Annotated in this window: 57 protein-coding genes and 1 other RNA gene (2 of these 58 running past the window's edge); 25 read left to right on the top strand and 33 right to left on the bottom strand. The window is 41.2% G+C overall.

All coding sequences use genetic code 11. The annotated features are described in order from the left end of the window. The 7 genes from nadC to yacG all read left to right on the top strand — a co-directional run. Window positions 1-103: the end of a carboxylating nicotinate-nucleotide diphosphorylase gene (gene nadC / locus HWV03_RS01345; protein ID WP_211673739.1), read on the top strand. 740 nt of this gene lie to the left of the window's left edge; 103 of the gene's 843 nt are visible here — the last part of the coding sequence; its start codon lies beyond the left edge, outside the window; the stop codon is at window positions 101-103. 389 nt (window positions 104-492) lie between these two features. Next, window positions 493-927: a pilin gene (locus tag HWV03_RS22680; RefSeq protein ID WP_211678155.1), complete on the top strand. Its 435-nt coding sequence runs from the start codon at window positions 493-495 to the stop codon at window positions 925-927. 9 nt (window positions 928-936) lie between these two features. Then, window positions 937-2,640: a type IV-A pilus assembly ATPase PilB gene (gene pilB / locus HWV03_RS01335; RefSeq protein WP_211678154.1), complete on the top strand. Its 1,704-nt coding sequence runs from the start codon at window positions 937-939 to the stop codon at window positions 2,638-2,640. A gap of 85 nt (window positions 2,641-2,725) precedes the next feature. Continuing rightward, on the top strand, window positions 2,726-3,976 hold the full coding sequence (locus HWV03_RS01330) for a type II secretion system F family protein (protein WP_211678153.1): 1,251 nt from the start codon (window positions 2,726-2,728) through the stop codon (window positions 3,974-3,976). Window positions 3,977-4,095: 119 nt separating this feature from the next. After that, on the top strand, window positions 4,096-4,983 hold the full coding sequence (locus HWV03_RS01325; protein ID WP_211678152.1) for a prepilin peptidase: 888 nt from the start codon (window positions 4,096-4,098) through the stop codon (window positions 4,981-4,983). An 11-nt stretch (window positions 4,984-4,994) separates the two neighbouring features. Continuing rightward, window positions 4,995-5,600: a dephospho-CoA kinase gene (gene coaE / locus HWV03_RS01320; protein WP_211678151.1), complete on the top strand. Its 606-nt coding sequence runs from the start codon at window positions 4,995-4,997 to the stop codon at window positions 5,598-5,600. A 26-nt stretch (window positions 5,601-5,626) separates the two neighbouring features. Beyond that, window positions 5,627-5,818 carry a DNA gyrase inhibitor YacG gene (gene yacG, locus HWV03_RS01315; RefSeq protein ID WP_211675603.1) on the top strand — a complete coding sequence of 64 codons (192 nt, stop codon included), beginning with the start codon at window positions 5,627-5,629 and terminating at the stop codon, window positions 5,816-5,818. 22 nt (window positions 5,819-5,840) lie between these two features. Here yacG and mutT read toward each other — a convergent pair whose 3' ends face one another. The 20 genes from mutT to rsmI all read right to left on the bottom strand — a co-directional run bounded on the left by mutT (window position 5,841) and on the right by rsmI (window position 29,075). Further along, window positions 5,841-6,233 (bottom strand): 8-oxo-dGTP diphosphatase MutT, encoded by a 393-nt coding sequence (mutT, locus tag HWV03_RS01310; protein WP_211679944.1) that lies wholly within the window; start codon window positions 6,231-6,233, stop codon window positions 5,841-5,843. A gap of 119 nt (window positions 6,234-6,352) precedes the next feature. Next, window positions 6,353-9,070, bottom strand: coding sequence for a preprotein translocase subunit SecA (gene secA, locus HWV03_RS01305; protein ID WP_211678150.1), 2,718 nt, complete (start codon window positions 9,068-9,070; stop codon window positions 6,353-6,355). Window positions 9,071-9,116: 46 nt separating this feature from the next. After that, window positions 9,117-10,031 carry a M23 family metallopeptidase gene (locus HWV03_RS01300; RefSeq protein WP_211678149.1) on the bottom strand — a complete coding sequence of 305 codons (915 nt, stop codon included), beginning with the start codon at window positions 10,029-10,031 and terminating at the stop codon, window positions 9,117-9,119. Window positions 10,032-10,157: 126 nt separating this feature from the next. Next, entirely contained in the window at window positions 10,158-11,081 is a 924-nt protein-coding gene (gene lpxC, locus HWV03_RS01295; protein WP_211678148.1) for a UDP-3-O-acyl-N-acetylglucosamine deacetylase, read from the bottom strand. A gap of 168 nt (window positions 11,082-11,249) precedes the next feature. Further along, window positions 11,250-12,431, bottom strand: a complete 1,182-nt coding sequence (ftsZ, locus tag HWV03_RS01290) for a cell division protein FtsZ (protein WP_211678147.1) — start codon at window positions 12,429-12,431, stop codon at window positions 11,250-11,252. A 29-nt stretch (window positions 12,432-12,460) separates the two neighbouring features. Next, on the bottom strand, window positions 12,461-13,708 hold the full coding sequence (gene ftsA / locus HWV03_RS01285) for a cell division protein FtsA (protein ID WP_211678146.1): 1,248 nt from the start codon (window positions 13,706-13,708) through the stop codon (window positions 12,461-12,463). A gap of 5 nt (window positions 13,709-13,713) precedes the next feature. Beyond that, window positions 13,714-14,532 (bottom strand): cell division protein FtsQ/DivIB, encoded by an 819-nt coding sequence (locus HWV03_RS01280; RefSeq protein WP_211678145.1) that lies wholly within the window; start codon window positions 14,530-14,532, stop codon window positions 13,714-13,716. A 15-nt stretch (window positions 14,533-14,547) separates the two neighbouring features. Continuing rightward, window positions 14,548-15,486 (bottom strand): D-alanine--D-alanine ligase, encoded by a 939-nt coding sequence (locus HWV03_RS01275; RefSeq protein ID WP_211678144.1) that lies wholly within the window; start codon window positions 15,484-15,486, stop codon window positions 14,548-14,550. Further along, window positions 15,474-16,934, bottom strand: a complete 1,461-nt coding sequence (gene murC, locus HWV03_RS01270; protein WP_211679941.1) for a UDP-N-acetylmuramate--L-alanine ligase — start codon at window positions 16,932-16,934, stop codon at window positions 15,474-15,476. Before murC ends, HWV03_RS01275 begins: the two co-directional genes overlap by 13 nt. 9 nt (window positions 16,935-16,943) lie before the next feature. Continuing rightward, on the bottom strand, window positions 16,944-18,002 hold the full coding sequence (gene murG / locus HWV03_RS01265; protein ID WP_211678143.1) for an undecaprenyldiphospho-muramoylpentapeptide beta-N-acetylglucosaminyltransferase: 1,059 nt from the start codon (window positions 18,000-18,002) through the stop codon (window positions 16,944-16,946). 68 nt (window positions 18,003-18,070) lie between these two features. Then, on the bottom strand, window positions 18,071-19,252 hold the full coding sequence (gene ftsW / locus HWV03_RS01260; RefSeq protein WP_211678142.1) for a cell division protein FtsW: 1,182 nt from the start codon (window positions 19,250-19,252) through the stop codon (window positions 18,071-18,073). Continuing rightward, complete coding sequence (murD, locus tag HWV03_RS01255) at window positions 19,252-20,592, bottom strand: UDP-N-acetylmuramoyl-L-alanine--D-glutamate ligase (protein ID WP_211678141.1); 1,341 nt, start codon at window positions 20,590-20,592, stop codon at window positions 19,252-19,254. The genes ftsW and murD overlap by 1 nt, the downstream gene beginning before the upstream one ends. Beyond that, window positions 20,592-21,674 (bottom strand): phospho-N-acetylmuramoyl-pentapeptide-transferase, encoded by a 1,083-nt coding sequence (gene mraY / locus HWV03_RS01250; RefSeq protein ID WP_211678140.1) that lies wholly within the window; start codon window positions 21,672-21,674, stop codon window positions 20,592-20,594. Before mraY ends, murD begins: the two co-directional genes overlap by 1 nt. Then, window positions 21,668-23,104, bottom strand: a complete 1,437-nt coding sequence (locus HWV03_RS01245) for a UDP-N-acetylmuramoyl-tripeptide--D-alanyl-D-alanine ligase (RefSeq protein WP_211678139.1) — start codon at window positions 23,102-23,104, stop codon at window positions 21,668-21,670. Before HWV03_RS01245 ends, mraY begins: the two co-directional genes overlap by 7 nt. Continuing rightward, window positions 23,104-24,579, bottom strand: a complete 1,476-nt coding sequence (gene murE, locus HWV03_RS01240) for a UDP-N-acetylmuramoyl-L-alanyl-D-glutamate--2,6-diaminopimelate ligase (RefSeq protein ID WP_255547000.1) — start codon at window positions 24,577-24,579, stop codon at window positions 23,104-23,106. The genes HWV03_RS01245 and murE overlap by 1 nt, the downstream gene beginning before the upstream one ends. 87 nt (window positions 24,580-24,666) lie before the next feature. Next, window positions 24,667-26,394 (bottom strand): peptidoglycan D,D-transpeptidase FtsI family protein, encoded by a 1,728-nt coding sequence (locus tag HWV03_RS01235; RefSeq protein WP_211678137.1) that lies wholly within the window; start codon window positions 26,392-26,394, stop codon window positions 24,667-24,669. Continuing rightward, entirely contained in the window at window positions 26,391-26,669 is a 279-nt protein-coding gene (gene ftsL, locus HWV03_RS01230; RefSeq protein WP_255546999.1) for a cell division protein FtsL, read from the bottom strand. Before ftsL ends, HWV03_RS01235 begins: the two co-directional genes overlap by 4 nt. Window positions 26,670-26,706: 37 nt before the next feature. Beyond that, window positions 26,707-27,648, bottom strand: a complete 942-nt coding sequence (rsmH, locus tag HWV03_RS01225; protein ID WP_211678135.1) for a 16S rRNA (cytosine(1402)-N(4))-methyltransferase RsmH — start codon at window positions 27,646-27,648, stop codon at window positions 26,707-26,709. 168 nt (window positions 27,649-27,816) lie between these two features. Beyond that, window positions 27,817-28,192: RNase P RNA component class A (gene rnpB / locus HWV03_RS01220), an RNA gene on the bottom strand. A 43-nt stretch (window positions 28,193-28,235) separates the two neighbouring features. Next, window positions 28,236-29,075 (bottom strand): 16S rRNA (cytidine(1402)-2'-O)-methyltransferase, encoded by an 840-nt coding sequence (gene rsmI, locus HWV03_RS01215; RefSeq protein WP_211678134.1) that lies wholly within the window; start codon window positions 29,073-29,075, stop codon window positions 28,236-28,238. A gap of 84 nt (window positions 29,076-29,159) precedes the next feature. Here rsmI and HWV03_RS01210 point away from each other — a divergent pair, with 84 nt between their 5' ends. From HWV03_RS01210 to HWV03_RS01195, 4 genes are read left to right on the top strand one after another with little or no spacing between them, the layout of a single operon-like run. Next, window positions 29,160-31,034, top strand: a complete 1,875-nt coding sequence (locus tag HWV03_RS01210) for a penicillin-binding protein activator (protein ID WP_211678133.1) — start codon at window positions 29,160-29,162, stop codon at window positions 31,032-31,034. Continuing rightward, a complete protein-coding gene (locus HWV03_RS01205; RefSeq protein ID WP_211678132.1) occupies window positions 30,997-31,404 on the top strand; it encodes a YraN family protein in 408 nt (135 codons plus the stop codon). The genes HWV03_RS01210 and HWV03_RS01205 overlap by 38 nt, the downstream gene beginning before the upstream one ends. A gap of 11 nt (window positions 31,405-31,415) precedes the next feature. Continuing rightward, window positions 31,416-32,012, top strand: a complete 597-nt coding sequence (locus HWV03_RS01200; RefSeq protein ID WP_211673714.1) for an SIS domain-containing protein — start codon at window positions 31,416-31,418, stop codon at window positions 32,010-32,012. Beyond that, the gene (locus HWV03_RS01195; protein ID WP_255546998.1) at window positions 32,009-32,563 is read left to right on the top strand and encodes a BON domain-containing protein; all 555 of its coding nucleotides are present in this window, start codon (window positions 32,009-32,011) and stop codon (window positions 32,561-32,563) included. Before HWV03_RS01200 ends, HWV03_RS01195 begins: the two co-directional genes overlap by 4 nt. A gap of 101 nt (window positions 32,564-32,664) precedes the next feature. Here HWV03_RS01195 and sspB read toward each other — a convergent pair whose 3' ends face one another. The 9 genes from sspB to zapE all read right to left on the bottom strand — a co-directional run bounded on the left by sspB (window position 32,665) and on the right by zapE (window position 40,278). Next, window positions 32,665-33,156 (bottom strand): ClpXP protease specificity-enhancing factor, encoded by a 492-nt coding sequence (sspB, locus tag HWV03_RS01190; RefSeq protein ID WP_211678131.1) that lies wholly within the window; start codon window positions 33,154-33,156, stop codon window positions 32,665-32,667. A 3-nt stretch (window positions 33,157-33,159) separates the two neighbouring features. Continuing rightward, window positions 33,160-33,795, bottom strand: coding sequence for a stringent starvation protein SspA (gene sspA / locus HWV03_RS01185; protein ID WP_006032937.1), 636 nt, complete (start codon window positions 33,793-33,795; stop codon window positions 33,160-33,162). 113 nt (window positions 33,796-33,908) lie between these two features. After that, window positions 33,909-34,709 carry a cytochrome c1 gene (locus HWV03_RS01180; RefSeq protein WP_211678130.1) on the bottom strand — a complete coding sequence of 267 codons (801 nt, stop codon included), beginning with the start codon at window positions 34,707-34,709 and terminating at the stop codon, window positions 33,909-33,911. Next, complete coding sequence (locus HWV03_RS01175; RefSeq protein WP_211673711.1) at window positions 34,709-35,923, bottom strand: cytochrome b; 1,215 nt, start codon at window positions 35,921-35,923, stop codon at window positions 34,709-34,711. Before HWV03_RS01175 ends, HWV03_RS01180 begins: the two co-directional genes overlap by 1 nt. Next, the gene (gene petA / locus HWV03_RS01170) at window positions 35,923-36,513 is read right to left on the bottom strand and encodes a ubiquinol-cytochrome c reductase iron-sulfur subunit (RefSeq protein ID WP_211673710.1); all 591 of its coding nucleotides are present in this window, start codon (window positions 36,511-36,513) and stop codon (window positions 35,923-35,925) included. The genes HWV03_RS01175 and petA overlap by 1 nt, the downstream gene beginning before the upstream one ends. 381 nt (window positions 36,514-36,894) lie before the next feature. Next, the gene (gene rpsI / locus HWV03_RS01165; RefSeq protein WP_211678129.1) at window positions 36,895-37,287 is read right to left on the bottom strand and encodes a 30S ribosomal protein S9; all 393 of its coding nucleotides are present in this window, start codon (window positions 37,285-37,287) and stop codon (window positions 36,895-36,897) included. 18 nt (window positions 37,288-37,305) lie between these two features. Next, on the bottom strand, window positions 37,306-37,734 hold the full coding sequence (rplM, locus tag HWV03_RS01160; protein ID WP_067045873.1) for a 50S ribosomal protein L13: 429 nt from the start codon (window positions 37,732-37,734) through the stop codon (window positions 37,306-37,308). Between the two features lie 247 nt (window positions 37,735-37,981). Continuing rightward, window positions 37,982-38,914 carry a type I pantothenate kinase gene (coaA, locus tag HWV03_RS01155; RefSeq protein WP_211678128.1) on the bottom strand — a complete coding sequence of 311 codons (933 nt, stop codon included), beginning with the start codon at window positions 38,912-38,914 and terminating at the stop codon, window positions 37,982-37,984. 251 nt (window positions 38,915-39,165) lie between these two features. Beyond that, window positions 39,166-40,278 carry a cell division protein ZapE gene (zapE, locus tag HWV03_RS01150; RefSeq protein ID WP_211678127.1) on the bottom strand — a complete coding sequence of 371 codons (1,113 nt, stop codon included), beginning with the start codon at window positions 40,276-40,278 and terminating at the stop codon, window positions 39,166-39,168. 179 nt (window positions 40,279-40,457) lie between these two features. On the opposite strand from zapE, the gene HWV03_RS01145 reads away from it, so the two are divergent. The 3 genes from HWV03_RS01145 (at window position 40,458) to degS (ending at window position 43,441) form a co-directional block, all read left to right on the top strand. Then, complete coding sequence (locus tag HWV03_RS01145) at window positions 40,458-40,829, top strand: YhcB family protein (protein WP_211678126.1); 372 nt, start codon at window positions 40,458-40,460, stop codon at window positions 40,827-40,829. A gap of 67 nt (window positions 40,830-40,896) precedes the next feature. Further along, the gene (locus HWV03_RS01140; protein ID WP_211678125.1) at window positions 40,897-42,258 is read left to right on the top strand and encodes a Do family serine endopeptidase; all 1,362 of its coding nucleotides are present in this window, start codon (window positions 40,897-40,899) and stop codon (window positions 42,256-42,258) included. 97 nt (window positions 42,259-42,355) lie between these two features. After that, the gene (gene degS / locus HWV03_RS01135; RefSeq protein WP_255546997.1) at window positions 42,356-43,441 is read left to right on the top strand and encodes an outer membrane-stress sensor serine endopeptidase DegS; all 1,086 of its coding nucleotides are present in this window, start codon (window positions 42,356-42,358) and stop codon (window positions 43,439-43,441) included. A 108-nt stretch (window positions 43,442-43,549) separates the two neighbouring features. Here the strand turns inward: degS and murA are convergent, their stop codons facing one another. Beyond that, on the bottom strand, window positions 43,550-44,812 hold the full coding sequence (murA, locus tag HWV03_RS01130; protein ID WP_211678124.1) for a UDP-N-acetylglucosamine 1-carboxyvinyltransferase: 1,263 nt from the start codon (window positions 44,810-44,812) through the stop codon (window positions 43,550-43,552). An 11-nt stretch (window positions 44,813-44,823) separates the two neighbouring features. Further along, window positions 44,824-45,081, bottom strand: coding sequence for a BolA family protein (locus HWV03_RS01125; RefSeq protein ID WP_211673702.1), 258 nt, complete (start codon window positions 45,079-45,081; stop codon window positions 44,824-44,826). 325 nt (window positions 45,082-45,406) lie between these two features. Here HWV03_RS01125 and HWV03_RS01120 point away from each other — a divergent pair, with 325 nt between their 5' ends. The 10 genes from HWV03_RS01120 to mgtE all read left to right on the top strand — a co-directional run bounded on the left by HWV03_RS01120 (window position 45,407) and on the right by mgtE (window position 54,126). Beyond that, entirely contained in the window at window positions 45,407-46,375 is a 969-nt protein-coding gene (locus HWV03_RS01120; protein ID WP_211678123.1) for a calcium/sodium antiporter, read from the top strand. Between the two features lie 47 nt (window positions 46,376-46,422). Beyond that, a complete protein-coding gene (locus tag HWV03_RS01115) occupies window positions 46,423-47,394 on the top strand; it encodes a KpsF/GutQ family sugar-phosphate isomerase (protein WP_211678122.1) in 972 nt (323 codons plus the stop codon). Window position 47,395: 1 nt separating this feature from the next. After that, window positions 47,396-47,944: a 3-deoxy-manno-octulosonate-8-phosphatase KdsC gene (gene kdsC / locus HWV03_RS01110; RefSeq protein ID WP_211678121.1), complete on the top strand. Its 549-nt coding sequence runs from the start codon at window positions 47,396-47,398 to the stop codon at window positions 47,942-47,944. After that, window positions 47,941-48,501 (top strand): LPS export ABC transporter periplasmic protein LptC, encoded by a 561-nt coding sequence (lptC, locus tag HWV03_RS01105; RefSeq protein ID WP_211678120.1) that lies wholly within the window; start codon window positions 47,941-47,943, stop codon window positions 48,499-48,501. Before kdsC ends, lptC begins: the two co-directional genes overlap by 4 nt. 22 nt (window positions 48,502-48,523) lie before the next feature. Further along, entirely contained in the window at window positions 48,524-48,985 is a 462-nt protein-coding gene (gene lptA / locus HWV03_RS01100; protein ID WP_255546996.1) for a lipopolysaccharide transport periplasmic protein LptA, read from the top strand. 15 nt (window positions 48,986-49,000) lie between these two features. Then, a complete protein-coding gene (gene lptB, locus HWV03_RS01095) occupies window positions 49,001-49,726 on the top strand; it encodes an LPS export ABC transporter ATP-binding protein (protein WP_045112149.1) in 726 nt (241 codons plus the stop codon). 49 nt (window positions 49,727-49,775) lie between these two features. After that, window positions 49,776-51,293, top strand: a complete 1,518-nt coding sequence (locus tag HWV03_RS01090) for an RNA polymerase factor sigma-54 (protein ID WP_211678118.1) — start codon at window positions 49,776-49,778, stop codon at window positions 51,291-51,293. 31 nt (window positions 51,294-51,324) lie between these two features. Continuing rightward, window positions 51,325-51,612 carry a ribosome hibernation promoting factor gene (hpf, locus tag HWV03_RS01085; RefSeq protein ID WP_067045899.1) on the top strand — a complete coding sequence of 96 codons (288 nt, stop codon included), beginning with the start codon at window positions 51,325-51,327 and terminating at the stop codon, window positions 51,610-51,612. Between the two features lie 142 nt (window positions 51,613-51,754). Continuing rightward, window positions 51,755-52,618 (top strand): RNase adapter RapZ, encoded by an 864-nt coding sequence (rapZ, locus tag HWV03_RS01080; protein ID WP_211678117.1) that lies wholly within the window; start codon window positions 51,755-51,757, stop codon window positions 52,616-52,618. A gap of 149 nt (window positions 52,619-52,767) precedes the next feature. Further along, window positions 52,768-54,126 (top strand): magnesium transporter, encoded by a 1,359-nt coding sequence (gene mgtE / locus HWV03_RS01075; protein ID WP_211678116.1) that lies wholly within the window; start codon window positions 52,768-52,770, stop codon window positions 54,124-54,126. A gap of 104 nt (window positions 54,127-54,230) precedes the next feature. On the opposite strand, the gene pmbA is transcribed toward mgtE, so the two are convergent. Continuing rightward, window positions 54,231-55,571 carry a metalloprotease PmbA gene (pmbA, locus tag HWV03_RS01070; RefSeq protein WP_211673693.1) on the bottom strand — a complete coding sequence of 447 codons (1,341 nt, stop codon included), beginning with the start codon at window positions 55,569-55,571 and terminating at the stop codon, window positions 54,231-54,233. A gap of 125 nt (window positions 55,572-55,696) precedes the next feature. Here pmbA and yjgA point away from each other — a divergent pair, with 125 nt between their 5' ends. Next, the gene (gene yjgA / locus HWV03_RS01065) at window positions 55,697-56,248 is read left to right on the top strand and encodes a ribosome biogenesis factor YjgA (protein WP_211678115.1); all 552 of its coding nucleotides are present in this window, start codon (window positions 55,697-55,699) and stop codon (window positions 56,246-56,248) included. A gap of 120 nt (window positions 56,249-56,368) precedes the next feature. Here yjgA and tldD read toward each other — a convergent pair whose 3' ends face one another. Continuing rightward, window positions 56,369-57,671: the 3' portion of a metalloprotease TldD gene (tldD, locus tag HWV03_RS01060; protein WP_211678114.1), read on the bottom strand. 146 nt of this gene lie beyond the right edge of the window; 1,303 of the gene's 1,449 nt are visible here — the last part of the coding sequence; its start codon lies off the right edge, out of view — the gene reads right to left on this strand; its stop codon occupies window positions 56,369-56,371.

Raw genomic sequence — 57,671 nt, 5'->3', positions numbered from 1 at the left:
GACCCTTGCAAGTTTTGCTGCAACTGGCGTTGATTTTATCTCGGTAGGCGCACTAACAAAACACGTGCAAGCAACCGACCTGTCGATGCGTTTTATTAAATAGTCATTATTGAATAATAATCACTAATAATAGAATTAATGACAAAGTCCTAATTAAGCATTTAAGCACTATCTCATTAGGGTAGTGCTTTTTATTTTCTGGTAGAGCCAAGTAGAATAAAATTAATCACTGCATAATAACCCTCATTTTAGTTATTCATCTATAAATAGCTTTTAAATTACTTAATTCCAACTACAAACCCCTTAGTACAAGATAATTATATATCAATAAATCAATTACTTATTTCGGCGCATTATCTTATAACTTGATCTGGATCGTTAAATACTTGTATACAAAATGTTAAATCAAGGTTTAAATAAATTAACTCATCGGGTATCTCATACCATTTGATGACTAAAGGACTATTAGCTAATTTTATAAGGATATAAAAAATGAGAGTACAACAGAAAGCACAACAACAAGGTTTTACGTTAATTGAATTGATGATCGTTATTGCAATTGTAGCTATTTTGGCTGGTATCGGTATGCCGTCATACCAGAAATATATCAAGAGTGCAGAGTTTGTAGAAGTAGTTAATGCTGCAGCTATAGGTAAAGGAAAAGTAGAGGAATGCTTCCAAAAAGGCCGTGCAGCAACAGTTTGCGTACAAATGAGTAACGCAACAACATCAGGAGCATTCAATACAGATAATATCACATCAATAATAGCTACATCGACTGGTACAAATAACGTAACAATCACAGCCTTAACAAACTCAAATTATGACAGTGTTGATTATATCATTAGCGCAACAAATACTAACGGACTAGTGAAATGGGAACTACCAGTTTCAAGTTCAACATGTATTGCTGCAGCCTATTGCTAATAATAGCTAATGCTACACAAACATAACGCTGGCGGCCTGGCTCACAGCCTGGTCGCACATTCATACCTTGTAACAGAAGAAATTCCCCAACTTCTGCAAAGCGCCAAACAGGAAGGTAAAGCCTTCACGACCTATCTCGTCGACAATAACATCATCGACAGTAAAATCTTAGCGCAATTACTAGAGCGTGAATACGGCGTTCCACTACTCGATTTAGATACCTTTAAACTGGAAGAAATTCCCGATAACCTGCTTAATGGAAAATTAATCGAGAAACACCATGCATTGCCTATTTACGTGCAGGGACAAACATTATATCTGGCGATGTCAGACCCGACCAATGTCACCGCATTAGAAGAGTTTTCCTTTAGCTTCAGTTTGCATACCGAAGTACTTTTGGTTGATGAAGTACAATTACAAAAAGCGTTAGAGATTGTACTCGAAAGTGATATTGATGCCCTTGGTGATCTGAATGACGCCACCATTGATGAGTTAGAAGTTGATAACAACGAGTCACGCCTGGAGCAAGAAAATAACAGCGGTGCTGACGACGCCCCGATTGTTAAATTCGTCAATAAGATCTTACTGGATGCGATTAAAAAAGGCGCATCCGATATTCACTTCGAGCCCTATGAATTCAAATACCGGGTACGTTTTCGTATCGACGGTATCTTACATGAGATGGTATCGCCACCCGTAAACTTAGCGATGCGTTTTTCTGCGCGCTTAAAAGTCATGGCGCAATTAGATATTGCCGAGCGTAGAGTGCCACAAGATGGCCGAATCAAATTAAAATTATCCAAAAACAAGTCCATTGATCTACGTGTTAGCACCCTGCCCACCATGTGGGGTGAAAAAGTGGTGATGCGGATCCTAGATTCTAACCAAGCCAGTCTCAACATTGATATTCTCGGTTATGACGATACACAAAAAGCCTTGTACCTTAAAGCGTTAGAAAAACCGCAGGGCATGATCTTGATCACAGGCCCAACAGGCAGTGGTAAAACGGTGTCTTTATACAGTGGCCTCAATATCCTCAACACCGTGGAACGCAACATATCCACAGCCGAAGATCCTATCGAGATCAACCTCACAGGTATCAATCAAGTCCAGATCAACCTGAAAGCAGGACTGAACTTCCCCAGTGCATTGCGATCATTCTTACGCCAAGACCCGGATGTGGTCATGGTTGGTGAGATCCGCGATATAGAAACAGCCGAGATTTCGATCAAAGCAGCGCAAACCGGTCACTTAGTATTATCGACTCTGCATACCAACTCTGCAGCAGAAACCCTTACTCGTTTATCCAATATGGGTGTCCCTGCTTATAATATAGGTTCATCAGTCAGCTTGATCATCGCCCAACGGCTCGGCCGTCGCCTGTGCAGTGAGTGTAAGCAGCCCGAAGACATACCCGCTATCGAATTAGCCAAGCTCGGTTTTAGCCAACAGCAAATCAATGATGGGATCACTTCATTTAAAGCCATAGGTTGTAACCAATGTACTAAAGGTTATAAAGGACGCGTAGGGATCTACGAAGTCATGCCGATGTCAGATAAGATCGCACGCATGATCTTAACCGGCAGCAACTCGCTTGAACTCAGCGAACAAGCGCAGCAAGAAGGCATGAATACATTACGCCAATCCGCCTTGAAAAAAGTGATCGACGGCGTGACCAGTTTACTTGAGGTTGAGCGTATCACTAATCATTAGTGCTCAATGACTCACGATCAGTAATAAAAAATAGTCCTCTGTATAAAAAGGATCGTATCTCACACCATCAGCTAAGGATAGCATCATGGTCGCAGTAACTAAAAAAGCCAATCGCAGCACATCGACAGTCAAAAAACGCTATCCCTATAACTGGCAAGGCGTTAACCGCAAAGGCAAAAAAGTCAGCGGTGAAATGCAAGCTGAAAGTATCAGTAACTTAAAAGTTGAGTTACGTCGTCAAGGCATTAATGTATTAAAAGCCAGTCGTAAATCAACAGGTTTATTTTCCAAAGCAACGGCCAAAATAAAACCACTGGATATTGCACTTATTTCACGACAAATATCAACCATGCTTAATGCGGGCGTACCGCTGGTGCAGAGCTTAGAGATCATAGCCCGCAGTAATGATAGCCCAGCCATGCGAGCACTAATTGGTGAAGTCGCAGCAGAAGTCGCGACAGGCACACCGCTTTCAGATGCATTACGTAAACATCCACTTTATTTTGATGACTTATATTGCGATTTAATTAGCGCAGGTGAACAATCCGGTTCATTAGACAGTATTTATGATCGTATCGCGACTTATAAAGAAAAAGCAGAAGCACTCAAATCTAAGATTAAAAAAGCCTTGTTCTACCCGATTATGGTAGTCGCAGTTGCAACTGTCGTAACCTTGGTTTTATTACTCTATGTTATACCTCAATTCAAAGAAATTTTCGCAGGTTTTGGGGCTGAACTTCCCCCTTTCACCCTGTTTGTATTATCTATTTCTGACTTTGTCAGTCAATTTTGGTATTTGGTGATCGGTATATTATTCGGATTACCTTTTGCTTACCTTAAAGCTAATAAGCGTTCGATAAAAGTTAAACACATCACTGAGCGCACGATTCTCAAGATACCAGCGATTGGGCCGATCATGCACAAAGGGGCGATGGCGCGTTTTGCCAGAACTCTATCAACAACATTTGCCGCTGGTATTCCGCTTGTTGATTCATTAACGTCAGCAGCCGGCGCATCAGGTAATATTGTCTATAAAAATGCAGTCATGGATATGCGTAACGAAGTTATCGCCGGATTACAAATGCATATCGCCATGCGCTCAACCAATTTATTTCCTGATATGGTCACGCAAATGGTGATGATCGGTGAAGAGTCAGGCTCACTTGATGATATGTTGGCGAAAGTCGCCCATATTTATGAACAACAAGTCGATGATGCGGTCGATGGCTTAACCAGTTTAATCGAACCCATGATCATGGTGGTATTAGGAGTCGTCATCGGCGGCCTCGTTATTGCCATGTATTTACCTATCTTTGAAATGGGCAGTATTATGTAGTGAATATCGACCAGTGTTATTTTGATAGCAAGCTTTAACAGCTTTTCTGTGATGGGTTTGTTATCATCTTATTTCAATTAATATTTATCTATCAACTTGATTCGGTACAGGTAATTTACATGCAAGACTTAGCGCTTCTCTTTCAACTCTATCCTTGGCTATTATGGTTATTCGCTACCTTACTTGGCCTACTCGTTGGTAGTTTCTTAAATGTGGTCATTTACCGTTTACCTATCATGATGGAGCGTGAATGGAAGCAAGAGTGCACAGTTTACTTTGATGAAGAATGCAAGACCGCAAAGTCAGAACCAGAAGCAACTAAATTCAATTTATTATTACCCCGCTCCGCTTGTCCTAAATGCGATCATCAAATAACCGCATTAGAAAACATTCCCGTGATCAGCTGGTTAGTATTACGCGGAAAGTGCAGTAGTTGTGCAAACCCAATTTCAGCACGTTACCCTAGTATTGAGCTACTAACCGGTTTGTTATCGTTCGTCGTGGCCTTGTACATTCCCTACGGTATCCAATTAGCGGGGGCATTATTACTGACTTGGTGTTTAGTTGCGCTGACTTTTATCGATATCGATAAAATGTTACTACCCGACCAAATGACATTACCCTTGTTATGGTTAGGCTTACTGCTCAACGTCAACTACGCTTGGGTCTCCCCTTCAGATGCGATTATCGGTGCTATCGTTGGTTATCTATCTCTCTGGACTGTGTATTGGGGTTTTAAATTACTGACCGGTAAAGAAGGTATGGGTTATGGTGACTTCAAACTATTAGCCGCGTTTGGCGCATGGTTCGGCTGGCAGTCGATTTTAGCGATTGTATTACTCTCGTCATTTGCTGGCGCTATCATAGGTATTAGTCAAATCCTATTGAAAAAGCATACCCAAGGTAACCCCATTCCATTTGGTCCTTATCTGGCGATTGCAGGTTGGCTGTATCTTATTTGGGGTGATCAACTCGTTGATTTCTATCTATCCAATTTTATTTATTAAGGTAGAAATTTATGTATGTAGTTGGATTAACAGGTGGTATCGCATCAGGTAAAACAACCGTTGCCGATCTAATCGCGAGCGAAGGGATTAATTTAGTCGATGCCGATATTGTTGCCAGAGAAGTGGTGGCGATTGGCAGTAATGGATTAAAACAGATTAGCGCTCATTTTGGTGAACAGATATTACTGGATGATGGCAGTTTAAATCGCCCCTTGTTACGTGAAAAAATATTTTCTGATAACGCCAATAAGCAATGGTTAAATAACTTATTACATCCCATGATCCGCGCTGAATTATTAGCGCAATTAGCCGCCAGTAAGTCCGCTTATACTTTGTTAGTGGTGCCATTATTAGTTGAAAACAACCTCACCACGTTATGCAATCACGTTCTGGTTGTTGATGTGGAAGAACAAGTCCAAATCGACCGTACGATGGCGAGGGATAAGGTATCACTACAACAAGCGAATGCGATATTAAAATCACAGGCTACTCGTGAGCAGCGCCTCGCAGCAGCAGATTCGGTGGTGGTGAATAACGAACGCCAACAGCTTGAGCAGGATGTTGCCGTCTTACATCAAAAATTTCTTGAGTTAGCGGCAGCAGCCATGGCAGACTAAAGCCTTAAGCTCTGTATATTTAGGAAATCACTATGCAAGTAAATTGCCCAACCTGTCAAAAACCTGTTGAATGGGTTGCCACTAGCGAATTTCGCCCGTTTTGTTGTGAACGCTGCAAACTGATTGATCTTGGCGAATGGGCAAACGAAGAACGCGCCATTCCAGGTGAAGATGTATCACCACAAGAATTACAGCCTAAAGGTTACGAATTCGATTAAGTAGTGACCTTAGCGTAATGGCTCAGGCAAACTGAGTCATTAACATTTCAACAATCACTTGATTCGCAGCGGGAAAATTATAATCCGCCAACTCGCTGATATTTATCCAAGCCGTTTGCTGCCCTTCCAGTCCTTTACCTACCCCTTCAAACTTATCGACAAGATAGAAATCTAATTGCACGATTTTATCGCCATAATCAAATTCTAACTGGTGAAATGCCTGTGCATTCATGACGTCAAGATCCACTTCTTCTTTTAGCTCTCTGGTTAACGCCTCAAGCACAGATTCATCAGACTCCACCTTACCACCCGGAAATTCCCATTTATCACCTTGGTGCTGCGCTGAGCTACGCTTACTGATAAATACTTGTTGGCCACGAACAATTATACCAGCAGCTACATGAACGACTTTCATCATTATTTCTCTTATTTAATAATTGGAATAAAGTATAGATAACAAAAAGCGCTAAAACATTGCTGCTTTAACGCTTTCAATTTTAAGTAATAACCGTCACTAATAAATAGTGTTCGCTACTAGCTTAATTTACCATGACACTGTTTGAACTTAGCGCCTGAGCCACAAGGACAAGGATCATTACGGCCTACTTTTTGGCCTTGACGCACAAATGTTTCAGCATCTGGCGTTGCCGATGCATCTGCAAGCTGGTTTTCAGCCGCTGCATGGCTCATGCTTTGTGGTAATGACTCACTACGACGACGCTGTGCTTCAACCGCTTCTACGTCTTCTGGTGCTTGCACCTGCACTTTAGATATAACGCCAACCACATCTGATTTTAGATTTTCTAACATTTCAGTGAACAGCTCAAACGACTCACGCTTGTATTCTTGTTTCGGGTTTTTCTGTGCATAACCACGTAAATGAATACCTTGACGTAAATGGTCCATCGCAGCTAAATGCTCTTTCCATAAACCATCCAGGGTTTGTAGCATAACTGCTTTTTCAAACTGACGGATCACTTGTGCACCAACCGCGTCTTCTTTCGCTGTGTAAGCTTCTTTGGCTGCAGTCATGATACGCTCACGAATCTTCTCTTCGTATAACTTAGTATCATCATCTAACCATTGCTGGATTGGCAGTTCAAGCATGAAATCAGCACGCAAACGCTGCTCTAAACCTGAGATATCCCACATTTCATGTAATGATTGTGGTGGAATATAAGCATCCATTACCGCGTTGATTACGTCTTCACGGATCACAACCATAGTTTCGCTGATATCTTCCGCTTCCATTAATTCATTACGTTGCTCATAAACCACTTTACGCTGGTCATTAGCGACGTCATCGAATTCAAGTAACGATTTACGAATATCAAAGTTACGGCCTTCAACTTTACGTTGTGCGTTTTCGATTGCGCGTGTTACCCACTTATGCTCAATCGCTTCGCCTTCTTCCATACCCAGTTTTTTCATCATGCCAGTAATACGGTCTGATGTGAAAATACGCATTAACGGATCGGTCATTGACAGATAGAAACGTGTAGAACCCGCATCACCTTGACGACCAGAACGACCACGTAATTGGTTATCAATACGACGAGATTCATGACGTTCCGTACCAATAATGTGTAAGCCACCCGCAGCAAGTACAGCGTCATGACGAGCTTGCCATTCCGCTTTAATATGTGCGATTTGCGCTTCAGTTGGATTCTTCAGCTTATCAACTTCAGTCTGCCAGTTACCACCTAACACGATATCGGTACCACGACCAGCCATGTTAGTTGCAATCGTAACAGCCCCAGAACGACCCGCATCAGCAACAATCTCAGCTTCACGTTCATGGAATTTCGCATTCAATACGTTATGTTTGATTTTGTCTTTTTTAAGTAGTTTCGAGAGTAACTCAGAGCTTTCAATTGATACAGTACCAACCAGCACTGGCTGCTGTCTTTCTACACAATCTTTAATATCTTCAATGATCGCAACATGCTTCTCATCAGCAGTCAGATAAACCAGATCACCAAAGTCTTTACGCGCCATTGGTTTATTGGTCGGCAAGACAACCGTTTCAAGGCTATAGATAGATTGGAATTCAAATGCTTCAGTATCAGCCGTACCAGTCATACCCGATAGCTTTTCATACATACGGAAATAATTCTGGAACGTGATCGATGCTAAAGTTTGGTTTTCATTTTGAATTTTAACACCTTCGCGTGCTTCTACCGCTTGATGTAAACCTTCTGACCAGCGACGTCCAGGCATAGTACGGCCCGTATGTTCGTCAACAATAACAATCTCGCCTTCATCACTAACGATATAATCCACGTCTTTTTCAAATAACGTATGTGCACGTAATGCCGCATTGATGTGATGTAATAATGAAATATTTGCCGCAGAGAACAAATTGTCATCTTCGCTTAATAAGCCACGCTCTTTGAGCATTTCTTCAACTTTAATTTGACCGTTTTCAGTCAGTAATACTTGTTTGTTTTTTTCATCGACCGTGAAGTGACCATCACCAGTGTATTCTTCGGTATCTTCCTGTTCTTGCTGTTCTAGCAGTGGAATGATGGTGTTGATCTTAGTATATAGCTCTGAACTATCATCAGCAGGACCAGAGATGATAAGCGGGGTACGCGCTTCATCAATTAAGATTGAATCCACTTCATCGATGACAGCGTAATATAACGGACGCATAACACGCTGTTGCGGCTCAAAGGCCATGTTGTCACGCAGATAATCAAAACCAAATTCATTATTAGTGCCGTAAGTAACATCTGCAGCATACGCGTCACGTTTTGCCATGTTATCCATGCCTGAAACGTTAAGGCCAACGGTTAAACCTAAAAATTCAAACAGTTCACGATTCCATTCCGCATCACGTGCAGCAAGGTAATCATTCACCGTAATAATATGTACACCTTTACCTGTTAATGCATTTAGATAGGCTGGTAATGTTGCTGTTAGAGTTTTACCTTCACCCGTACGCATTTCAGCAATCTGATTATTATTTAAAACCATACCACCAAGTAACTGCACATCGAAATGGCGCATGCCAAATACACGTTTAGAACCTTCACGAACAACCGCGAATGCTTCAGCTAAAATGCTATCAAGTGATTCACCGGCAGCAACACGCTGTTGAAAATCAACTGTTTTTGCTTTTAATTCTGCATCTGATAATACTTCAAAATCAGCTTCTAATTGATTGACCTGTTTTACAACTTTATGCAATTTTTTTAAAATGCGGTCATTGCGGCTACCGACTATTTTTGTAATTATATTAGTTAACATTTTATGACCAAAAGTTATTGTGAATCTATTTGAAATTTAAAGCATTTTAGCGATAAACATAGCGTTTAGGATCGACTTGTCGTCCCGATTTTAGCACTTCGTAGTGCACATGAGGTCCAGTAGAGCGCCCTGAACTTCCCATAATAGCAATAGTTTGCCCCTTGCCAACAACATCGCCTTCTTTTGCGATGAGCTCTTTAGCATGGGCATAACGTGACGACAGACCATTTCCGTGGTTAATTTCGATTAATAGCCCATAACCAGAACGTCTTCCAGACCAAGTTACCACTCCAGCACCCGTTGCAATAATATTCATGCCATTATTACCAGCAAAATCAATCCCCTTATGCATAGTCGCTCGCCCTGTAAAAGGGTCTTTACGCACGCCGTAATGGGACGATAACCAAGAACCACGTTGAATAACTGGACGTCCAGATAAAACAGCCTCATCAGTTATATTGTGATTCAATAGCATAGTTTCAAGTAGCGATAGTTGTTGGGTGCGATTATTTACTTCAAGTGACAATAAATCCATCTCTTCGAGCAAGGCTTGTAAATCAACAGCATAACTAGAATCTGTAACAATCGGACCGCCAATTGCAGGTTTTAGGTTAAAATCAAATTCACCACGCGTTAGACTGGCATTTTTAGCCAATTCATCGCCTAATAAACTCAAACGGTTAACCTCCGCTTGCATCATGCCAACTTTACTCGCAAATACGGCGATTTTCAAATCAGTTTCTTGACGTAGCGTAAGAACTTCATCTGCTTGTTGCTGATATTTCTGTTGCGTTTTCGCAATCTTAAGTTGTATAGCTTGGGAAGAGAAATTTGAATAGAGAAACCAAGAAGACGTGATCGAGATAGCAATAACAGCTATGAATGCAAATATTAAAACGTAGATATTAAATAATTTAGAATGGTTATGTTTACCATTCGAGTAAGTCACTGTAACGCTCATAATCTTTTATTAACTGATGAATTAGTGACACTAAATATAAACAATTTAATGCCACAATTCTATCTGTATTTATCTCAGAGTAAACTAACTCACTCAGTTCCGAGATACCAAACCGATTTGATTAGATTATAACGCCAGTTCTAAATTTGGTTCTAACCAACGAATTGGCGCATCTTGGGCTTCATCTACAGTGGTGAATTCCCATGCTTCTTGATTAGCAAGTAATGCTCTTAGCAATAAATTATTCATGCCGTGGCCAGTTTTAAATGCTCTAAACTCACCTAGGATTGAATGACCTGATAAGTACAGGTCTCCGACAGCATCAAGTACTTTATGTTTCACAAATTCATCTTCATAACGTAAACCGTCATCATTTAAAATACGGAACTCATCGATCACAATAGCGTTCTCTAGGCTACCACCCAGTGCAAGGTCTTGCGATTGAAGATATTCAATGTCTTTCATAAAGCCAAAAGTACGTGCTCGGCTGATTTCTTGATGGAACCAATCACCCGAAAAGTCTGCTCGAATATGTTGATTTTGACCTTCAAACACAGGATGATCAAATTCAATACGTAAATCCATAATAAAACCATGGTTCGACGGTAAAAATTCAGCCCATTTGTCGCCATCTTCAACACGTATAGGTTGTTTTATTTTAATAAACTTCTTAGCGCAGTTTAGCTCTTCGATTCCCGCGCTTTGCAGTAAGAAAATAAAAGGACTTGCACTGCCATCCATAATTGGAATTTCAGCCGCATCTACTTCAATAATAATATTATCAATGCCGAGACCTGCTAAGGCCGCATTTAGATGTTCTACGGTCGAAATCCGGTGACCATCTTCGTTGATTAGACAAGTGCATAACATCGTGTCTTTCACCATGTCAGCAGATGCTTTGAAATCAACAACTGGATCAAGATCAATACGACGATAAATAATACCGGTATTCGCTGCCGCTGGACGAAGATTAAGGGTAACCTTGTTGCCAGAATGCAGACCGATACCGGTGCCACGTACTGCTTGTTTTAATGTTCTTTGCTTAATCATTAATGTTACCCTATTTAAATCCCACACTCCAACGCGAGGCCGAGTAATTTACCACAGCCCTACAGGAAATGCAAAATAACCAGTCCAAACACGTCTTGTATAATTCACTCTTTACGCTAAAAACAACCCGTAAGACTGAATCATATCTAGCTATAATACAATAAAGTATTAGTCAGCTTGGCGACGTAAGAACGCTGGAATATCTAAATAATCCGGTTCACTTTTCGTTGCCGTTGTTGTATTACTTTCACCAACAGCAACTTTCTGCACATCTACTTGCTTATCGGCAGGCATCACAGTCGCTTTAACGGTTTCTTCAACACGTATCGATTCAGCTTTCGCTTCTTCTACTTTTTTAGCTGGTGTTGGTACTAAAGTAATATCGGGTTTGTTTTCAGCACCGATACCCGTAACAACAACAGTTACACGCAATTCATCCGTCATTTCAGGGTCGATTACCGCACCCACAACAACGGTTGCATTATCAGAAGCAAAGGCTTTAACTGAATTACCTACTGTTTCGAATTCTTCGATATTGATATCGAGGCCAGCAGTAATATTAACCAGAATACCCCGAGCACCCGCTAAATCAACATCATCAAGTAATGGGCTTGAGATAGCAGCTTCTGCAGCTTCTGCGGCTCGATCTTCACCAGAAGCAACACCGGTACCCATCATTGCAGTACCCATTTCACTCATGACTGTGCGAACATCGGCGAAATCCACGTTGATTAGACCTGGACGCGTAATGAGTTCCGCAATACCTTGTACAGCACCAAGTAATACGTTATTAGCAGCTTTGAATGCATCTAATAAACTGACACCACGACCCAATACTTTCAATAATTTGTCGTTAGGTATTGTAATCAAAGAATCAACTTGTTCACTTAAGGCATCGATACCAGCTTGTGCATAACTCAAGCGACGCTTACCTTCAAACGAGAAAGGTTTAGTGACTACAGCTACCGTTAAAATCCCTAATTCTTTAGCAATTTCAGCAACAACCGGAGCAGCACCAGTACCTGTACCACCGCCCATACCCGCAGCAATAAAGATCATATCAGAGCCTTGCAGCTGCTCACGAATACTATCGCGATCTTCCATTGCAGCTTCACGACCTACTGTTGGGTTTGCGCCCGCGCCCAAACCTTTAGTGATAGTGTTACCGATTTGAATAACAGATCCAGCGGCTGAATTACGTAATGCTTGTGCATCTGTATTTACGACAATAAATTCAACACCTTCAATTGTTTCACTGACCATGTGATCAACAGCGTTACCGCCGCCGCCACCAACACCAATGACTTTAATGACAGCTTCATCGTGACTATCATCTAGTAGTTCAAACATGGTAATATCTCCAAAAATCTTATAGGGTTTTAAAACCCGCCTTTGAACCAGCTCATTATTCTTTTAAGTAACTGATTACAATTATTCCGTTCTACGACTACGTCTGTTGTTGGTTCGAACTGATGTTCTTTACCAAACTGAAGTAAGCCAACCGCTGTTGAATACACTGGTGTATTTACATATTCAGTTAATCCATTTATATTTAATGGAATACCTATTCTAACTTGTGAGTTGAATACGCTTTCTGCACATTCAACTAAACCTTCAATTTGTGCCGCACCACCAGTAAGTACAATGCCAGCCGCCAATTTATCCAGTTTTAATGACTCTAAAATAGTTTTTAATTCAGCTTCAACCATTCCGAATAGTTCAGAATATCGAGGTTCGATCACTTCTGCAAGTGTTTGTCGCTGTAAAGTGCGCGATGGTCGTCCACCGACACTTGCAACTTCGATAGTATCATCACGTTGTAATAACTTAGCATGCGCACAACCAAAGTTAACTTTAATCTCTTCTGCGTCTGCAGGAGGGGTACCAAATGCATACGCAATATCACTAGTAACTGCATTACCTGCATACGAAAATACCGATGTATGACGTAATGAACCATCATAAAATACGGCGATATCAATAGTGCCACCGCCAATATCGACAACACATACACCGAGTTCTTTTTCATCGTCGGTAACAACTGCATAACTTGATGCGAGAGCAGAAAAAATTAACTTATCCACTTGTAGTTCACAACGCTCAGCACATTTTACAATATTTTTTGCCATATCATTGTGACAAGTGATCAAATGTACCTTCGCTTTCATCCGAACACCGGATAAACCAACTGGATTTTTAATCCGTTCTTGATAATCAATAGCATATTCTTGTGGAATTACGTGTAAAATTCGATGTTCGTCACGAATTCTCACAGATCTTGCAGTGTAGATCACATTATCTACATCATCTTGTGTGACCTCATCTTCCGAGATTGCCACCATGCCAATTTCATCTTGGCTGCTAATGTGTTTACCTGAAATACTCAGGTAGACAGAAGATATTTTCATATCCGCCATCATTTCGGCTTCTTGTTTGGCACGTTGAACAGCTTTAACAACAGATTCCAGGTCGTTTACCCCCCCTTTATCCATGCCTCTCGATGCACTTTGTCCTAAACCGATAATGTTCAGTTCACCGTCAGGTAATAATTCACCTACAACAACGGCAATTTTTGATGTGCCGACATCTAAACCTACTATTAATTTTCGTTCCATCGATTTAGTCATTGTCATTACTCTTTATTGTCATTTTTCCAGCCAACTGAGAAACCTGTATCGTAACGTAAATCTATATAGGCTATTTTTTCTTTATCTAATACTGCAACATAATCGATATAGCGCTGAATTCGAGATATTGCATTTTCTCGTCCTAAACGAAGCATAATACCATTACTTAATTCGACCGTGATTGCATTACGTAAATTAAGCGAAACTTTAACTATTTTATAATTATTTAGCTGCAGCAATCCGTTGAACTCATTGAATTTTGCGAGTGTTTGTTCGATTTTATCATTCGGACTATAAAGTTTCACTAATGATTTCGGCGCACTATTGATATCTGCATCAAACACTATCCCGTCTTCGTTCAATAATTGCGTATCATTCCACACTGCAACAACGGGTTGTTCTTGAATATATACACGCAATAAATCAGGCCAACTTTTACGTACCGACGCGTGATAAACCCAAGGTAACGATTCAATTTTATTTTGAATATCATCAACATTTACCGAAAAGTAATTTTCTATTGCCGGTTTTTGCAACAAGACGGTTCGGATATCATCGTCACTAACATACTCTCGATCCCCCTGAATAATCAGGGCTGACATTGGCATTTTGCTGGCATCGGTCAAGTATGCTTCCATACTGCTAAACATCCAGCTAAAAAATACTAACACCAAAAAAAAGAAAAAGAGACCTAAACTACGCCTTAAACGTAATGGCGCTAATTCTTCAGCGCAAACTTCATCCGCTTGAATCTCAAGTTCTGTGAGCGCGTAGATATTATCATCTAAGGCTTCATTTCTCGGTGTTGGAATAACAGCTGTCATATCAAAATTCGTTTATTAATGCGCGAGCGCTAATACTTTAGAAACCAAACTCTCGAAGTTATACCCAGCAGCATTGGCCGCCATTGGCACCAAACTCTTTTCTGTCATGCCCGGTACCGTATTTACTTCCAACAATTGAAACTGACCCCGTGCATCTAACATTGCATCAACACGACCCCAGCCCTCTGCAGCTACAGCACGAAATGCTTTTAATGCATAAGCTTGCAGTTGTTGACGTTGTTCATCGGTAATAGGGGCTGGACACAAGTACTCCGTGGTATTTGATTGGTACTTAGCTTGATAATCATAAAACGTATTTGGCGTTTTAAGCTGAATCACCGGCAACACTTCATCACCTAAGATCGCAACCGTGAATTCAGGTCCTTCAATCCATTGCTCAATTAAGATCTCATTATCATACTCAAACGCAGCCGTGACAGCTGTTTCTAATTCCGCTACGTTATGCACTTTAGCCATACCGATACTGGAGCCTTCTTTCGCCGGTTTAATAATTACCGGAGAACCAAGATCCGCAATAATATCGCTTGCTATCGCATTATCAAAATGATTTGGTGTAACAATGCGATAAAGCGCAGTCGGTAAACCTTGAGACTGCCAGATTTGTTTAGTACGGATCTTATCCATCGCTAATGCGGCGCCTAAAACCCGGCTACCGGTATAAGGAATGGCAAGCTGCTCTAATGCACCTTGCATCACACCGTCTTCGCCACCACGGCCATGTAGTGCAATAAACGCATGGGTGAAACCATCACCCCTCAGTTGACTAACATCGTATTCGGCGGTATCTAAAGCATGCGCATCAACACCTGCACGTTGTAAGCCTGATGTGACTGCGATGCCCGATTTTAGTGAGACTTCACGTTCGGCAGAATACCCACCAAATAATACCGCTACTTTTTTAATGCTTGTTACGCTCATGATTACTTCTTCCATTGTTTCATCGTACTAACATTCATTTCCATTGCCGCCAGTTCCTTAGCAAGCGTACCCACATTACCAGCACCTTGGGTTAATACCAAGTCACCGTTTTGTAAATGTTCAGCTAAAATGGCTGGGATTTCATCTGGACTAGAAACAAAAATTGGTTCAATATTACCACGTTGTCTAATACTACGACATAATGAGCGACTATCAGCACCAGGGATTGCTTCTTCACCTGCCGGATATACTTCTAATAAAAATAACAGATCAACCTTTGATAACACGTTTGCAAAATCTTCATACAAATCACGGGTACGTGTATAACGATGTGGTTGGAATACCGAAACCAAACGTTTTTCAGGCCAGCCTGCACGTGCGGCAGTAATAGTAACATCAACCTCGGTCGGGTGATGACCATAGTCATCAACCAGCATCACATTACCTGCGCCTGAATCAAATTCACCAAGATGATCAAAACGTCGACCAGTACCCGCAAAGTTAGCGAGCGCGGTAATAATCGCGCTATCATCAATACCATCTTCAGTCGCGACAGCTACTGCAGCAGTCGCATTTAAAGCATTATGTTGACCCGGAGAATTCAAGCTTACACGTAAATCTTCGCGATCTTTACGACAAATCGTAAAGTGACTTTTATGACCTTTTTGCACATAATCGATAATACGTACGTCGGCATTTTCGGAGAAACCATAAGTCACGACCTGACGACCAATGTCTGGGATCAACTTTTCAATAACTGCATCATCAGCGCACATAACGGCTAAACCGTAAAATGGCAAGTTATGCAGAAAATCCATAAAGGTTTTTTCTAATTTAGCAAAATCACCACCATACGTATCCATATGGTCAGCTTCGATGTTCGTCACGACAGCAACCATCGGCTGCAGCAATAAGAATGATGCATCGCTCTCATCCGCTTCAGCAATCAGATAACGACTTTTACCTAAACCTGCATTGGTGCCAGTGCTCTTCACTAATCCGCCATTAACGAATGTAGGGTCTAAGCCTGCTTGATGGTAGATACCTGTCACTAGTGCTGTAGTCGACGTTTTACCATGTGTGCCTGCAATCGCAATCCCATGACGAAAGCGCATTAATTCTGCTAGCATTTCAGCACGTTTAATCACCGGAATACGGTTTTCATGTGCCGCCATAATTTCAGGATTTGTGAAATCGATAGCCGTTGATACCACCACTACGCTAGCATTCAGTACATTTTCCGCTTTATGCTCAAAATTAATTTTTGCACCTAATTTGACTAAACGTTCAGTCACTGGATTAGGCGCGAGATCAGAACCCGTGATCTGATAACCTTCATTCGCTAATACTTCTGCGATCCCACCCATTCCAGCACCACCGATGCCAACAAAATGAATAGTTTTCACACGACGCATCTCTGGCACTACCGTTCTTAGTTGTGCGATCTTTTGTTCAGACATTATCTATCTCTCTTAACTTAATGCTGAACAGGCATTTGCGACCTGCTCAGTTGCATCTAGAATAGCAGCACTTTTGGCTGCATTTGACATAGCGACAAGTTGTGCTTCATCGTCAATCCATTGCTGTAATAATTTGGCTAAATCCACGGCATTTAATTGGCCTTGTGGGAGTAATACCGCGCCACCTGCTTGTACCAATGATTGGGCATTTTTAGTCTGATGATCATCCACTGCATGTGGTAATGGAATAAAAATAGCGGGTAGTCCTGCAACAGCCACCTCTGACACCGTCAACGCACCTGCACGACACACTACCACATCAGCTTGATGATAAGCTTGCGCCATGTCATCAATAAAATCAGATACTTTAATCTCAGCTGTAACACCAGCAGACTGATAAGCAACATTCACCGCAGTACTATTATTTTTACCCACTTGATGGCGGATACTAATTTTATCTTGGGGTAATAGCGCCAGTGCTGCTGGTAACGTTTCATTTAATACTTTTGCGCCTAAGCTACCACCAACAACCAATACCGTCAGCTTACCTGTGCACACGTGTGGTCGTGCATGTAAAGCCAGTACATCTTCACGTACTGGATTGCCAACCAACAGACCCTGAGAAAATGCACCAGGAAAGGCCATGAGTACACGTTTAGCAATTTTAGCTAATAGACGGTTAGTGAGACCTGCCGCCGCATTTTGCTCATGCAATACCACGGGAATACCTTGTAACCAAGCCGCTACGCCACCCGGTCCACTAGCAAACCCCCCCATCCCTAAGACAACATCAGGTTTGAATTTTTTCATCACTTTACGTGCCTGTAACACGGATTTTAAAATTCGAAAGGGTGCAAGACATAAACGCTTAACTCCGTTACCACGCACCCCTGAAATATCAATGAATGAAATATCAAATCCATGTTGTGGGACTAAATCGGCCTCCATACGATCCGCAGTACCAATCCAATGAATCGCCCAGCCCTGCTGTTCTAAATATTTTGCTACCGCAATACCAGGAAATACGTGACCACCAGTGCCACCAGCCATCACTAATAAACGTTTTGTCATAATATTATCTTTCAGTGTAATAAGATTTAATCAGTTATTAAGGCGTAACTTGCTCATACATATGATAACTAACTGGGAGTTGTACTATTTGACATCGACACTTTTTGTGCACGATATTCATAATCGATTCGTAATAGCACCGCCACAGCACAACTCATAATTAGTAAGCTCGACCCACCATAACTCACGAGGGGTAATGTTAACCCTTTCGTTGGTAATAATCCGGAGGCTGCACCAACGTTAACCAAGGTTTGAAAACAAAACCAAACACCAATGCTAATTGCTAAAAAACCAGCAAAAAATTGATCCGTTTCCAGACTACGACGACCAATTTGCAGCGCTTTAAATACCAATAACATCTGTAGCATCAAGACGATAAAAACGCCAACGAAACCTAATTCTTCAGCTAGAATTGCAAATACAAAATCGGTATGAGCTTCTGGTAGATACTCTAATTTTTGAATCGAGTTACCAAGCCCTTCACCGCTAAAACTACCACGGCCAAATGCCATTAAGGATTGGGTTAATTGATAACCACTACCAAATGGATCATCCCAAGGGTCAAGAAAAGAGGTTATCCGTCGCATTCGATACGGCGATAATATCACTGCTAATACACCCAGTAAAATAGCCACAACACATAGTGCCATGAAGTGCACCAACTTTGCACCACCGATAAATAACAGTGCTACACTGGTGGTTAAAATAACCATCACAGAGCCGAAATCAGGTTGAAAAAGAAGCAATGTAGAGATAACAGCGATCACCAGTAAGCCATTAACAAAACCTTTATAGCTTTCTTGTAATAAGCTTTTTTGACGGACTAAATAACCTGAAAAATAAATAAAGAGGGAAAATTTAGCAAACTCGGCGGGCTGCATATTCAAGGGGCCAAGCGAGAGCCAACGAGTACTGCCATTAACCGTACGACCAATGACTAATACCACGATCAATAAAGCAATAGCGACAAATAAAAACCGCACACTATTTCGCTCATAAAAGACAATCGGTACATTCAACACACAGATTGCAGCACACAAGGACACGCTCAGAAAGACTAAATGCTTTTTCACAAACATGAAGGGATCATCACCCAACGCAATTCCTTCAGGTAAGGATGCCGATGCAACCATCACCAAACCAACCATCATTAAAATAATCGCTAATAATAATAGCTGGCGATCATAAACCGCCGCGCGCTGCTCTTCAGCACCTAATAAATAGGCTTTCGTCCGTGTCAGAAATTCCATTATAATGCCTTCACTAGCGCTCTAAAGTGGTCACCCCGAGCCATAAAATTAGCGTACATATCGATACTTGCACATGCAGGTGACAACAAAACCCAGTCACCCGGTTGTACAAGCTCACTAATTTCAGCAATCGCAACGGCCAAGTCAGGGACCTGTTTCGTATTTTCCGTTAACGCCGAAAAGCGTTCACCGTCTTTACCAAAGCAATACGTCAACGCAATGTCATCACGTAATGCGGGGACTAAAGGACTAAAATCAGCGCCTTTGCCATCTCCGCCAACAATCAGGTATAAGTGTCCTTTAACACTGCTTTTCAACCCGGCCAGCGCCGCTAGTGTAGCTCCGACATTGGTGGCCTTAGTATCATTAATCCACCTTACCCCATTAAGTTCACGAATAAACTCACAGCGATGTGCTAGCCCCGTAAATTGACGCAAGCCCGGTAACGTTTTAGTTCTATCCACACCTGCCGCATCAAGCAGGGCAATGGCAGATAATGCGTTCATTAAATTATGCACACCGGTGATCTGTAACTCATCGGCGCTGATAATACCCTCACCTTGATAAGCAAGCCAAGTACTACCGCGTTGTTGGATCAAGCCATAATCAGCATCATCTTCACCAAAGCTACACTTAACCACATTGAGCGTATTATCTTGTGCAGGACAAGCCGTTAATACATCATCACGATTTGTCACCACGGTTTGCGCATGCTGATAAATTGATAATTTGGCTTGGCGATAGGCTTCGAAATCAGGGTAACGATCAAGATGGTCGTCTGTTACGTTCAGTACGGTCGCAGCAATAGCCTTTAGACTATGGGTAGTTTCTAATTGAAAGCTTGAAAGCTCTAACACATATAACTGATAAGGATCGGCTACATCCAGTAGGTCTAATGCTGGAATGCCAATGTTGCCACCGATTGCGGTTTTTACGCCTGCCGCATTCGCCATTTCACCAACCAGTGTGGTCACGGTTGATTTACCGTTTGAGCCAGTGATGGCAATAATGGGCGCTTTTGCAGCCCTGACAAACAACTCAATATCACCAATCACTTCAACACCATGTTGTTGCGCAGCGGCGATCGCAGGCGTTGCAATGGCAATACCAGGACTGACAACTAATTGTTTAGCTTGTAATAAGATCTCTGGATGTAAGCCACCCTTATATAAGGTTACCTGAGCTGGCAACTCATCTTGTCCCGGCGGTGCATCACGACTATCCACAACAACAGGAACTATGCCTTGCTTTAGAAAATAACGGACACAAGACAGACCGGTTTGGCCTAAACCAACAATAACGATAGGCGATGCCATATTTTGCTCAGATAATGGTGTCATTAGCGTACCTTCAACGTGGCTAAGCCAATAAGTACTAAAATAATAGTAATGATCCAAAAGCGTACAATCACACGCGGTTCAGGCCAACCTTTTAGTTCATAATGGTGATGAATTGGTGCCATTCTAAAGATGCGTTGACCACGTAACTTATAAGAGCCTACTTGTAAGATAACCGATACTGTTTCCATAACAAAAACACCACCCATGATCACTAACATAAACTCTTGGCGAACTAATACCGCGAGCGTACCTAAACCCGCACCTAATGCCAATGAACCAACATCGCCCATAAATACTTGCGCTGGATACGTGTTAAACCATAAGAAGCCAAGTCCGGCACCAACCATCGCCGCACACACAATCACTAATTCACTGGCTTGTGGGATGTAAGGGATAAACAGATACTCAGCAAATTTAACGTTACCTGTTAAGTAAGATACAAGCATAAATGCACCTGCGACTAATACCGTTGGTAAGATAGCTAAACCATCTAAACCATCGGTTAAGTTAACCGCATTACTACTCCCCACAATCACAAAATAAGTTAATACAATGAATAACAATCCAAGTTCTGGCATATATTCTTTAAAGAAAGGCACAACTAATGTCGTTTCTGCCGCCGAACCTGCCGTTGCATAGAGGTAAACAGCGATACCAATTGCGACCGCTGACTGCCAGAAATACTTCCAACGCGCAATCAAGCCATCGGTATCTTTACGGATCACCTTGCGATAGTCATCCACAAAACCAATCGCACCAAACGCAACAAACACAAACATCATGATCCAAACATAGGCATTATCTAATCTTGCCCATAATAGCGTTGATACTAAAATTGCAACTAGGATCATTACGCCCCCCATTGTTGGCGTACCACGTTTACTGAAATGTGATTCAGGGCCATCATCACGTACCACTTGACCAATCTGCATATCTTGCAAATAGCGGATAAGTTTAGGTCCCATCCATAATGTCAGTAATAACGAGGTAATTATCGTGATAATTGCACGAAATGTGAGATATGAAAAAACTCTGAATAGCGAGAAATGCTCACTTAAAGATTCGAACAACCAAACTAACATTTTATTTCCTTTACTGTATTTTTAACTAACATTGTATTTTCGATTAACATAGCACTGTTCTCAGATAGCTTTGTGGTTAACAAACTGATTGCCAGCTCCATTTTAGCACTACGGGAACCTTTAAATAATAAAGTAAACATCTGCTCTTTAGGAGCAGTAGTGATTAAGTCAACTAACGCATCAACCAGTGCTGGCTGTGCTAAAAAGGCGCGACCAATAACACCAGCAGTTAATGCAGCTTCACGGCTAACGGCACCACAAGTATAAACATGGTCAACCTGTTGCTGCTGAGCATAATGCCCAACTTGTTGATGCATATCAGCAGTACTAACGCCCAGTTCTCCCATATCGCCCATTACTAATACATTTGTTGATTTGAAATGGGTTAATACATCAATGGCCGCCTTTACTGAGGCAATATTGGCATTATAGCTATCATCAATAATACGAATACGTGAGGTTAATTGTGATATTTTCAATCGGCCCTGTACACTAACCATAGATTCAAGGCCTAACTTAATGGTTTTAATATCAATACCAAAACAACTTGCCATTGCAGCCGCGGCTAATGCATTAGCGACATTATGACGACCTGCAACACCTAAGTTAATTGTACAGTCACTATCTGGCGTACATAATCTAAACGTCGAGTTACCCGAACCATCAAATTCAATATTAGCTGCAAAATAATCAGCACTCTCATCAACAACCGAAAAGTTAACATGTCGCTCTGAATCAACTTTACGTAACCAGTATTGATAAAACTTATCATCGCGGTTTAGTACCGCCATACCTTGTTGCTTAACCCCTGATAATATTTCACTTTTAGCCAATGCGATGCCCTGTAGATCACCAAAGCCTTCTAAGTGTGCCGCATCAACATTATTGATTAACACCACATCTGGCAATACCAACCCCGTGGTATAAGCAATTTCTTTTTTGTGATTAGCACCAAGCTCCATCACCGCAAATTGGTCTTCTTGCTGTAAGCGCAGTAATGTCAATGGAACACCAATGTCGTTATTAAAATTGCCTGCAGTTGCTAATGTTGGTGCTACTTGTTTTAAAATCGCCGCCAGCATTTCTTTCGTCGTGGTTTTTCCATTACTGCCAGTAAGCGCTGCAACTTTAGGATTAACATGTTCACGCACCATTTTACCTAACAGACCTAAAGCAACACGGCTATCTTTTACCAGAATTTGCGGGATATCCACCGCTTGCTTTTTTGTTACAATAGCAGCAATAGCACCTTGCTCTGCCGCTTTGGCAACAAAACTATTGGCATCAAAATTATCACCACTTAACGCGACGAACAAATCACCAACTTTAATCGTGCGTGTATCTGTTGAAACATGAGTAATGACGACATCATCACCTTGGTACTTGGCATTGAGTTGTGTCGCAATTGCACTTAACGCTAAACTAATCATTATTTGTTACTCAACATCTCTGTAATAGTCTCTCGATCACTATAATGGTGTTTATCTACACCGATAATTTGATAATCTTCATGGCCTTTACCTGCCACCAAAATAATATCGTCAGCACGACTTTGTTCCATCGCCCAATGAATAGCACTACGGCGATCATGAATAACTTGCATTGCATCAGGGTTAGCAAGACCGATTTTCATATCATCTACAATCGAAGACGCAGACTCAGTACGTGGATTATCATCTGTAATGACAGCCATATCTGCAAATTGTTCAGCTACTTGTGCCATTATTGGTCTTTTACCTGTATCTCGGTCACCACCACAGCCATAAATGCACCAGAGCTTGCCTTCACAATGCACACGTAATGCTTGCAGGGCTTTTTCTAATGCGTCAGGTGTGTGAGCATAATCAACCACGAAAGCAGCTTGCCCTGCTTGTTTGAATAATTCCATACGGCCACATACGGCGGTTAATTTTGGTGCTACCTGTAATAAATCATCCAAATCATAACCGAGTGCTAACAAACTCGCGCAAGCGGCCACCACATTAGAGGCATTAAACTCGCCAATTAAACCACATCGCAGTGTACCTTCACCCCAGCTGGTTTTTAACTCGCAGCTAAAACCACCGGTATCAAAATTTAAATCATGACAACATAAAAAAGCACCAGAATAGGCTGATAAATCTTGCAGGACTGAAAATCGGATAGCATCAGGCCATTGCTGTGCCCATGCTTTACCGTAAGTATCATCAACGTTAAGGATCCTATGTTTCACAGCACCTTGAAATAAGATTTTTTTGGCATCGGCATAACTATCCATATCTCCATGATAATCAAGATGATCACGGGTTAGATTGGTAAATAATGCCACATCAAAATCGAGAGAATTCACACGACCTTGAATCAAACCGTGTGAGGATACTTCCATAGCACACAATTCTGCACCTTGTTGTACTTGGTTCGCTATTTCAGCTTGTACATCTAAGCCGCTACCTGTGGTATTTTCGGTTTGCACTAATTGATCGAATAAGCCATTACCGATCGTCCCCATCACACCAGCTTTACCGTTTAATAAAGTAACCCAGTTGGCAATAATCTGCGTGATAGTGCTTTTACCATTAGTGCCTGTAACACCGACAAGTTTTAATTGCTGCGAAGGAAATTGATAAAAACTATCGGCTAATGCGGATAAGGCCTGATTTAGACCAAAAAAAGCAACAATAGGGATACCATCAACATATTCAATATGACCATGTTCAGCCTGAATATCAGCGTCTTTCAATACCAATATCGCACCACATTGTAATGCATTGCCAATAAATCGGCGACCATCAAGGGCATGACCATTTACCGCGACAAAACAGTCACCCGCTTGTACTTTCCGACTATCAATGATCAACGCGTTAACCGCTAATTCAAGATCAATATTCCACATTTGTAGAGATAAGACTCGACATGACGAATTCATTTCCAAACCCTTAATATTTAAAGCCCGTAGCATTCAACAATCCTTAGTATCAAACAATCCTTAAACGCCTGAGCGCCGTTTAATTTCTTAAGAGTCTTTTGCTGTTATCGTTAATGATTGTTTTTTATCTGGTGTTATATTCAACATTTGCAATGTTCTTTCCATTACTTCCGCAAATACTGGCGCCGCGATCACGCCGCCGTAATAACGATCACCACTTGGAGAGTCAATCACCACCACTAATGCAAGGCGTGGATTAGACACAGGTGCGACACCGGCAAATAAAGCAACATAATCATCGCCATAACCACCCGCAATAGCCTTACGGGAAGTACCAGTTTTACCTGCAACACGATAACCATCAATGCTAGCTCTCTGACCCGTACCGCCTTTTGTTACTACGCTTTCCATCATGAGTAATAGCTCTTTCGCGTTATGTTCAGATAACACCCGTTCAGACAACGGCATGGTTTCTTGTTTTCTGATCGTCAGTGGACGATATAAACCACCTGAACCAATCGTTGCATAAGCATGAGCAAGCTGTAATGTCGTCGACTGCATGCCATAACCAAAGGATAGCGTTGCATTCTCAAACTCTGACCAGCGTGAACGTCGTGGCATATAGCCTCTACTTTCACCATTTAAGATCAAACTACTTTCATTACCAAAGCCAAATTGATAGTAAGTATCGAGTAAACGTTGATGGCCTAATTTCAACGCTATTTTACTTACGCCCATGTTCGATGAATAACGTAGAATATCACCCAGTGTAATGTCACCACGGTTGCGGGTATCTTGTACTAAACGGCCACCTAGACGCATACGTCCGGGGTTGGTATCAATAATTGAATCGGCGGCAATAATGCCATTATCTAAACCACTTGCAATAACTAACGGTTTAATGGTGGAGCCCGGTTCGTAACTATCCGTGATAGCCCGATTCTTTAACTTATAACTGTCATATTTGTTACGATTGTTGGGATTAAACGATGGACTATTTACCATTGCTAATATTTCCCCGGTTTTAACATCAATCATTACCAATGAGCCCGACACGGCACCATTGTATTTAACCGCTTTTTTCAAGCGCTGATAAGCTAATGATTGGATACGTTGATCGATACTGAGTTGAATATTATTAGCTTGTTCACTTTGCTGAATAACAGAGATGTCTTCAATGACATTTCCTAACCGGTCTTTACGGACAATTCGTTTACCTGGGGTGCCAGTAAGGAAATCATCATAAGCCTTTTCAACGCCTTCAATACCAATGTCATCAATGTTAGTCATGCCAACCAGTTGTGCGCTGACTTCACCTGTGGGATAAAAACGGCGCGACTCTGGTACTTGGCTCACGCCGACTAATTTTAATTCATCAACATACTTAGCAACCGCAGGACTAATTTGGCGCTTGATATACATAAAACGACCATTAGATGCCATTATTTTTGCTTGCAGTTCAGCAAGATTTAGATCTAAGATCTCGGCAAAAGCTTGCCATGCCCGTTTGTTATCAAAACTATTTTTATTCTTAATTGTGCGAGGATCAACATGAATGGCCATAACCGGAACACTAACCGCCAATTCAACACCATTACGATCGGTGATAATACCGCGTTGAACTTGCTGTGACGTGACCCGTAGAGAACGCATATCTGCTTGTTTACGCAGATGTTCAGGATTGATCACTTGGATGTAAGCAGTACGGGCGAGTAAGCTTAAAAAGATAATAACGACCGTGGCCGCAACTAAATGATAACGCCAAAGGATAAAATTGGCTGGTTCTTCGTGGGCAATATTTCTACGATTTGTCACTGCTGTTTCACCAATTTCTCTTCTGCAGTACTTGGTCGATACATACCGAGTTTATGTTTTGCGGTGTATTCAATTTTACTGTGTTCTTCTAGCGTACTTTGTTCTAACAATAAGTTGCGCCATTCAATATCTGTAAAGTCACGCTGAGTCAGTAACTGCTCTTTATTATTAGTGAGTAAACGGGTTTCATGCGTTAGCATAATCACGGCAAAAGCGGAAATTAAGATGGCAAACAATAGACTAACGACTCGCTTATGCTGGCCGATGTCAGTCATAATAACCTTGCCTAAATCCCACTTAATGCCGAACATATTACAATTTTTCCGCCACGCGTAATACAGAACTACGCGCTCGAGGATTGAATTCTAATTCTTGCTCCGAAGGTTTTAGCATTTTACCGACCGCCTTCATGGTACGCGTTTTATCAATTTCTTCTTGCATGATAGGTAAGCCGTATGGCACTTCTTTACCACGCGCTTGTTTACGAATGAATTGCTTCACAATACGATCTTCTAACGAGTGGAAGCTGATCACAGATAAACGACCACCAGACTTAAGACATTTTAATGCGCCAGCTAATGCACGTTCGATCTCTTCTAATTCACTATTAATATAAATACGGATCGCTTGGAATGAACGTGTAGCCGGATGTTTGGTTTCTTTTTTCGATTTTGGCACAACACGACAAATTAAACTTGCTAACTGTTCTGTCGTTTCAAATGGTGTACCGTCACGATCAAATACCACTGCACGCGCAATCTTACGGGCAAATTTTTCTTCACCAAATACTTTCAATACCCACACAATATCATCATAATCAGCTGTTGCGAGCCATTTCGCCGCACTAAGACCGGATGTTGGGTCCATACGCATGTCCAACGGTCCATCACGTAAAAAACTGAAACCACGTGATGCATCGTCTAACTGTGGCGAAGAAACACCAAGATCGAGTAACACGCCGTCAACTTTCTCTGTTAATCCTTTATTTTCCATATATTCAGCAATACCAGAAAATGGTCCGTGAACAATATCAAAACGAGGGTCTTCTAATTTTAAAGCTTCACCAACTGCAATCGCTTCAGGATCGCGATCGATTGCGATCAAGCGGCCGTTTTCACCTAATTGCGACAAAATAAAGCGAGAGTGACCACCGCGACCAAAAGTACCGTCAATGTAAATTCCGTCCGGTTTTAAGTCGAGTCCGGCTACGGTTTCGTTAAGTAAAACGGATACGTGTGCAAATTCTTGTGTCATGTCGATGAAAGCTCTTAAAAATACTTAAAATTATAGCAGGTGCTAAAATGGTTATTGTAACGTAAAAGGTCCAGTTTAGGGAGGGGTAAAACGGATTGCAAGTGATGTAGATAATCTGAGGGAAAAAATAAACAAGAACTTATCTATATAAAGACGATATAGATAAGTTCTTGGAGTTGGTCGATAAGCCGGGTTTTGTCGTGGACAATCATTCCTCTAGGTCTGCAATCGCTCACAGACTCAAGCAACCTACCCGCTTTCAGCGTGGGCCACGCCTATAGAAAGCCTATTTGGTCTTGCTCCGGGTGGAGTTTACCCTGCAACGAACTATTACTAGTCGTCCGGTGCGCTCTTACCGCACCCTTTCAGCCTTACCTGTGCTTCCGAAAAAGCCATCGGCGGTCTTCTCTCTGCTGCACTTGTCGTAGGCTTGCGCCTCCCAGGCGTTACCTGGCACCCTGCCCTGTGGAGCCCGGACTTTCCTCCCCCCTATAACCTCGATATAAATACCGAGTCATAAAGCAGCGATTGTCTGACCAACTCCAAGGCGGAGGATAGTACATAATCTAAGACAAAAAATCCAGCGATTAATTAAAGTTTTCTAAACCCCATTTATACAAGGCGTTCTTTTTGCAACCGTGAATTTCTGCCGTTAATGCAGCTGCTTTTTTCAACGGTAATTCCTCATTCAACAACTTTAATGTATTCAATATCTTAGCGGGAATTTCAAGACCTGTAGGTTTATAGCCCGCAACTAAGAGTACAATTTCACCACGGCTACGGTTACTGTCTTCCGCTACCCATGCTGCTAACTCACCCACTGGCATAGTAGTAATACTTTCAAACGCTTTGGTTATTTCTCGTGCAACACACACTTCACGCTCAGGACCCATGATCGCCGTTAAGGCATCTAAGGTGTATTGCAGGCGACGTGGTGATTCATAAAAAATCATCGTACGGGTTTCTTCTTTCAGCTCGGTAATTTTATCATTACGGGCTTTTTCTTTCGAGGGTAAAAAACCTTCAAACGAGAAACGATCTGATGGGAGACCAGAACCACTCATTGCAGTTACTGCAGCGCAAGGACCGGGTAGTGGGACCACTTTAACACCATGTGCACGACAGGTATTTACCAAATGGTAACCAGGGTCACTGATCAACGGCGTACCGGCATCTGAAACCAGCGCGATGCTGATACCAGATTGTAGTTTTGATACTAAGTATTCTGCTTTTTGCTGTTCATTGTGATCATGCAAAGCAAATGTTTTAGTCTTGATTTGGTAATGGCTTAGCAGTTTCCCAGTATGGCGGGTATCTTCTGCAGCAATTAAATCAACACTTCTTAGTATCTCTAAACCACGCTCTGTGATATCAGAAAGGTTGCCAATCGGGGTTGGAACGATAAATAAAGTTGCTTGTTCAGACATTTCATTCTCATGGGTAGTTTTTTGTTAAGCGATGATGCTTTAGTATAGGGGTATTATAAATCTCTTTTGCAGGATAATACACCAATGGAATTTAAGTACAGTTATTCCCGCTTGATTATGTTTTTTAGTTTGAGTTTACTGCTCAGTGCGTGTTCAAGTACCACAACATCTGAAAAAGCGACATCGAAGCCTCAGCTAATTGGTGCGCCAGACGTACTCACGCAAATAGATCAACCGGCGCAATACTACATTGATAAGATAGCATTAGCGAATAAACCACAAACTATCTCTTGGCAGTTATTATCCGCACGTGCTTTGATTACAGAAGGTCATCCGCAACCTGCGCTTGATATATTATCATCGGTAGAAAGAAATCCATTATCAACACAGCAATTATTTGAAGTCGCGTTAATCAAATCAGAAGCCTATCTATTAGAAAAGCGCTATCAGGATGCAGCCACAGCGTTAAACTTTAGCTCGACACTAAGCACACTGAAATCCGCACATTGGCAACGTTACTATTTATTAAACGCTACTATTTCCGAACTTCTGAATAATAATGCGAAAGCCGTTGAATACCGCGTCGCGTTAAATGACTTCCTCGATGTAGAGCTGCATAGCACCAATAATACGCGTATATGGGAATTAGTCACGGTAATACCAGCGTCAGAGTTACGCCAGCTAGCACAACAGTTTGATACTGAAAACCCAACGCTTTCAGGTTGGTATCATTTAGGTATGGTCGCACAACAATATCATACCGACCCACAATTGCTCATTCAGAATTTACAAATATGGAAAACAGAATACCCACAACACCCTGCATTGAGTACTTTCCCTGTCCAACTGGTAAAAGCAATGGCAATAACGCCTTATTCGCCAAATCAAATCGCGGTACTTGCCCCTTTAACGGGTAAACGCGCAGTCGCAGGTGAAGCAATCAGAGACGGAATGCTAAGTGCTTACTATCAAGATGAAGAAGCAGATAGAATTAACTTACGTTTCTATGATACGGCAGCAACAAGCGCAGATGAACTGTACTTACAGGCTATTGATGATGGGGCTGACTTTGTTGTAGGTCCATTATTAAAATCAAATTTGACTAAAGTATTACCTCTGGTAAAAGAGGTACCATTAATTTCATTAAATAAACTGACTGAAGCACCCACAACAGAAAGTATCTATTATTTCTCATTAAGTTCTGACGATGAAGCTATTGCTGCCGCGAAAAAAATGCAAAAAGATGGTATCAAACAACCCTTAGTACTCGCACCAAATAACCGAACCGGTAATCGCTTATCAGCCGAGTTCACCAAGCAATGGCAATTACTCACGCAGGGTACAAACGATACTTATAAGTATAAAAGCCGCAGTGACATGCAAAATACGGTAACCACGCTATTTTCAGTGACGTCGAGTAATCAGCGTATTAACTTAATGAAAAGTCTAGTCGGTGCTGATATTAAAGCTAAAACCCGTAGTCGTCGTGATATTGATGCCATTTATATTATTGCCACGCCTTCTGAAGCGATGTTAGCAATTCCTTACATCATTACAACCCAGAACCCTTATGCGCCACAGGTTGCCCTGTATGCGAGTTCACGTACCCATGGTGATAATCTTTCTAAGAGCCAAAGTCGTGACCTTAATGGTTTAATATTTAGTGATATGCCTTGGTTGTTGAACCCAGATCGCGAACTTAAACAGCAAACTTTGGCACTGTGGCCAAATATGTCAAAAATCCAGCAAAATCTTTTTTCGATGGGCTACGATTCATTTAAATTAATTCCAAACCTGCTACAGCTACGTAATTTTCCGAACTTACGCCTAGCTGGCCAGACTGGCATTCTTTATATTAATGAAAACGGCATTATCGAACGCGAATTTAGTTGGGCTAAATATCGCTCAGGCAAGATAAGACTTGAGGACACTAACGCTGAAACCAAAACAACCCCGTAAACGCGGTGAATATTTTGAAGGTATAGCAGCCGATTTTTTACAGCGCCAAGGATTAATTATCTTGGCGCGAAATTTCGCTTGCCGTCAAGGTGAAATAGATTTAGTTTGCCAGCACGGCGCAAGCTGTGACATAAAATCAACAACAACACTACCCTCCTTAGTATTTGTCGAGGTAAAATATCGGAAATACACCCATTACGGCGGTGCTATTTCAGCAATTCCGGTCGCGAAACAACGAAAATTGCGTTATACGGCGCAATATTATATGGTGCGCCACGGAATAAATGAAAACTACACCCCTTGCCGTTTCGATGTGATAGCCATTGAAGGTTCCAGTGATAATATTCAATGGATAACCAATGCTTTTTAGAGTAGATACCCATGTTAGAGCTAATTAAAGAAAATTTTACTGAAAGTATTCAAACTAAGATCGCCGCAGCCGAGGCGTTACCCGAATACATTCAAAACTCAGCCATGATGATGGCACAATGCTTATTAAACGGTAACAAGATCTTAATCTGTGGTAATGGTGCATCAGCTAGCTTGGCACAAAATTTTTCTGCATCATTATTAAATCGTTACGAAACCGAACGCCCAAGCTTACCAGCATTGGCATTAACCCCAGATTGTACGCTAATGACAGCCATTGGCACCGACACCAGCTTTGATATGGTTTATTCTAAACAAGTGCGAGCCTTGGGAAATGACGGTGATATTCTGGTTGTCATCTCTGCAGGCGGTCACAGTCGTAATGTCATTAAAGCGATTGAAGCAGCGCTAACACGCAATATGACTATTGTCGCTTTAACCGGTAAAGACGGTGGGGAAATATCTGGGTTATTAGGTCCACACGATGCCGAAGTCCGCGTACCATCGCGCCGGGAAGCAAGAATACAAGAAGTACATGCTCTGATCATAAATTGTCTTTGTGACATTATCGATCAAACCTTATTCCCACAACAAGAGTTCGAAGAATGAGTATAGCAGTGGCAAGAAAACTTAAATATTGGCTGACTATCAGTATCACAATACTGAGCTTTGCAGTTATACAAGGCTGCAGTAACACCGGTAGTTTTAGCCAGTTAATTGATGATGAAACAATTACCTTGGATATCACAGCAGGGCTTAATGATACCAACATACAACTACTCTTAAATAACAACCTGCATATTTTAACCAACAACAGTAAAGTATTACTATCAGGTCAAGTTAGAACCGAAGCTGAGCGTAATACAATCGTCGATATTGCCGCAAACACAGCGTCTGTGCAGCAAGTATATAACCAGATCCGTTTAGGTACACCAATCTCATTTGAACAAGCCAGTAAGGATGCTTGGCTTACCACAAAAGTGAAAACCAGTATTCTTAATTTAAAAGATGTTGAACCGCTGGGAATTAAAGTGATCACTGAAAATGCCGAAGTATTCTTAATTGGACGAGTAACTAAAGAAGAAGGCGATAAAGTTGCCGAAGCGGCGCGTTATGTCGTAGGTGTAGATAAAGTAATTAAAGTATTTGATTATCGCTAATCAGCGAACAGTTTTGTAAATCTAGCATAAAAAAATGCAGTACTGAATGATGTCCGTCGACAAATTCAAGTACTGCATCTATTAGTTAATTAAGTGTTATGTTACTTAATGACCCGTAAAGAGGGTCTACCTTTAGCAGGTTTTGGACGCTCAGGTGTTTCGCTCTCATCATCAGAGCTAACCGCAGGCGCACTCACTAGAGCCGGCGTACTTCTCTCTTCACTTGGCTCAACAGCCGCTTCCGCGCTCTCTTGCTCGGCTTGGTCGATATATGCTTGTTCCGGTTCAAACATACTACCAGCACCATTTTCACGTGCATAGATAGCAGTAATAGCCGCAATTGGCACATAAACATCAAATGGCACTCCACCGAAACGAGCATTAAAGCTCAACGCGGTGTTGTTTAGCTCAAAAGCAACCACAGCTGTTGGGGCAATATTCAACACAATTTGGCCATCTTGAACAAACTGCTGCGGTACATAAACACCAGCAATATGCGCATCAACAACAATATGTGGTGTTAAGTCATTATCAAGTAACCACTCATAGTGACTACGTAATAGATAGGGACGAATTGGGGTCATTTTATCCATAACTTACATTAACATTCTCATTTCACGTTCTTGTTCAGTTAAAGATGCTTGGAATGATTCACGGTCGAATACACGAAGCATATAGTTCTTTAACTCACTTGCAGCTTGACCTGGAAGATCGATACCTAGCTCAGGTAAGCGCCATAGTAACGGAGCCATATAGCAATCAACTAAGCTGAACTCTTCACTCATGAAATATGGGTATTCAGCGAAAATTGGGCTGATACTCATTAATGCTTCTTGTAGTTGCTTACGCGCTACAGCAGCTTCTTCAACAGAGCCTTTCATGATCTTCGTCACTAATGAATACCAATCGTTCTCGATACGGTGCATCATTAAACGACTGCTACCACGAGACACAGGATAAACCGGCATCAAAGGTGGATGCGGAAAACGCTCATCCAGATATTCCATGATGATACGTGAGTTATATAATGTCAGTTCACGGTCGATTAATGTTGGTACTGTCTGATATGGATTCAAATCAATTAGATCTTCAGGTAGGTTATTACGATCAACCTGATGAATATCAACACTTACGCCTTTTTCAGCTAAGACGATTCGGACTTGATGACTATATAGATCAGTCGGCTCCGAATATAACACCATAACTGAACGTTTATTAGCAGCTAATGCCATGCCACCTCCAATAAATTGTAAACACAAACGCCAATGATAGCCTAAACTAGCATTGGCGGTACGTAATTCTTTTACCAGCAACTTTTACAAGTAATGCGGCAACATCTCAGTGGTTAGTGGATATCACGCCAGTATTCACGGTTCAGGAACCAAGTAAATACAAGTAGAATCAGTAAGAATCCAATAACCCAGAAGCCCATCTCTTGACGTTCAAGCTGATTAGGCTCTGCCGAGTAAACTAAGAAGTTTACCAAATCGAGCATTGCTTCATCAAACTCTTCTGCTGATAACTCACCGTTTCCATCGGGACTTAGGTAGCTAGTCAGAATTTCACCTGTTGCAACACCATTAGCGTCAACAACTTCGGTTTCTTTAACAATTCTAGCACCTTCCGGCAGATCTAGCTCTTCTTCGTTATGTTTTATTTCTAAAAGACGCGCTGTACCTTGCAGTTCTTCAAGTACATGCGGCATACCCACACTTGGGAATACTACATTATTCACACCAAATGGGCGAGTTTCGTCAATATAGAAAGAACGCAGGTAAGTATAAACCCAATCTGCACCACGTAAACGCGCTTCGAGTGTTAGGTCTGGTGGTGTAGCACCAAACCATTTCGCACCACTTTCAGCAGGCATAGCAGTTTTCATTAATGAGCCTACTTTAACGCCTGTAAATACCAAATTTTCAGTCATTACATCACGACCGATACCCAGATCATCAGCAACACGTGAATAACGTTGATATTGAGTCGAGTGGCAAGTAGAGCAATAATTCATGAAGATTTTAGCACCATTTTGCAGTGATGCCTTGTCTCTTAAATCATAATTTGCTTCATCTAAATGCGCAGCATTACCAGATGCAAATGCAGCCATAGGCAATAGGGTAAGTAACGCGATAAATAATTTTTTCATTACATTGTCACCCTTTTTGGTAATGGTTTAGTGGTTTCATTCTTACTGTAGAACCACAGCAGAGCAAAATAGCCAAAGTAGCCTAATGTGGTAACTTGCGACAATAATGTACGGCCAGGTGTTGGTGATAATGTACCTAGTACGCCAAGAATGATGAAACAAATAACAAACTGAGCTAAATTTAATTTATGCCAAACACTACGATAACGGATTGATTTCACTTTTCCGCGATCGATCCAAGGCACTAGGAAAAGCATCACAATAGCTAGGCCCATCATGATCACACCACCAAGTTTGTCCGGAACCGCACGTAAAATAGCGTAAAATGGGGTGAAATACCACACTGGCGCAATATGATCCGGTGTTTTCAATGGATTTGCCGCTTCGAAGTTTGGCGCTTCTAAGAAGTAACCACCACCCTCAGGCATAAAGAAGATAACAATACTACATAAGATAAGCATCACCACTACCGCAACAGCATCGTGCACAGAGTAGTAAGGGTGGAATGGAATACCGTCTTTCGGCCAACCATTTTCATCTTTGTTTTCTTTGATTTCAATACCGTCTGGGTTATTAGAACCAACGTGATGCAGTGCAACGATGTGTAAGAACACCAATACCACAAGTACTAATGGCACAGCAATAACGTGTAGCGCAAAGAAACGGTTTAATGTCGCACCCGAGATTACATAATCACCACGGATCCAAAGTGTTAAATCATCACCAATTACTGGAATCGCACCAAACAAAGAGATAATAACCTGTGCACCCCAGAATGACATTTGACCCCATGGAAGTAGATACCCCATGAAAGCTTCAGCCATCAGTGCTAAAAAGATTAAGCAGCCAAAGACCCACAATAATTCACGTGGTTTTTGGTATGAACCGTACATCAAACCACGGAACATGTGCAGATACACCACCACAAAGAATGCTGAAGCACCCGTAGAATGCATATAACGTAACAACCAGCCAAATTCAACATCACGCATGATGTATTCAATTGAAGCAAAAGCACCATCACCAGATGGGTTATAATTCATCGTTAACCAGATACCCGTCAGGATCTGATTAACAAACACAACCGTAGCTAAAATGCCAAAGTAATACCAGAAGTTAAAGTTTTTCGGCGCTGGATATTGACCAGCGTGTTTATTCCATGTATCCGTCATTGGGATACGGTCATCAATCCAATTGACTAATTTACCAAGCATTAGGTAGCTCCCTTATCTACACCGATTAGAATCGTCGTGTTATCAATATAATAATGCGGTGGTATGACTAGATTCAACGGTGCAGGTACACCTTGGAATACACGACCAGCCATATCAAATTTAGAACCATGACATGGACAGAAGAAACCAGAAGAAACACCTTCGACTTGTTCGCCAAAGCTATCAGGCAGATAAGTTGGAGAGCACCCTAAGTGAGTACAAATACCAACGGCTACAAATAAGTCTGATTTAATCGAGCGATATTTGTTTTGTGCGTAATTTGGTTGTTGTTCTTGTTCTGATGCCGGATCGCGTAACGAACCATCATGCTGTTCAAGTTCGTTTAACACGCTTTCTGTACGAGATACAACCCATACAGGTTTGCCTCGCCATTCAACGCGAATTAACTGACCAGGTTCAATTTTACTAATATCAACTTCAACCGGAGCGCCAGCTGCTTTAGCTTTAGCACTCGGATTCCAAGATTTGATAAAAGGTACGGCTGCGCCGACAGCTCCAACACCACCAACTACACATGTAGCAGCGGTCAAAAAGCGACGACGACCAGAATCAACAGGCGCATTGCTCATCCAATTATTCTCCCATTCGGACTCAGCGCAAATTATTGTTATTATCTTGCAGTGAATACCATTTCAAAAAAGATAACTTTTTATTAGCTAAAAAAGTTACATAAATGCCGTTGAATTTTAATTAATTGGTTACATTTTTACAAGGATAATGAGACATTAATCATGAATTTTCAGTGATTAAGTCAATATCTGTCGCTTATGACTCAGTAAACAGAGCAAGTAGCTCTCTTTCTGTGTTAAGTACTGTCGCGCAAGTAAGAAACAACATTACATTTAACAAAGATATAACCTAGTTAAATAAAAAAAGACAAAAAAAAGACAAAAAAAAGCCTGGCATATGCCAGGCTTTCGTCGCAATAAAGCGAACCACCAAAAAACGAATTAACGTTTTGAGAACTGTGGACGTTTACGTGCTTTTCTAAGACCAACTTTCTTACGTTCAACTTGACGAGCATCACGAGTAACAAAACCAGCTGCACGTAGAGTAGGACGAAGAGTTTCGTCATATTCCATAAGTGCGCGAGTGATACCGTGACGGATTGCGCCAGCTTGACCAGTAGTACCACCACCAGAAACAGTGATGTTTAGGTCGAATTTGTCTTGTAGTTCAACTAATTCTAGTGCTTGACGAACAACCATACGAGCTGTTTCACGACCAAAATAAACCTCTAAAGAACGTTTATTGATAGTTAGTTGACCAGTACCAGCTTTCATGAATACACGAGCTGTTGAACTTTTACGACGACCAGTGCCGTAGTATTGATTTTCTGCCATTTGCTTAAATTCCGTAAATTAGATGTCTAGAACTTGTGGTTGTTGAGCAGCATGATTGTGCTCAGGACCTGCGTATACTTTCATCTTACGGAACATTGCACGGCCTAGAGGACCTTTTGGCAACATACCTTTAACCGCAGACTGGATAACACGCTCTGGAGCTTTTTCAATAAGCTTTTCAAAGCTAATTGATTTTATGCCGCCAATGTAACCAGTGTGCGAGTAGTAAATTTTACCTTTCGCTTTGTTACCAGTTACAACGATTTTTTCACAGTTTACAACGATGATGTAATCGCCAGTATCAGCATGAGGAGTGTACTCAGGCTTGTGCTTACCACGTAAGCGAGTAGCGATTTCAGTCGCAAGACGACCTAAAGTTTTACCTTCAGCGTCAACAACGAACCATTCACGTTTGATCGTGCTTGGTGTAGCAACAAAAGTTTTCATTTTATATTGAACCCAATAAAATTTGTTTAAACTATCACATATAGTTATCTATATATGAACTATATACCTTGCTCATCCCTTCGAATAAGTACATGGCGTCATTAGGACAAGGAACCACCACAGCACCTTGTTCGTGGGCAGCGCGTATTATAAAGAGAAATGAGCGAAATTTCACCTATATTTTAAAAAAAATAGGATTAATCTCAAAAAACATCGAATAAGACCAAGAAAATGACTGAAATTAAGATTATTTCCGCAATTTAACTTGATGCACTTGATGATTTTGGCCTTTAGTTAGAATGAGGTTAGCACGTTCTCGCGTTGGTAAGATATTTTCTACTAAGTTTTTGCCATTAATTGTACGCCAAATGTTCAATGCCACATCTTTTGCTTCACCCTCACCCAGTTTGGCGTAATGATGGAAATATGAACTTGAATCAGTAAAAGCACTTTCTCGTAGCTGCAAGAAACGTTGCACATACCAGTTCTCGAGGTTTGCAGTCTCTGCATCCACATAAATAGAAAAATCGACAAAATCAGAAACAAATACTCGATGCGGATCATTAGGGTATTCTAATCCCGACTGTAAGACATTTAAACCTTCCAGAATAACGATATCAGGCTGTTCAACAACCATTTCTTGGTCTGTTTCTATATCATAAGAAAAATGTGAATAAACGGGTGCCGTAACACGGCCATGACCCGACTTAATATCAGCAACAAATTTCACTAGGGCATTAATGTCATAACTTTCAGGAAAGCCTTTACGCTTCATCAAACCATGCTCTTTTAAATGCGCATTTGGATAAAGAAAGCCATCAGTGGTGATTAACGCGACCTTCGGATGTTCGCTCCAGCATTGTAATAATGCTTGCAAAATTCTGGCTGTGGTACTTTTACCGACAGCAACACTCCCCGCGAGACTAATAATATAGGGTACTTTAGCCACTTTACGACCCAAGAATTGATCGCGAACAAGGCGGCGTTGAATTCGATTCGTGACATATAAGTTAAGCAAACGTGACAACGGCAGGTAAATATCACACACTTCTTCAATAGAAACACGTTCGTTAATACCTTGTAACTGCTTTAACTCTAGAGCTGATAAGGTCAAAGGTACTGACTCTCTAAGTTCAGCCCAATATTCCCTGTCAAACACTTGGTATGGTGAGTAATTCATTAAACTAAAAGCCTACTTAATGCCATGATAATCACTTGCTTCATCTATCTAGAAGCAAGCCTTTGCAATGGATCTAATGACGTAATAACACTATTAACGTCACTTTCTCAGTCCATGTCCGCCGAAACAATAGCCTATATACTCACCGTAACTCAATCAATAAATACGTTTATTACAGTATTTATTTTACTAACGCGCACAAAAACTACCTACTTAGTGCTGAAAGTAGGCGTGTTTTCGTCGTTGTTAGCCTAAGGTAAATGTTCACGCGCCAAATATTCATGAGATTGCATTTCTTGTAAGCGTGATAAACAACGGCGAAATTCAAAATCGAGTAAACCAGTACTATACAAGGCTGACATTTCAAACTCGGCCGAAATAATTAGGGTAACGTTACGCTCATAAAACTCATCTACCATCGCAATAAAGCGACGAGCAATATCATCCCTTAGTCGCCCCATTTGTTTCACATTGGCTAATAATACGGTGTGATAAATACGGGAGATCTCCATGTAATCAACCTGACTACGCGGCCCTCCACATAACTCCGCAAAATCAATCATCAACACACTATCCGCTTCTGCTAACGTGGGTATTTGACGGTTTTCAATTTCTATCGACTGATTATACTGGCGGGGATCACAAGATAATTGTTGAAAGTATTGGTCTAAATTTTTCTGAGCCACGCCATCTAATGGAAAATGATAAATTTCAGCTTGCTCTAAGGTACGTAACCGATAATCAACACCACTATCCACATTAATAATGTCACAATTTTGATTAATCAAATGAATCGCAGGTAAAAACCGCGCACGCTGCAAGCCGTTACGGTAAAGCTCGTCAGGAATAATGTTTGATGTGGCAACCAAGATAACTTGATGAGAAAATAATTCTTCAAATAATGTGCCTAAAATCATCGCATCAGTAATATCCGAGACAAAAAATTCATCAAAACAAATGACACGAGTTTCGTTAGCTAGCTTCTTTGCGATCACTTTCAATGGATCTTTTTGTTGCGCTAATCCTTTCAGCTCTTGATGGATTCGATGCATAAAACGATGAAAGTGAATACGAGTTTTATTTTCGAACGGGAGACAATCGTAGAAAGTATCAACTAAATAGGTCTTACCTCTTCCTACCCCTCCCCAAAAATAAATACCTTTAACTGGATTCATTAGCGTCGGTGCAGGCTTTGATCTTAACCCTTTCAACTTGGCTAAGAAACTGCGTTTGACGGATTTGTCTGGCACCGCTAACAATTCATCAAACAGCCGCTGTAATGCGATTACAGCATTCTCTTGTGCCGCATCAAACATAAAGTCAGGGCGCTTTAAATCAAGCTGATATTTTTCTATTGGGGTCATTATAATTGCTAATCCTTTACTGTTTTTAACGCCTTGCTCACCACGCATTAATATTAATCAATGCTACCATGTTGTATTCTTTTGAAATACACTATTTTAAAACTAAGGAGCTTATATTAGAGTATCAGAATGAGTGTCCCGTATTAGTAGAATACAAATTACCATTTAACGAGGTGTATATGCCCTATCTTGAAATATTAATTAGTTTGGTTATCGGTATTATTATCGGTTTTTCTATTGCAAAGATGACCAACACAAAAGATCAAACAGGTAAGTTTAAGGGTAAGCTACTGGCCAAAGAAGCTGAAATTGAACAATACAAACATGATGTGAATGAACACTTCACCAGCACCGAAGCATTATTAATGAAATTGTCTGATACCTATGTAGAAATGCAACAGCATTTAGCCAGCAACGCCAAACACTTATTAGATAATGTTGCCGTTAAAGATATTCCTTTTCAAACCAAAGAAGTCGTAGACCCTGCAGAACCGATAGAAGGGCAACCAAAGGATTATTCAAGTACGAGTTCAGGGTTACTGAACAAATAACTTGAACTTTTAGCTTTTAACTACACCTAACTGTTTATGCTTCTAACTTTTAAAGGCTTAAACTGTTATGAAACCTAAATTACACTTCAAAACACTCACTGCTTTAGCATTAAGTACAGCAATGGGGTTAGCAAGTTTACCTGCAACAGCAGCTTTCCCTCCCGCTGTTGCAGGACAAGCCTTACCCAGTCTTGCGCCGATATTAGAACAAGTCACCCCTGCCGTCGTAAATATCTCCGTATCTGGAACTAAGGTATCTCAACAGCGTATCCCAGAAGCATTTCGCTATTTTTTTGGCCCTGATGGCCCAGGCTCTCAACAACAAACTCAACCTTTTCAAGGTCTAGGTTCTGGTGTAATCATCGATGCCAAACAAGGTTACATCCTCACCAACAATCATGTGATTGCTGATGCCGATGAGATCCAAGTTATGCTGAAAGATGGCCATGAATATGATGCCAAACTCATCGGTGCGGATAAAAGCAGTGACATTGCCCTATTGCAAATTAAAGCAAAAAACTTAACCGAGATTAAATTCGCCGATTCGGATAAATTACGCGTCGGTGATTTCACAATAGCCATTGGTAACCCCTTTGGTTTAGGCCAAACAGTGACATCTGGTATTGTCAGTGCTTTAGGTCGAACTGGGCTCCAATTAGAAAATCTAGAAAACTTCATCCAAACCGATGCTGCAATTAACAGCGGTAACTCCGGCGGAGCATTAATTAATTTACGCGGTGAGTTAATCGGTATTAACACTGCGATATTAGGGCCAAATGGCGGTAACGTCGGTATCGGTTTTGCGATACCCGCCAACATGGCTAACAATCTGGTACAGCAAATTATTGAACATGGCGAAGTTCGCCGTGGCGTATTAGGTGTTACAGGCCAAGAATTAACTGCAGATCTGGCTAAGGCGTTTGATATTGATGTGCAATATGGCGCATTCATTAACCAAGTCACTCCCAACTCTGCAGCTGAAGAGGCTGGCTTAATGGCCGGTGACATAATTGTCAGTGTTAATAACAACAAGATCCGTAGTTTCAGTGAGTTAAGAGCTAGGATTGGAACATTAGGTGCTGATAAAAAAATCACTTTAGGCGTAATCAGAGATGATAAAGAAAAACGTCTCATCGCAACATTAAAGCCCGCTGACAATAATATCGCAAATGCCAGTAACCTACATCCAGGGCTTGAAGGCGCTGCACTAGTTAGTACTGACAACAATCAAGGTGTGCGAATTGAGAAAGTAGAACCCCGCTCAATAGCCGCGATATCGGGCTTGGAGGAAGGTGACATTATTATTGGTGTTAACAAGCATAAAGTGAAAAATTTAGTCCAGTTACGTAAGTTACTCAGTGAAGATAAAGCCACACTGGCACTTAATATCAACCGTGGTAACCAGCATTTGTTCTTAGTGTTGCGTTAGCACTTACAGCACTTTATAAGTAATTTTCTACATTCTCCTAGAAAGAGATGCTATTCTCTACGTTGCTATTTTTGATGGGTAACGTAGGGATATCTCAGTGCAAGGTTTGTTGTCATATATTTCAAAAAGTATCTTACTCGGTATCGTTGTCGCAACGATATTGCTTTTAGCATTACCACAATTAAAAAATAAACAAGGTTTAGCACTCACTCAACCATTTTCACTCGGCCTTAATGAGCAAATGAGTTTTTCTGCCGCCGTTAAACGCGCTGCGCCTTCAGTTGTCAATATTTATACACGCACCTACCAAAAATCAACCATTAATAGTAAGCCGACATTACGTCCGCAAAGTCTTGGCTCTGGCGTGATCATGAATAAGAAGGGTTATTTACTCACAAACTATCACGTTATTGCCAATGCAGATCAAATAATTGTTGCGCTCCAAGACGGACGGTTTTTTACCGCCGAGTTAATTGGTTTTGATAAATATACCGACCTTGCAGTGTTAAACATCGATGCCAAAAATTTACCCAGTATCCCACAAAGTAAACATGAACAGACCAATATTGGTGATGTGGTACTCGCCATTGGTAACCCATACAACTTAGGGCAAACTATCACCCAAGGTATTATTAGTGCCCGTGGTCGTATTGGAATGAGCACCACTGGCCATCAGAATTTCTTACAAACGGACGCCGCAATTAACGAAGGTAACTCGGGTGGTGCGCTTGTAAATAGTCTAGGTGAATTAGTGGGCATTAATACGGCATCATTCCAATTGGCCGAAAATGTTGAAACCATGGGTATCAGCTTTGCGATCCCCTACCCGCTCGCGGTTAAAATTATGGATGCATTGATTGCCAATGGTCGCGTGATCCGTGGTTATATAGGTATTGAAGGTACGTCAATAAATGCTGTTATGGCTAAATTACTCGGCTTGGAAGCCAACCAAGGTATTGTCATACAAAATACCGCACCAAACTCGCCAGCAGAGAAAGCCGGGTTAATCGCGGGTGATGTGGTAATCAAATTCAATGGTACTGAAATTGATAATGTAATCTGGTTAATGGATGTGGTAGCGGAGCAACGTCCTGGCTCAAAAATTAACTTAACGGTAATACGAGACGGTAAGCAGTTTGATATCTCAGTCAAGCTAGGTGAACTACAAGCACTACAGCCATAACACAACACGTAGATACAAAAAGGGCGCATATCAATGCGCCCTTTTTATTTATTACAAATACTTACACGCTATAAACTGCTATTAAAACGACACAAAGTCCGACGAATATTAACCTTTAATACGCGTAATATTACCGCCTAAGCCTTGTAGCTTATCTTCAATAAACTCATAACCACGGTCAATGTGATAAATACGCTCAACCGTTGTTTCACCTTTCGCGAGGAAACCAGCGATAACAAGACTTGCAGACGCGCGTAAGTCTGTTGCCATCACTTGTGCGCCAGTTAAACTCTCTGTATCACGGCAGATAGCCGTATTACCTTCCAGTTCAATGTCTGCGCCCATACGCGCTAATTCAGGCACGTGCATGAAACGGTTTTCAAAGATCGTTTCAATGATAGTTGAAGTACCTTTCGCCACTGTATTTAATACCGTGAACTGTGCTTGCATATCTGTTGGAAAACCAGGGTAAGGCACAGTCTTGATATTTACCGTTTTTAATTCACGACCTTGCATATCAAGCGTGATCCAATCATCACCAGTCTCAACCGTAGCACCCGCTTCTTCAAGCTTTAGCAATACAGCATCGAGTAATGAAGGGTCTGTTTTATGGCATTTAATTTTACCACCAGTGACAGCCGCAGCAACAAGGAAAGTACCCGTTTCGATACGATCAGGTTGCACTGTATATGTACCACCATGAAGCGCTTCAACACCTTCAATGGTTAATACGTCAGAACCAATACCACTAATCTTAGCACCAAGTGAATTCAAGAAGTTAGCTAGATCAACCACTTCAGGTTCTCTTGCTGCATTCTCAATAGAGGTGATCCCGTCAGCAAGTACTGCTGCCATTAATAGATTTTCAGTACCTGTTACACTGACCATATCCATTAAGATACGCGCACCTTTTAAACGACCATCAACGCGGGCTTTAATGTAGCCTTCTTCAACGCGAATGTCCGCTTGCATCATCTCTAAACCATGAATATGTAGATTCACAGGACGAGCGCCGATTGCACAACCACCAGGTAAAGACACATCCGCAGTCGAAAATTTAGCCGTCAAAGGACCTAATGCTAAGATCGATGCTCGCATCGTTTTAACTAATTCATAAGGGGCTTTTTGACAATTAACAGAGCCAGCAGTAATAACAACATCACCTTCTGCGTTGCGTTCAGCCTGTGCACCAAGCTCACGTAACAATTGCAGCGTGGTCTTAATATCTCTTAATTCAGGAACATTCTTAAGAGTGATCGTTTCATCACTTAGCAATGTGGCAAATAAAATCGGCAGTGCAGCATTTTTAGCACCCGAAATAGTCACATCGCCATTTAACTGACAAGGACCTTTAATTAAAAACTTATCCATTCTAATCCAGCCTAAGAAGGTAATATGAATTTACGTTCGCGAATCCATTCTTCAGGTGTGTATGCCTTGATGGATAACGCATGAATACTATTTGATGCAATCTGCTCTTTTAATGGTGCATAAATAGCTTGTTGTTTTTTTACACGGTTCATACCGACAAACATCTCGGCGACAGCGATAACTTCATAATGGCTGCCTTCACCTTTAACGTGTAATTCCTGGAACGTATATTCATTCTCCAGCAATGTTTGTAATTCTTTAATATCCATAATACTTAAATCCCATGATGTCGCCATTCTAAGCGTAGTTAAAACCGTACATGCCGCTAGCGTTATTGTAATAGACCCTTAACTGCACGTTTAGTTTTAAGTGAATGGCAATCTAGCTGAAAGAATTGCGCTTAAAACTAAAGTATTAAAATAGCCCAGTATTCTAAAAGTAATCGGTATAATACACAATCATAAAAGCATAACTATGTGATGATTTTTCCCCTTCAATCTTGAATACTAAACAAGATTTAACAATTTACCTTTTCTTTCAGTGCAAAAAGACCGAAAATAGTGTTCTTACTTATTCAATTTTTAAACTGTGCCGATGTTAACTACAAATATTATTATTTTAATTCTTGGATTTATTGGCCTGGTAATCAGTGCCGATAAATTCGTCTATGGTGCCGCAGGACTAGCGAGAAACTTAGGTATTTCACCACTGGTTATTGGCCTGACAATTGTCGCGATGGGTTCGTCCGCGCCAGAAATGATGGTCGCTGTATCGGCATCACTTAATGGTTCACCCAACACAGCTATTGGTAATGCGATTGGTTCTAACATTACCAACATCACCTTAGTATTAGGTATCACCGCGTTAATAAAACCACTGCTCGTAGGCTCAGCAACGATCCGTCGTGAGATCCCGATGGTATTAATTACCACACTACTGGCGGGTGTTGTGCTATGGGATTTAAAACTGGAAATGTACGAAGGCGTGATTTTATTATTACTCTTCTTCATTACTATCATCACCTTAACTATCCTAGCATTAAAACGTCCAAGTAATGATCCACTTATCCAAGAACATAGTGATGACGTACCTGAAGGTGTACCAACCTGGAAAGCGGTTGCTTGGTTAGTCTTCGGCATGATTGCATTACCTGTCAGTTCACATTTTCTTGTAGATTCTGCCGTTGTTATTGCACAGTATTTTGGCATGAGTGATTTAGTGATCGGCCTAACTATTATTGCTATTGGAACTAGCTTACCTGAACTCGCCGCATCCGTAACTGGTGTACTTAAAGGTGAAGATGATCTTGCTATTGGTAATATCATTGGTTCTAATATATTCAATATCTTAGCTGTATTATCACTACCAGGTATTTTAGCTCCAGGCATGATTGACCCGGCGATTATTAGTCGTGATTTCTATTATATGCTTGGCGCAACTATGTTAATGCTGGTGATGGCAATGGGCTTTAGAGGCCGTCCAGGACGTATTACTCGTGTTGAAGGTGCCATTTTACTCGCTGGTTTTGTAGCGTATCAATTCATTGTATTTAGTAGCATTTAACATTGTTTAGTCTAAGTATTAAACAATATTTTCATTAGGGAGTAACCATGTCGAGTCAGTTTAACTATTGCCAAAGCGCGCTTAATGTCATTAACACGGAAGCGGCAGCGATTTCTCAATTAAGCCAATATATTGATGCCACGTTTACCGAGACTTGTGAATTATTAATCGAATGTAAAGGTAAAGTCATTGTGACAGGCATGGGTAAATCAGGTCATATCGCCAATAAAATTGCCGCGACATTAGCCAGTACCGGAACCCCTGCTTTCTTTGTGCATCCAGCCGAAGCAAGCCATGGTGACCTTGGTATGATTGAACGTGGTGATGTGGTTATTGCGTTATCTAATTCAGGTGAATCAGATGAAATTTTAGCGTTATACCCAGTACTTAAACGTTTAAGTATTCCCATTATTGCGATGACAAGTAATGATAATTCAACCATGGCGCGCGAAGCAAAAATTAGTTTATGTATTAAAGTTGATAAAGAAGCTTGCCCGTTGGGATTAGCACCTACATCGAGTACTACTGCAAGCCTAGTGATGGGTGATGCTATCGCTGTAGCCTTACTTGAAGCAAAAGGGTTTACCGCTGATGATTTTGCACTCTCTCATCCCGGCGGTAGCTTAGGCAGAAAATTATTATTACGTATTTCAGACATTATGCATAAAGGTAACGACGTACCAAGCGTACAACAAACCGAGACAATCTCTGATGCGCTATTAGAAGTCTCTAGCAAAGGGCTTGGTATGACGGCGGTTAATAACGGGTCTAAGCTGGTTGGTATTTTCACGGATGGTGATTTACGCCGTATCCTTGATGCACGTATAGATATTCACCAAACCCCAATCAGTGAAGTAATGACACAAAGATGTGTTACTATTAATAGACATATCTTAGCTGCAGAAGCCCTTGCAGTCATGGAAAACAAAAAAGTTAACGGCTTAATTGTCGTCAATGAACAACAAGAGCCCGTCGGCGCCTTCAACATGCATGACTTACTACGCGCAGGTGTACTATAAAATGATCAATACATTATACGGTCCAATCCCACAAGACATCTTAACCAAAGCAAAAACATTAAAACTACTCATTTGTGATATAGATGGTGTTTTTTCTGACGGCCGCGTGTACATGGGAAACGACGGTGAAGAACTAAAAGCCTTTCACACTCGCGATGGTTTTGGCGTAAAATCACTCCTTAATGCCGATATCGAAGTTGCTGTGATCACTGGCCGTCAATCGACAATTGTAGCTAACCGTATGCAAGGTTTAGGTGTTAAGCATATCTATCAAGGCCAAGACAACAAAGTGATCGCATTTAATATGCTGCTCGAAGAACTAAAAATATCGCCAGAGCATGTGGCTTATATTGGTGATGACGTCATTGATTTACCAGTAATGAATCTTTGTGGACTCAGTGTTGCCGTTGCCGATGCCCACCCGCTTGTTAAAAAAAGTGCTGACTTTAGCACCTCTATTCGTGGTGGCTTTGGTGCAGTAAGAGAATTAGCAGATCTAATCCTATTGGCCAAAGGGATCTTAGACCAAGCACAGGGCACCTCTGTATGAGCCGCCAAAACATAGGAATTGTGATTCTCTTTCTTTGTGCACTTGGTATTTGGCGTTTTTTTTCGCCTGATGACGAGTCTGCAACGGCACAGTCAACCAAATATCAGCCTGATTTCACCGCTCAAATACTACGTAGCGTTGAATTTAGTATTGATGGAAAAATTATACGTCGCATTTTTGCAGATAGCATGGAGCATTATGGTGAGTTAGGCATGACAATGTTTACTAACCCCGTTATTATTATTTATGATGAAAATGCACAAGCGACATGGAAAATCAAAGCAAAAGAAGGTAACTTCAGTAGCGACGACGTGGCAACACTACGAAACGATGTTGTCATCAAGAATATGAAAAAAAATGATTATATTGATGCCATTACTACCAGTTATTTACAATTAGAGCTTGCCGAAAATTTGGTGCATAGCGATCAGTTAATTACCATTTCAGGGGACTTATTTCATCAAACAGGTGTCGGACTTGAAGGTGATTTAAAGCAAGAATACATGACTATCCTTAAGCAAGTTGAAGCGATTTATACTAATGATGAAAAAATATAAAGTTTTACTATTAACATTATTCATGAGTAATTCAGCCCTCGCATTAGAGTCTGATTTTACAGAGAATGTAGTCGTTAATGCCAAACGTCAAGAAGTGTTTATTAAAGAGAACCGAGTCATATTTTATGATAGTGTCGTGGTGACTCAAGGGACGACATTAATTCATGCCGATAAACTCACGGTCTTAAGCTCTGGCGAAAAAGGCACAGAAGTAATGATTGCCATAGGGTCGCCAGCCACTTTTTATCAAGAGCTTGATGACGGTAAGAAAATTAATGGCGAAGCAGATGAGATCCGCTACGAGCTAGGTAAAAAACGCTTAATCTTGTCAAAAAATGCACATTTACGCCAAGCTGATAGCGAAGTTAAAAGTGACAAGATTATCTACCAAATTGACAAACAAGAAATGATAGCCGAAAGCGGCAAGCATGAATCTGATCGAGTGATCACTATTTTCACTCCTGAAGACAACAAAACTAATTAGAGTAGATGAATTCATATGGCACGTTTAAAAGTATCACACTTAGCAAAAAGTTATAACAAACGAAAAGTTGTGTCAGATGTGAGTCTCGAAGTTGAATCAGGCCAAATTGTTGGTTTACTCGGGCCTAATGGCGCAGGTAAAACCACCACCTTTTATATGGTAGTTGGCTTGGTTAAGCGAGATCATGGACAAATCTTCATTGATGACCAAGAATTAACGCATGAGCCAATGCATATTCGTGCACAACAAGGTATTGGTTACTTACCCCAAGAAGCGTCTATTTTTCGTCGTTTATCGGTAACGAAAAATATCATGGCAATCTTAGAGTTACGAACTGAACTCACGCGTTTCGAACGTGAAGAAAAGTTAGAAGAATTATTAGAAGAGTTCCATATCACCCATATTCGCGATAGTTTAGGCATGAGCTTATCGGGTGGTGAACGCCGCCGTGTTGAGATTGCCCGCGCGCTTGCGGCAGATCCAAAGTTTATTTTATTAGATGAACCTTTTGCTGGCGTTGATCCAATCTCGGTAGGTGATATTAAAAAAATTATTCAACATCTGCGCGATCGTGGTTTAGGGGTATTAATTACCGACCATAACGTACGTGAGACACTCGATGTATGTGAACACTCTTATATTGTGAGCCATGGACATTTGATCGCATCTGGTACTTCTGAAGAGATTTTATCCAACGAAAAAGTGAAAGAAGTATACCTTGGTGATCAATTCCGACTATAGTTTGATATTGATACGTTACCGCATTTAAGGAAGAGAGAGTAGTCGTTAGATGAAGCCATCATTACAACTTCGTATGAGTCAATCTCTGGCAATGACGCCACAGTTGCAACAAGCGATTCGATTATTACAATTATCGACCTTGGAGTTACAACAAGAGATTCAAGAAGCATTAGACAGTAATCCGCTACTGGAACAAGAAGATCCCAACACAGCTCAAGCAAACGATACAGAAAGTAGTGATGAGCATAATCCAAATAATAACGACGCAGTTACCGATGCCAGCCAAATAGAAGTTAGTGATGCGCTCGCCAGTGAAGCCATGCCAGATGAATTGCCTAATGACAGTAATTGGGATGATGTCTATACCCCTCAAATACAGACTCACAGCAGTGCGGGTAGCAGTATTGATGGTTTAGACCAAGTCTATCAAGGTGAGACCAGCGAAGGCTTATACGAGCATCTCATGTGGCAAATGGAATTAACCCCATTTTCTGACACTGATCGTGCTATTGCCGTTGCGATTATTGATGGCATTGATGATCATGGCTACCTTAATCAGACTTGTGAAGACATCCTGTCTAGCGTCAATAACGGTCACCAAGAACTTAGCGACAGTAGTAAAGAAAATAGTGAAGAGCAAGTTGAATTAGACGAAATAGAAGCAGTATTAAAGCGTATTCAACATTTCGATCCCATCGGCGTTGCAGCGCGTTCATTACAAGAATGTTTATTGATCCAACTCCAGCATTTACCTAAAAACACACCTTGGTTAACAGAATGTCAGCAAATAATTCAGTCTCACATGGATTTATTAGGCAATCGCGACTACCGTCAATTAAGCCGTAAGACAAAATTAAAAGAACCACAGCTTAAAGAGATCATGCAATTAATTCAGAGTCTAGAACCCAGACCTGGCAATGTTATCGATCAGACTGAAGGGCTTTATGTAATTCCCGATGTTTTAGTAAAGAAAAAAAATAATCAGTGGGTAGTCGAGTTAAATCCTGACATTGTGCCAAGATTAAAAGTGAACAATGAATATTCAAACTTGTCGACAAGCAATCGTAGTAGCAGCGATGGGCAGTTTATTCGAACGCATGTACAAGAAGCTAAATGGTTTATTAAAAGCTTAGATAGCCGTAATGAAACCTTACTAAAAGTAACTAAAAGTATTGTTCAACGACAAATTGATTTTTTTGAGTATGGCGATGAAGCCATGAAACCTATGGTTTTAAATGATATTGCCGAAGAAGTGGAAATGCACGAGTCAACCATTTCACGGGTAACAACGCAGAAGTTTATGCATACACCACGCGGTATTTTTGAACTTAAGTTTTTCTTTTCAAGCCATGTAAGTACTGACAATGGCGGAGAATGTTCATCAACCGCTATTCGAGCATTAATAAAAAAATTGGTCGCGGCAGAAAATGTCATTAAACCATTAAGTGACAGCAAGATTGCTGATTTACTTGCTGATCAAGGTATCAAAGTGGCTAGACGTACGATTGCAAAATATCGGGAGGCACTAAGTATACCACCGTCTAATCAGCGTAAAAGCCTATTATAAGGCTAATCCAACCTTCATAGGGGAGACATATATGCAAATTAATTTAACCGGTAGACATGTAAACATTACAGACTCACTGAAAGATTATGTTGATAGCAAGTTTTCCAAATTAGAACGGCATTTTGATCATATAAACAATATCCATGTGATTTTAAATGTCGAAAAATTACTTCAAATTGCAGAAGCAAAAATACATTTAAATGGGGGGGAGATCTTTGCCGTGCATGAACACAATGACATGTATGCCGCAATTGATGGCTTACTGGATAAGCTCGATCGCCAAGTGATTAAGCATAAAGAGAAGTTGATTCGTCATTAATTTTAATCTCGCCACAGATAACCTAAAGGAAAACCACTTTTTCCTTTAGGTATTAATGCTTCTGACATAATTAAAACATATCATATCCAAATCAATTGCGGGATAATGAACCCATTATTTTATATCGCTGTGAGGATAAAAGATGAAATTAATAATAGTCAGCGGCCAGTCAGGATCTGGTAAATCAATTGCATTACGCGTGCTTGAAGATCTAGGCTACTATTGCGTAGATAACCTACCAGTAAAATTACTACCACAACTGCTAAAAACCTTAAATGACCAAACCGAAAAAGTGGCAGTGAGTATTGATGTCCGTAATTTACCGACAGAAAAAAAAGAATTAAACGACATAATTACAGAGTTAAGAACGAGCACCGATCTGACTAGTTTATTTCTTGATACTAACCAGTCAGTCCTTATCAAACGTTATAGTGAAACCAGACGCCTTCATCCGTTAACAAAAGATGAGCTATCTCTATCACAAGCGATTGAAATAGAAAAAAAACGATTAAGCCCTTTAGCGTTACTTGCTGATTTAAAAATCGATACTACTGAACTCAATATTCATGAACTCAGTGAACAGATTAAAGAACGTATTTTAGGAAAGAAAAACAACCAACTTGTCTTAGTATTTCAATCATTTGGTTTTAAACATGGCCTACCTATGGATGCCGATTATGTATTTGATGTCCGTTTTCTACCAAACCCCCATTGGATCCCAGAATTAAAACCTTACACAGGTCTTGATGAACCCGTCATTAAATACCTGAGCCAACAGCCTGATGTAATGAGCTTTTCACAACAGATTGAAAACTTACTCACGACTTGGTTGCCAATGTTAGAAAAAAATAACCGCAGTTATGTCACCGTTGCTATCGGTTGTACAGGCGGCCAACATCGCTCGGTATTCATTGCTGAACAATTAGCAAAGAGCTTTAAACTACAAAATCGTGTAGTGCAAACTCGCCATCAAACCTTAGAAAAAAATAAACATAAAACTATCTAGGTACTCATTTGCAATGGCGTTAACGATCTAAACAGTTAATTATTTTACTTTATTGTTAATGCTGATTATAAATACAGATTAAGCTAGAATTACGCAGCACCAGCAAGCAAGGTCTTGCAGAAGAAGAATAATAAGAATGGGGACGACATATGCCAGAAAAGATGGAGCATGACAGCACACACCTACGTTTAAGCGAAGTGAACGAAGCACTTGATAGTGGTATGTTCATTCACGTTAAACGAATGCTCTACCAAACGCCCCCTTGTGATATTGCGTTATTACTGGAATCATCGCCACCAGCAGGCCGTAAAGTACTGTGGCGTTTGACCGACTCTGAAATGCAAGGTGAAATCCTTGACGAACTTAATGAAGATGCCAAAACCAGTATTCTCAAACTGATGGATACGGAGTCCCTTGTCGCTGCGACAGAGGGGCTCGATACTGATGATTTAGCCAATATTCTCCGTAGCCTACCAGACAGTATCTATCAAGAAGTTATCACCCAAATGGATACCCAAGATCGTCAACGTTTAGAAACAGCGATGGCGTATCCAGAAGACACTGCTGGCAGTATCATGGACACAGATACCATTACTTTAAGACCAGATGTGACTGTCGATGTGATCTTACGTTATATCCGTTTACGCGGTGAATTACCCGATGCCACAGATACTTTATACGTGGTTGATAAAGATGATCGCTTAATTGGCGATGTGCCCTTAGCCATGTTATTAACAACAGATCCAAACAGTGTGATTAGCACTATTATGGATCGCGAAGCAGAAACCTTACCTGCACATATGGATACCTCAGAGGTTGCCAAGCTGTTTGAACGTCATGACTGGATCTCTGCGCCAGTACTTGATGACTCAGGTAAACTACTCGGACGTATTACCATCGATGACGTGGTTGATATTATTCGTGAAAATGCCGAGCATGACATGATGGGTATGGCCGGTATGGATGACGATGAAGATACCTTCGCGCCAGTAATACAAAGTACCAAACGTCGAACACTCTGGCTTGGGGTTAATTTAATTGCCGCACTGACTGCTGCATCCGTCTCTAACATGTTTGAAGCGACCTTAGAACAACTCGCTACACTTGCTATTTTAATGACCATTGTGCCAAGCATGGGCGGTATTGCCGGTAATCAAACCCTCGCATTGGTTATTCGTGGTATGGCGGTTGGTCATATTAATGACGACAATAGCCGTTGGTTAATTGGTAAAGAAGCCATGGTTGGCGCACTGAACGGGGCTATCTGGGCAATATCTATTGCAATCATAGTATCATTATGGAAAGGCGATCCATCTCTGGGGCTGATCATTGGTGGCGCTATGTTTATCAACATGGCGATGGGGGGGCTTGCAGGCGTGGTCATTCCACTGGCAATGAAGAAATATAATATCGATCCTGCCTTAGCTGGCGGCATGGCACTCACCACCGTTACCGATGTCGTCGGTCTATTTGCCTTCTTAGGCATGGCAACACTAGTCTACGGTTAACCTTTATAACGAAAGCAGAGTTCAGAAAGTAAAGTTAATAGCCTATAAACGTAAAAAGCCTGTGTCATCATGACACAGGCTTTCTCACTTAAACCTAGGGGATATTAGTTACCTGCAATCTGCATTGATTCTAATAGTGTAGAGCCCATTAGAATACTGCTACGAACATCGATATCGTTACCGACTGCAACAATATTTTTGAACATATCCGTTAAATTACCTGCGATCGTGATCTCGTGTACTGGATACTGCAGCTCACCATTCTCAACCCAGAAACCTGAGGCGCCACGGCTATAATCACCCGTTACAATATTCACTCCTTGCCCCATCAGTTCAGTCACCAATAAACCAGTGCCCATTTGACGACACAGTTGACCTAATGTTTCGCCTTTACCTGTGACATTCCAGTTATGGATACCACCAGCATGGCCAGTTGTTTGCATACCCAATTTACGACCGCTGTAGCTGGTTAATAGGTAGCTCTTTAAAATACCTTGTTCTACAACATTTAAATCTTTAGTGCGCACACCTTCAGCATCATACATAGATGATGCTAAACCACCTTTAATATGCGGACGTTCTTGGATGTTTAACCAGTCAGGGAAAATTTGTTCGCCTAACTTATCTAATAAGAATGATGACTTACGATATAAGCTACCACCACTAATACCCATTACCAGCTGACCCATTAAGCTACTTGCAACATCATGATGAAAAATAACTGGTACATTACAGGTATCGATTTTACGCGCGCCTAAACGGTCCACAGTACGATTAACCGCTTCGATAGCAACTTGCTCTGGTGTCCACAATTTACTTGCGTCACGCGCCATTGAATAGCCGTAATCACGTTCCATTGCGCCGTCTTGCTCTGCAATCAATACCGAACTCATGCTATGACGGGTACTTGCATAGCCATTCACGAGACCATGACTGTTCCCATAAACTTTAATGCTGCTATGGCTGGTAAACGCACCTTCACTGTTCACAATACGAGAATCTTGCGCCAAGGCTAAGCGCTCGGTGAGACAAGCTTGTTCAATAGCATACTCAGGTTCAATTTCAATTGGGTGACATAAATCTAGGTCTTCTGGTTCAAACGCCATCAGGTCACGATCAGCAAGACCAGCAAATTCATCTTCTGCAGTATGTAACGCGATATCTAACGCCGCAGCAACGGTGCTTTGAATTGCCGCTTCACTTAAATCAGAGGTTGATGCATTCCCTTTACGTTGACCGCGGTATACACAGATACCTAATGCGCCGTCATGGTTGAATTCAACATTTTCAACTTCGCCCATGCGTGTACTCACAGACAAACCAGTTTGTCGTGAAATAGCTACTTCAGCATCTGTCGCGCCTGCCTTTTTCGCGATATCGAGTGCTTGAGTAACGGCTAATTCCAATTTATTTTGTTCTAATGTAATTTGCTGTTTTAAGTTCATGGGCTCGTTTCAATAAGTTATACTGGATTAAGCATACCATGTTGCGATAAAAATTCCTGCTGCAACTGCGCAATTAGCAATAAACTGATACAATTAACATATCAATCGTTTTGAAAAAGAATATTATGAGCGTAAAAGAACGGAATATTACCAGCGAAAAGTCTTACCGACGTGCTGAAGACGACGAGCTATATCAAAGTCGTGCAGAAAACAAAATTGAAATTGCCGAGACGCTTAAACTCGCTGGCGCGATCTCTTTACTAAGTAAAGCAGAGATTGCTAAGATGGGTTTCTCTGAACACTTACTTGCTGCAATTGTGACAGCGAGAAAAATCGCAGTACGTACAGATGCTTACAGCAGACATCTATCGTACATGTGCAAAATTATGCGTAGCGATGGCCTCGAGCCGATCCAAATGGCATACGATAAGATCACCAATAAACACAACCAAGCAACCGTTGAATTAACAAAACTAGAGATAGTACGTGATGAGTTAATTGCCGGTGGTGATGCTGCGATCACAGCATTAATGGAAAAATATCCAAACGCTGATCGTCAAAAATTACGTCAACTGGTTCGCCAAGTGAATAAAGAACTTAAAGCGGAAAAGCCGCTGAAAGCAGCTAAACCAAGCAAAGAAATCTTTAAACACCTACGCGAGATAGCGGGTCTATAATATTAATTAGCTATTTCGGTAGTATTAATGTTTAACCGATACAAACAATAAAGCCCTAACAAGTCATTTATACACTTGCTAGGGCTTTATTTTGATCAACTGTATACCACAAATAGCAAATTAGCTACCAGTGCCACCCACCGTCATACTATCTAGTTTCAGTGTAGGCTGACCGACCCCCACAGGGACACTCTGGCCTTCTTTACCACAAATACCCACACCCTTATCTAATGCTAGGTCGTTACCGACCATTGAGATGTGCTGCATTGCTTCATGACCATTACCGATCAAGGTTGCACCTTTAATTGGCGTAGTTATTTTCCCATTCTCAATTAAGTACGCTTCAGATGCGGAGAATACAAATTTACCCGAGGTAATATCAACTTGACCACCACCAAAGTTAGGCGCATAAATGCCCTTCTCAACCGTACTAATGATCTCTTCTGGTGTACTCTCACCAGGTAACATATACGTATTCGTCATACGCGGCATAGGTAAATGTGCGAATGATTCACGACGGCCGTTACCCGTAGACTCCACCCCCATCAAACGGGCGTTAAGCTTATCTTGCATGTAACCTTTCAAAATACCATTTTCAATCAACATAGTATTTTTTGTCACAGTACCTTCATCATCGATGTTCAATGAACCACGGCGATTAGCTAGCGTGCCATTATCAACAATTGTGCACAGTGAAGATGCTACTTTCTCGCCAATTTTCCCCGCATAAGCAGACGTACCTTTACGGTTAAAATCACCTTCTAGACCATGACCTACAGCTTCGTGTAGTAATACACCCGGCCAACCCGCACCAAGAACAACAGGCATTGCACCAGCAGGGGCATCAATCGCATCAATATTAACTAATGCTTGGCGCACTGCATCTTTGGCATAGCTGAATGCACGTTGTACACCATCCACATCATCTAAGAAATAATCAAAACCATAACGGCCACCGCCACCCGCGCCACCACGTTCACGTTTGCCATTTTTCTCAATCAACACAGAGCAGTTCATGCGTACTAATGGTCGAATATCTGCTGCAAGAGTGCCATCAGTTGCAGCGACCAGGATCTCTTCGTATACTGCCGACAAGCTCACACTTACTTGTGTAACATGTGGATCTAGTGAGCGTGCGTACACATCCACTTCATGTAACAAGGCAATTTTACGTTGCTTATCCATACTCGCTAATGGATCTAATGGCTGATATATTTCACTGCCTTGAGGTTTACTCCATGCTTTAACTTTACCTTCACCGCCGCTAGCAGCAATACCTCGTGCCGCTTTCGCAGACTGGGTTAATGCTTGTAGATTGATGTCATCGGAATAAGCAAAACCGGTTTTTTCACCGGATACTGCACGTACACCAACACCCCTCTCGATATTAAACGACCCTTCTTTGACGATACCGTCTTCCAAA

This window comes from Moritella sp. 36, assembly GCF_018219415.1.
GTDB lineage: Bacteria > Pseudomonadota > Gammaproteobacteria > Enterobacterales > Moritellaceae > Moritella.
Note: the sequence above shows the minus strand (reverse complement) of the source record. Positions and strands in the feature narration are given on the sequence as shown.

What these genes read in the sequence shown, in the direction of transcription:
- HWV03_RS22680 (WP_211678155.1), top strand. Translation starts at nt 493, where the DNA reads ATGAGAGTACAACAGAAAGCACAACAACAAGGTTTTACGTTAATTGAA.
- pilB (WP_211678154.1), top strand. Translation starts at nt 937, where the DNA reads ATGCTACACAAACATAACGCTGGCGGCCTGGCTCACAGCCTGGTCGCA.
- HWV03_RS01330 (WP_211678153.1), top strand. Translation starts at nt 2,726, where the DNA reads ATGGTCGCAGTAACTAAAAAAGCCAATCGCAGCACATCGACAGTCAAA.
- HWV03_RS01325 (WP_211678152.1), top strand. Translation starts at nt 4,096, where the DNA reads ATGCAAGACTTAGCGCTTCTCTTTCAACTCTATCCTTGGCTATTATGG.
- coaE (WP_211678151.1), top strand. Translation starts at nt 4,995, where the DNA reads ATGTATGTAGTTGGATTAACAGGTGGTATCGCATCAGGTAAAACAACC.
- mutT (WP_211679944.1), bottom strand. Translation starts at nt 6,233, where the DNA reads ATGAAAGTCGTTCATGTAGCTGCTGGTATAATTGTTCGTGGCCAACAA.
- secA (WP_211678150.1), bottom strand. Translation starts at nt 9,070, where the DNA reads ATGTTAACTAATATAATTACAAAAATAGTCGGTAGCCGCAATGACCGC.
- HWV03_RS01300 (WP_211678149.1), bottom strand. Translation starts at nt 10,031, where the DNA reads ATGAGCGTTACAGTGACTTACTCGAATGGTAAACATAACCATTCTAAA.
- lpxC (WP_211678148.1), bottom strand. Translation starts at nt 11,081, where the DNA reads ATGATTAAGCAAAGAACATTAAAACAAGCAGTACGTGGCACCGGTATC.
- ftsZ (WP_211678147.1), bottom strand. Translation starts at nt 12,431, where the DNA reads ATGTTTGAACTACTAGATGATAGTCACGATGAAGCTGTCATTAAAGTC.
- ftsA (WP_211678146.1), bottom strand. Translation starts at nt 13,708, where the DNA reads ATGACTAAATCGATGGAACGAAAATTAATAGTAGGTTTAGATGTCGGC.
- HWV03_RS01280 (WP_211678145.1), bottom strand. Translation starts at nt 14,532, where the DNA reads ATGACAGCTGTTATTCCAACACCGAGAAATGAAGCCTTAGATGATAAT.
- HWV03_RS01275 (WP_211678144.1), bottom strand. Translation starts at nt 15,486, where the DNA reads ATGGAAGAAGTAATCATGAGCGTAACAAGCATTAAAAAAGTAGCGGTA.
- murG (WP_211678143.1), bottom strand. Translation starts at nt 18,002, where the DNA reads ATGACAAAACGTTTATTAGTGATGGCTGGTGGCACTGGTGGTCACGTA.
- ftsW (WP_211678142.1), bottom strand. Translation starts at nt 19,252, where the DNA reads ATGGAATTTCTGACACGGACGAAAGCCTATTTATTAGGTGCTGAAGAG.
- murD (WP_211678141.1), bottom strand. Translation starts at nt 20,592, where the DNA reads ATGACACCATTATCTGAGCAAAATATGGCATCGCCTATCGTTATTGTT.
- mraY (WP_211678140.1), bottom strand. Translation starts at nt 21,674, where the DNA reads ATGTTAGTTTGGTTGTTCGAATCTTTAAGTGAGCATTTCTCGCTATTC.
- HWV03_RS01245 (WP_211678139.1), bottom strand. Translation starts at nt 23,104, where the DNA reads ATGATTAGTTTAGCGTTAAGTGCAATTGCGACACAACTCAATGCCAAG.
- murE (WP_255547000.1), bottom strand. Translation starts at nt 24,579, where the DNA reads ATGAATTCGTCATGTCGAGTCTTATCTCTACAAATGTGGAATATTGAT.
- ftsL (WP_255546999.1), bottom strand. Translation starts at nt 26,669, where the DNA reads ATGACTGACATCGGCCAGCATAAGCGAGTCGTTAGTCTATTGTTTGCC.
- rsmH (WP_211678135.1), bottom strand. Translation starts at nt 27,648, where the DNA reads ATGACACAAGAATTTGCACACGTATCCGTTTTACTTAACGAAACCGTA.
- rsmI (WP_211678134.1), bottom strand. Translation starts at nt 29,075, where the DNA reads ATGTCTGAACAAGCAACTTTATTTATCGTTCCAACCCCGATTGGCAAC.
- HWV03_RS01210 (WP_211678133.1), top strand. Translation starts at nt 29,160, where the DNA reads ATGGAATTTAAGTACAGTTATTCCCGCTTGATTATGTTTTTTAGTTTG.
- HWV03_RS01200 (WP_211673714.1), top strand. Translation starts at nt 31,416, where the DNA reads ATGTTAGAGCTAATTAAAGAAAATTTTACTGAAAGTATTCAAACTAAG.
- HWV03_RS01195 (WP_255546998.1), top strand. Translation starts at nt 32,009, where the DNA reads ATGAGTATAGCAGTGGCAAGAAAACTTAAATATTGGCTGACTATCAGT.
- sspB (WP_211678131.1), bottom strand. Translation starts at nt 33,156, where the DNA reads ATGGATAAAATGACCCCAATTCGTCCCTATCTATTACGTAGTCACTAT.
- sspA (WP_006032937.1), bottom strand. Translation starts at nt 33,795, where the DNA reads ATGGCATTAGCTGCTAATAAACGTTCAGTTATGGTGTTATATTCGGAG.
- HWV03_RS01180 (WP_211678130.1), bottom strand. Translation starts at nt 34,709, where the DNA reads ATGAAAAAATTATTTATCGCGTTACTTACCCTATTGCCTATGGCTGCA.
- HWV03_RS01175 (WP_211673711.1), bottom strand. Translation starts at nt 35,923, where the DNA reads ATGCTTGGTAAATTAGTCAATTGGATTGATGACCGTATCCCAATGACG.
- petA (WP_211673710.1), bottom strand. Translation starts at nt 36,513, where the DNA reads ATGAGCAATGCGCCTGTTGATTCTGGTCGTCGTCGCTTTTTGACCGCT.
- rpsI (WP_211678129.1), bottom strand. Translation starts at nt 37,287, where the DNA reads ATGGCAGAAAATCAATACTACGGCACTGGTCGTCGTAAAAGTTCAACA.
- rplM (WP_067045873.1), bottom strand. Translation starts at nt 37,734, where the DNA reads ATGAAAACTTTTGTTGCTACACCAAGCACGATCAAACGTGAATGGTTC.
- coaA (WP_211678128.1), bottom strand. Translation starts at nt 38,914, where the DNA reads ATGAATTACTCACCATACCAAGTGTTTGACAGGGAATATTGGGCTGAA.
- zapE (WP_211678127.1), bottom strand. Translation starts at nt 40,278, where the DNA reads ATGACCCCAATAGAAAAATATCAGCTTGATTTAAAGCGCCCTGACTTT.
- HWV03_RS01145 (WP_211678126.1), top strand. Translation starts at nt 40,458, where the DNA reads ATGCCCTATCTTGAAATATTAATTAGTTTGGTTATCGGTATTATTATC.
- HWV03_RS01140 (WP_211678125.1), top strand. Translation starts at nt 40,897, where the DNA reads ATGAAACCTAAATTACACTTCAAAACACTCACTGCTTTAGCATTAAGT.
- murA (WP_211678124.1), bottom strand. Translation starts at nt 44,812, where the DNA reads ATGGATAAGTTTTTAATTAAAGGTCCTTGTCAGTTAAATGGCGATGTG.
- HWV03_RS01125 (WP_211673702.1), bottom strand. Translation starts at nt 45,081, where the DNA reads ATGGATATTAAAGAATTACAAACATTGCTGGAGAATGAATATACGTTC.
- HWV03_RS01120 (WP_211678123.1), top strand. Translation starts at nt 45,407, where the DNA reads ATGTTAACTACAAATATTATTATTTTAATTCTTGGATTTATTGGCCTG.
- HWV03_RS01115 (WP_211678122.1), top strand. Translation starts at nt 46,423, where the DNA reads ATGTCGAGTCAGTTTAACTATTGCCAAAGCGCGCTTAATGTCATTAAC.
- kdsC (WP_211678121.1), top strand. Translation starts at nt 47,396, where the DNA reads ATGATCAATACATTATACGGTCCAATCCCACAAGACATCTTAACCAAA.
- lptC (WP_211678120.1), top strand. Translation starts at nt 47,941, where the DNA reads ATGAGCCGCCAAAACATAGGAATTGTGATTCTCTTTCTTTGTGCACTT.
- lptA (WP_255546996.1), top strand. Translation starts at nt 48,524, where the DNA reads ATGAGTAATTCAGCCCTCGCATTAGAGTCTGATTTTACAGAGAATGTA.
- lptB (WP_045112149.1), top strand. Translation starts at nt 49,001, where the DNA reads ATGGCACGTTTAAAAGTATCACACTTAGCAAAAAGTTATAACAAACGA.
- HWV03_RS01090 (WP_211678118.1), top strand. Translation starts at nt 49,776, where the DNA reads ATGAAGCCATCATTACAACTTCGTATGAGTCAATCTCTGGCAATGACG.
- hpf (WP_067045899.1), top strand. Translation starts at nt 51,325, where the DNA reads ATGCAAATTAATTTAACCGGTAGACATGTAAACATTACAGACTCACTG.
- rapZ (WP_211678117.1), top strand. Translation starts at nt 51,755, where the DNA reads ATGAAATTAATAATAGTCAGCGGCCAGTCAGGATCTGGTAAATCAATT.
- mgtE (WP_211678116.1), top strand. Translation starts at nt 52,768, where the DNA reads ATGCCAGAAAAGATGGAGCATGACAGCACACACCTACGTTTAAGCGAA.
- pmbA (WP_211673693.1), bottom strand. Translation starts at nt 55,571, where the DNA reads ATGAACTTAAAACAGCAAATTACATTAGAACAAAATAAATTGGAATTA.
- yjgA (WP_211678115.1), top strand. Translation starts at nt 55,697, where the DNA reads ATGAGCGTAAAAGAACGGAATATTACCAGCGAAAAGTCTTACCGACGT.